The organism is Solibacillus isronensis (assembly GCF_023715405.1).
In the GTDB taxonomy this organism is placed as follows: Bacteria; Bacillota; Bacilli; order Bacillales_A; family Planococcaceae; genus Solibacillus; species Solibacillus isronensis_B.
Genome location: NZ_JAMBOC010000002.1, coordinates 346,030 through 388,695, shown reverse-complemented (window position 1 = coordinate 388,695; position 42,666 = coordinate 346,030). Strand labels below are relative to the sequence as shown.

Annotated in this window: 45 protein-coding genes, 11 tRNA genes and 1 other annotated feature (1 of these 57 only partly in view); of the genes, 35 read left to right on the top strand and 21 right to left on the bottom strand. The window is 39.0% G+C overall.

The features are described from left to right. Positions 1-48: 48 nt before the first annotated feature. The 12 genes from M3166_RS13760 (at position 49) to nagB (ending at position 2,231) form a co-directional block, all read left to right on the top strand. Positions 49-124, top strand: a tRNA-Asp gene (locus M3166_RS13760). 20 nt (positions 125-144) lie between these two features. Beyond that, a tRNA-Phe gene (locus M3166_RS13755) sits at positions 145-220 on the top strand. A 7-nt stretch (positions 221-227) separates the two neighbouring features. Next, a tRNA-Thr gene (locus tag M3166_RS13750) sits at positions 228-303 on the top strand. A 6-nt stretch (positions 304-309) separates the two neighbouring features. Then, a tRNA-Tyr gene (locus M3166_RS13745) sits at positions 310-393 on the top strand. Positions 394-403: 10 nt separating this feature from the next. After that, a tRNA-Trp gene (locus M3166_RS13740) sits at positions 404-477 on the top strand. 32 nt (positions 478-509) lie between these two features. Then, positions 510-585: transfer RNA gene (locus tag M3166_RS13735), tRNA-His, on the top strand. A gap of 39 nt (positions 586-624) precedes the next feature. Next, positions 625-700: transfer RNA gene (locus M3166_RS13730), tRNA-His, on the top strand. 22 nt (positions 701-722) lie between these two features. Next, a tRNA-Gln gene (locus M3166_RS13725) sits at positions 723-797 on the top strand. An 11-nt stretch (positions 798-808) separates the two neighbouring features. Beyond that, positions 809-883, top strand: a tRNA-Gly gene (locus M3166_RS13720). Positions 884-888: 5 nt separating this feature from the next. Continuing rightward, a tRNA-Cys gene (locus tag M3166_RS13715) sits at positions 889-962 on the top strand. Positions 963-1,006: 44 nt separating this feature from the next. Beyond that, positions 1,007-1,087 (top strand) — tRNA-Leu (locus M3166_RS13710). 412 nt (positions 1,088-1,499) lie between these two features. Beyond that, complete coding sequence (gene nagB, locus M3166_RS13705; RefSeq protein ID WP_251690446.1) at positions 1,500-2,231, top strand: glucosamine-6-phosphate deaminase; 732 nt, start codon at positions 1,500-1,502, stop codon at positions 2,229-2,231. 37 nt (positions 2,232-2,268) lie between these two features. On the opposite strand, the gene M3166_RS13700 is transcribed toward nagB, so the two are convergent. Next, positions 2,269-3,147, bottom strand: coding sequence for a DMT family transporter (locus M3166_RS13700; protein ID WP_251690445.1), 879 nt, complete (start codon positions 3,145-3,147; stop codon positions 2,269-2,271). A gap of 128 nt (positions 3,148-3,275) precedes the next feature. Here M3166_RS13700 and M3166_RS13695 point away from each other — a divergent pair, with 128 nt between their 5' ends. After that, the gene (locus tag M3166_RS13695; protein ID WP_251690444.1) at positions 3,276-4,187 is read left to right on the top strand and encodes a S66 peptidase family protein; all 912 of its coding nucleotides are present in this window, start codon (positions 3,276-3,278) and stop codon (positions 4,185-4,187) included. A gap of 229 nt (positions 4,188-4,416) precedes the next feature. On the opposite strand, the gene M3166_RS13690 is transcribed toward M3166_RS13695, so the two are convergent. Then, on the bottom strand, positions 4,417-4,926 hold the full coding sequence (locus M3166_RS13690; RefSeq protein WP_251690443.1) for a DIP1984 family protein: 510 nt from the start codon (positions 4,924-4,926) through the stop codon (positions 4,417-4,419). A gap of 13 nt (positions 4,927-4,939) precedes the next feature. After that, complete coding sequence (locus M3166_RS13685) at positions 4,940-5,629, bottom strand: B3/B4 domain-containing protein (RefSeq protein WP_251690442.1); 690 nt, start codon at positions 5,627-5,629, stop codon at positions 4,940-4,942. A 100-nt stretch (positions 5,630-5,729) separates the two neighbouring features. Here M3166_RS13685 and queG point away from each other — a divergent pair, with 100 nt between their 5' ends. Next, positions 5,730-6,863 carry a tRNA epoxyqueuosine(34) reductase QueG gene (gene queG, locus M3166_RS13680; protein ID WP_251690441.1) on the top strand — a complete coding sequence of 378 codons (1,134 nt, stop codon included), beginning with the start codon at positions 5,730-5,732 and terminating at the stop codon, positions 6,861-6,863. Positions 6,864-6,879: 16 nt separating this feature from the next. Further along, positions 6,880-7,353, top strand: coding sequence for a tRNA (uridine(34)/cytosine(34)/5-carboxymethylaminomethyluridine(34)-2'-O)-methyltransferase TrmL (gene trmL, locus M3166_RS13675; protein WP_251690440.1), 474 nt, complete (start codon positions 6,880-6,882; stop codon positions 7,351-7,353). Between the two features lie 38 nt (positions 7,354-7,391). Here trmL and M3166_RS13670 read toward each other — a convergent pair whose 3' ends face one another. Continuing rightward, complete coding sequence (locus tag M3166_RS13670; RefSeq protein WP_251690439.1) at positions 7,392-8,159, bottom strand: sporulation protein; 768 nt, start codon at positions 8,157-8,159, stop codon at positions 7,392-7,394. Positions 8,160-8,267: 108 nt separating this feature from the next. Continuing rightward, positions 8,268-9,155, bottom strand: coding sequence for a VOC family protein (locus M3166_RS13665; RefSeq protein ID WP_251690438.1), 888 nt, complete (start codon positions 9,153-9,155; stop codon positions 8,268-8,270). A gap of 368 nt (positions 9,156-9,523) precedes the next feature. Here M3166_RS13665 and M3166_RS13660 point away from each other — a divergent pair, with 368 nt between their 5' ends. Beyond that, complete coding sequence (locus M3166_RS13660; RefSeq protein ID WP_251690437.1) at positions 9,524-9,688, top strand: multidrug ABC transporter ATPase; 165 nt, start codon at positions 9,524-9,526, stop codon at positions 9,686-9,688. Between the two features lie 46 nt (positions 9,689-9,734). On the opposite strand, the gene M3166_RS13655 is transcribed toward M3166_RS13660, so the two are convergent. Further along, positions 9,735-11,348: a long-chain fatty acid--CoA ligase gene (locus M3166_RS13655; RefSeq protein WP_251690436.1), complete on the bottom strand. Its 1,614-nt coding sequence runs from the start codon at positions 11,346-11,348 to the stop codon at positions 9,735-9,737. A 189-nt stretch (positions 11,349-11,537) separates the two neighbouring features. Between M3166_RS13655 and M3166_RS13650 the strand changes: the two genes are divergently transcribed. Next, a complete protein-coding gene (locus M3166_RS13650) occupies positions 11,538-12,368 on the top strand; it encodes an aldo/keto reductase (protein WP_251690434.1) in 831 nt (276 codons plus the stop codon). Between the two features lie 29 nt (positions 12,369-12,397). Then, positions 12,398-12,946 carry an acyl dehydratase gene (locus M3166_RS13645; protein ID WP_251690432.1) on the top strand — a complete coding sequence of 183 codons (549 nt, stop codon included), beginning with the start codon at positions 12,398-12,400 and terminating at the stop codon, positions 12,944-12,946. 40 nt (positions 12,947-12,986) lie between these two features. Here the strand turns inward: M3166_RS13645 and M3166_RS13640 are convergent, their stop codons facing one another. The 3 genes from M3166_RS13640 to M3166_RS13630 are packed head-to-tail and all read right to left on the bottom strand — an operon-like array spanning position 12,987 to position 14,775. Beyond that, a complete protein-coding gene (locus M3166_RS13640; protein WP_251690430.1) occupies positions 12,987-13,820 on the bottom strand; it encodes an RluA family pseudouridine synthase in 834 nt (277 codons plus the stop codon). A gap of 57 nt (positions 13,821-13,877) precedes the next feature. Beyond that, on the bottom strand, positions 13,878-14,348 hold the full coding sequence (locus M3166_RS13635; RefSeq protein WP_251690428.1) for a thioredoxin family protein: 471 nt from the start codon (positions 14,346-14,348) through the stop codon (positions 13,878-13,880). Between the two features lies 1 nt (position 14,349). After that, positions 14,350-14,775, bottom strand: coding sequence for a disulfide oxidoreductase (locus tag M3166_RS13630; RefSeq protein ID WP_251690426.1), 426 nt, complete (start codon positions 14,773-14,775; stop codon positions 14,350-14,352). A 152-nt stretch (positions 14,776-14,927) separates the two neighbouring features. On the opposite strand from M3166_RS13630, the gene M3166_RS13625 reads away from it, so the two are divergent. The 3 genes from M3166_RS13625 (at position 14,928) to M3166_RS13615 (ending at position 18,374) form a co-directional block, all read left to right on the top strand. After that, positions 14,928-16,469 (top strand): bifunctional GNAT family N-acetyltransferase/carbon-nitrogen hydrolase family protein, encoded by a 1,542-nt coding sequence (locus M3166_RS13625; RefSeq protein WP_251690425.1) that lies wholly within the window; start codon positions 14,928-14,930, stop codon positions 16,467-16,469. A 134-nt stretch (positions 16,470-16,603) separates the two neighbouring features. Then, positions 16,604-17,716, top strand: a complete 1,113-nt coding sequence (locus M3166_RS13620; protein WP_251690423.1) for a GAF domain-containing sensor histidine kinase — start codon at positions 16,604-16,606, stop codon at positions 17,714-17,716. Positions 17,717-17,726: 10 nt separating this feature from the next. Further along, on the top strand, positions 17,727-18,374 hold the full coding sequence (locus M3166_RS13615; protein WP_251690421.1) for a response regulator transcription factor: 648 nt from the start codon (positions 17,727-17,729) through the stop codon (positions 18,372-18,374). A gap of 86 nt (positions 18,375-18,460) precedes the next feature. Here the strand turns inward: M3166_RS13615 and M3166_RS13610 are convergent, their stop codons facing one another. Together M3166_RS13610 and M3166_RS13605 are read right to left on the bottom strand one after the other, a co-directional pair. After that, complete coding sequence (locus M3166_RS13610; RefSeq protein ID WP_251690457.1) at positions 18,461-19,771, bottom strand: hemolysin family protein; 1,311 nt, start codon at positions 19,769-19,771, stop codon at positions 18,461-18,463. A gap of 414 nt (positions 19,772-20,185) precedes the next feature. Then, positions 20,186-20,395, bottom strand: coding sequence for a YheE family protein (locus M3166_RS13605; RefSeq protein ID WP_008406488.1), 210 nt, complete (start codon positions 20,393-20,395; stop codon positions 20,186-20,188). Between the two features lie 108 nt (positions 20,396-20,503). Here M3166_RS13605 and M3166_RS13600 point away from each other — a divergent pair, with 108 nt between their 5' ends. From M3166_RS13600 to M3166_RS13570, 7 genes are all read left to right on the top strand, one after another. Beyond that, the gene (locus tag M3166_RS13600; RefSeq protein WP_251690419.1) at positions 20,504-21,649 is read left to right on the top strand and encodes a DUF445 family protein; all 1,146 of its coding nucleotides are present in this window, start codon (positions 20,504-20,506) and stop codon (positions 21,647-21,649) included. 22 nt (positions 21,650-21,671) lie between these two features. Further along, positions 21,672-22,016 carry a YlbF family regulator gene (locus tag M3166_RS13595; protein ID WP_065216702.1) on the top strand — a complete coding sequence of 115 codons (345 nt, stop codon included), beginning with the start codon at positions 21,672-21,674 and terminating at the stop codon, positions 22,014-22,016. Positions 22,017-22,184: 168 nt separating this feature from the next. Continuing rightward, on the top strand, positions 22,185-23,687 hold the full coding sequence (locus tag M3166_RS13590) for a coproporphyrinogen III oxidase (protein WP_251690417.1): 1,503 nt from the start codon (positions 22,185-22,187) through the stop codon (positions 23,685-23,687). Positions 23,688-23,828: 141 nt separating this feature from the next. Then, a complete protein-coding gene (locus tag M3166_RS13585; RefSeq protein ID WP_251690415.1) occupies positions 23,829-25,025 on the top strand; it encodes an MBL fold metallo-hydrolase in 1,197 nt (398 codons plus the stop codon). Continuing rightward, positions 25,012-25,257, top strand: a complete 246-nt coding sequence (locus M3166_RS13580; protein ID WP_251690413.1) for a DUF3006 domain-containing protein — start codon at positions 25,012-25,014, stop codon at positions 25,255-25,257. The genes M3166_RS13585 and M3166_RS13580 overlap by 14 nt, the downstream gene beginning before the upstream one ends. Positions 25,258-25,379: 122 nt before the next feature. Beyond that, complete coding sequence (locus M3166_RS13575) at positions 25,380-26,168, top strand: HAD family hydrolase (RefSeq protein WP_251690411.1); 789 nt, start codon at positions 25,380-25,382, stop codon at positions 26,166-26,168. 110 nt (positions 26,169-26,278) lie between these two features. Next, entirely contained in the window at positions 26,279-26,650 is a 372-nt protein-coding gene (locus tag M3166_RS13570; protein WP_251690409.1) for a DNA polymerase III subunit delta, read from the top strand. Positions 26,651-26,688: 38 nt separating this feature from the next. On the opposite strand, the gene M3166_RS13565 is transcribed toward M3166_RS13570, so the two are convergent. Beyond that, positions 26,689-27,960, bottom strand: coding sequence for a polysaccharide deacetylase family protein (locus M3166_RS13565; protein ID WP_251690407.1), 1,272 nt, complete (start codon positions 27,958-27,960; stop codon positions 26,689-26,691). Positions 27,961-28,184: 224 nt separating this feature from the next. Then, positions 28,185-29,810 (bottom strand): phosphoglycerate dehydrogenase, encoded by a 1,626-nt coding sequence (serA, locus tag M3166_RS13560; RefSeq protein WP_251690405.1) that lies wholly within the window; start codon positions 29,808-29,810, stop codon positions 28,185-28,187. Positions 29,811-29,885: 75 nt separating this feature from the next. Beyond that, positions 29,886-30,131: a binding site (T-box leader), on the bottom strand. Positions 30,132-30,508: 377 nt separating this feature from the next. On the opposite strand from serA, the gene M3166_RS13555 reads away from it, so the two are divergent. The 3 genes from M3166_RS13555 to M3166_RS13545 all read left to right on the top strand — a co-directional run bounded on the left by M3166_RS13555 (position 30,509) and on the right by M3166_RS13545 (position 34,338). Beyond that, the gene (locus M3166_RS13555) at positions 30,509-32,194 is read left to right on the top strand and encodes an FAD-binding dehydrogenase (RefSeq protein WP_251690403.1); all 1,686 of its coding nucleotides are present in this window, start codon (positions 30,509-30,511) and stop codon (positions 32,192-32,194) included. 66 nt (positions 32,195-32,260) lie between these two features. Beyond that, positions 32,261-33,043, top strand: coding sequence for an enoyl-CoA hydratase (locus M3166_RS13550; RefSeq protein ID WP_251690402.1), 783 nt, complete (start codon positions 32,261-32,263; stop codon positions 33,041-33,043). A gap of 125 nt (positions 33,044-33,168) precedes the next feature. Next, positions 33,169-34,338: a hypothetical protein gene (locus M3166_RS13545; RefSeq protein ID WP_251690400.1), complete on the top strand. Its 1,170-nt coding sequence runs from the start codon at positions 33,169-33,171 to the stop codon at positions 34,336-34,338. Positions 34,339-34,444: 106 nt separating this feature from the next. On the opposite strand, the gene M3166_RS13540 is transcribed toward M3166_RS13545, so the two are convergent. Beyond that, a complete protein-coding gene (locus M3166_RS13540) occupies positions 34,445-34,630 on the bottom strand; it encodes a YhzD family protein (protein ID WP_008406474.1) in 186 nt (61 codons plus the stop codon). 281 nt (positions 34,631-34,911) lie between these two features. On the opposite strand from M3166_RS13540, the gene yhaM reads away from it, so the two are divergent. Beyond that, entirely contained in the window at positions 34,912-35,847 is a 936-nt protein-coding gene (gene yhaM, locus M3166_RS13535) for a 3'-5' exoribonuclease YhaM (protein ID WP_251690398.1), read from the top strand. Positions 35,848-36,098: 251 nt separating this feature from the next. Here the strand turns inward: yhaM and serC are convergent, their stop codons facing one another. Further along, positions 36,099-37,196 carry a 3-phosphoserine/phosphohydroxythreonine transaminase gene (serC, locus tag M3166_RS13530; protein ID WP_251690396.1) on the bottom strand — a complete coding sequence of 366 codons (1,098 nt, stop codon included), beginning with the start codon at positions 37,194-37,196 and terminating at the stop codon, positions 36,099-36,101. Between the two features lie 249 nt (positions 37,197-37,445). Here serC and M3166_RS13525 point away from each other — a divergent pair, with 249 nt between their 5' ends. After that, entirely contained in the window at positions 37,446-37,784 is a 339-nt protein-coding gene (locus M3166_RS13525; RefSeq protein ID WP_251690394.1) for a zinc ribbon domain-containing protein YjdM, read from the top strand. Between the two features lie 45 nt (positions 37,785-37,829). Here M3166_RS13525 and M3166_RS13520 read toward each other — a convergent pair whose 3' ends face one another. Next, positions 37,830-38,678: a peptidylprolyl isomerase gene (locus M3166_RS13520; protein WP_251690393.1), complete on the bottom strand. Its 849-nt coding sequence runs from the start codon at positions 38,676-38,678 to the stop codon at positions 37,830-37,832. A 147-nt stretch (positions 38,679-38,825) separates the two neighbouring features. On the opposite strand from M3166_RS13520, the gene M3166_RS13515 reads away from it, so the two are divergent. Beyond that, entirely contained in the window at positions 38,826-38,936 is a 111-nt protein-coding gene (locus tag M3166_RS13515) for a YjcZ family sporulation protein (protein ID WP_008406467.1), read from the top strand. 96 nt (positions 38,937-39,032) lie between these two features. On the opposite strand, the gene M3166_RS13510 is transcribed toward M3166_RS13515, so the two are convergent. From M3166_RS13510 to M3166_RS13490, 5 genes are all read right to left on the bottom strand, one after another. Continuing rightward, entirely contained in the window at positions 39,033-39,218 is a 186-nt protein-coding gene (locus M3166_RS13510; protein ID WP_079524475.1) for a hypothetical protein, read from the bottom strand. Between the two features lie 34 nt (positions 39,219-39,252). Beyond that, complete coding sequence (locus M3166_RS13505) at positions 39,253-39,792, bottom strand: DUF3267 domain-containing protein (protein WP_251690392.1); 540 nt, start codon at positions 39,790-39,792, stop codon at positions 39,253-39,255. Between the two features lie 140 nt (positions 39,793-39,932). Continuing rightward, complete coding sequence (locus tag M3166_RS13500) at positions 39,933-40,496, bottom strand: HTH-type transcriptional regulator Hpr (protein ID WP_251690456.1); 564 nt, start codon at positions 40,494-40,496, stop codon at positions 39,933-39,935. Between the two features lie 183 nt (positions 40,497-40,679). After that, entirely contained in the window at positions 40,680-41,048 is a 369-nt protein-coding gene (locus M3166_RS13495; protein ID WP_251690390.1) for a YtxH domain-containing protein, read from the bottom strand. A 180-nt stretch (positions 41,049-41,228) separates the two neighbouring features. After that, on the bottom strand, positions 41,229-41,648 hold the full coding sequence (locus M3166_RS13490) for an HIT family protein (protein ID WP_008406458.1): 420 nt from the start codon (positions 41,646-41,648) through the stop codon (positions 41,229-41,231). A gap of 310 nt (positions 41,649-41,958) precedes the next feature. On the opposite strand from M3166_RS13490, the gene M3166_RS13485 reads away from it, so the two are divergent. Next, a protein-coding gene (locus M3166_RS13485) for an ABC transporter ATP-binding protein (protein WP_251690388.1) crosses the window boundary here: on the top strand, positions 41,959-42,666 show its 5' portion. 42 nt of this gene lie beyond the right edge of the window; only the first 708 of its 750 coding nucleotides appear in the window; the start codon lies at positions 41,959-41,961; the stop codon falls past the right edge of the window.

Genomic DNA, 42,666 nt, shown 5'->3' with positions numbered 1-42,666 from the left:
CTCATAACCCGAAGGTCGCAGGTTCAAGTCCTGCCCCCGCAACCAAATGGTCCCGTGGTGTAGCGGTTAACATGCCTGCCTGTCACGCAGGAGATCGCCGGTTCGATCCCGGTCGGGACCGCCATTTTTTAAAAATTAAATTGTGGGTTTGTAGCTCAGTTGGTAGAGCATTAGATTGAAGCTCTAAGTGTCGGCGGTTCGATTCCGTCCAAACCCACCATATTTTTGCCGGTGTAGCTCAGTTGGTAGAGCAACTGACTTGTAATCAGTAGGTCGAGGGTTCGACTCCTTTCGCCGGCACCATTACCTGGAGGGGTAGCGAAGTGGCTAAACGCGGCGGACTGTAAATCCGCTCCTTAGGGTTCGGCGGTTCGAATCCGTCCCCCTCCACCATCCTTTTGATAGGGGCATAGTTTAAAGGTAGAACTACGGTCTCCAAAACCGTCAGTGTGGGTTCGATTCCTACTGCCCCTGCCAAATAACTTATAAATACTTAAAATAATATAGTGGCGGTTGTGGCGAAGTGGTTAACGCACCTGATTGTGGTTCAGGCATTCGTGGGTTCGATTCCCATCAGTCGCCCCATTTTTATTTAGGTTTAAGTATTAAAATTATATTATAGTGGCGGTTGTGGCGAAGTGGTTAACGCACCTGATTGTGGTTCAGGCATTCGTGGGTTCGATTCCCATCAGTCGCCCCATTCTATATAAAATTTAAATATTTGGGGTATAGCCAAGCGGTAAGGCAACGGATTTTGATTCCGTCATGCCCTGGTTCGAATCCAGGTACCCCAGCCATTTTTTTATTTGCGGAAGTAGTTCAGTGGTAGAACACCACCTTGCCAAGGTGGGGGTCGCGAGTTCGAACCTCGTCTTCCGCTCCAAATATGGCGGCATAGCCAAGTGGTAAGGCACAGGTCTGCAACACCTTTATCACCGGTTCAAATCCGGTTGCCGCCTCCATATTTTATTAAATCGGAAAACCCGATTTTTTTTTACCTTATTTTGCCGAGTTGGTGGAATGGCAGACACGACGGACTCAAAATCCGTTGCCGCGAGGCGTGTGGGTTCAAGTCCCACACTCGGTATCTAAAAAAAGACTTCACAGTTCATACTGTGAGGTCTTTTTTTATTTTTATAATCGATATATAAAGTCCCATAATCTTTTTAAAGAGCATAGAATAGATTATAGAATCCGACTTCAACAGTGTTATTTATAATTGAAATTAGGAAAGAATATATTTATAAATTCTTTTATATGATAATGAGAAAAATGAAGTCTGCGTACGGAATATTGGGAAATTAGTATTGGAGAATATTATATTATATACAAAGAAAATTAGTATTTTTTCCAGAAAATCCTGCACGTTTTTTCTGGCGTATTAAAATTATTTACTATAAAATTAACATAGTGATGTTAGGAATGAATTTAAAAAAACGTATTTTATTTAAGTGATCTATAAATTATGGAATATAGCGAGGAAGTAGGGAATTAAATAAATGAATGTAGCAACAAACTTTAAATGGATTGAAGCGGCGAACTATGATGAGATGAGTAAAATTGCCGCAACAATTTTTATAGACCAACTGAAAAAGAATAGTGAAACGGTATTAGGATTGGCTACTGGAGGTACTCCTGAAGGTTTTTATAAAGAGCTGGTAGCAGCATACAAAGCAGGCGAGGTCTCTTTTGCACAGGCCAAGTCCTTTAATTTGGATGAATATATCGGCATTAATCCGGCAAATGAATCGAGCTACCATTATTATATGGATCATCATCTGTTTAATCATATCGATATGAAACAGGTAAATATTAATTTACCTGCAGGCAATAAATCAAATTTAGAAAAGGCCGCTGCTGAATATGATGCGATGATTAAGGCAGCAGGAAATATTGATATCCAGCTTTTGGGAATTGGTGTGAATGGACATATTGGTTTTAATGAGCCGGGAACTCCCTTCGATTTAGGTACAAATATTGTAGAGCTTGCACAGTCTACACGTGAAGCGAACCAAGTTTATTTTGATTCAATTGATGATGTGCCGACACATGCTATTACAATGGGTATCAAAACAATTTTGAGTTCTAAAAAGATTGTATTATTAATTTCGGGTGCATCAAAACAAGAGGCCTTTGATCGTTTGCGCAGTGGGATAGTAACAGAAGACTTCCCTGCAAGCGCTCTGCACAACCATCAGGATGTGACCGTTATTTATACAGATGTAAAATAAAATAAAGGAGTGCATACAATATGCACTCCTTTTTATATTATTTCATCGTTGAAATAAATACCCCAGCAATAACAGCAATCCCACCGATTACTTGTGCAAGCAGGAGTTGCTCATTTAAAAACAGCACGGCAAAGATTGTAGCGAATAGTGGAATGAAGTTCAAATAGATTCCGGCTTTGTTTGCACCTAAGGAGACAACTCCAGTGTTCCAGCTTAAAAAGGCAACAATTGAAGCAATGATCCCTACATAAATAATCGCCCCCATTGTCGAAGCGTTCCATACGATTGCTTGTGACGTTGTCAGTTGTTCATATACTGCAAACGGGAGTAACATAATGGCACCGATTACGATCGTCACTAAAAATGTAGAGTATCCGGGCAGTTTACCAGCGTACTTTTTAATGAGTAATGAGTAGACACTCCAGCACACTACCGCAACTAATACGATTAAGTCTCCTTTGTTAAATGAAAATGAAAACAGGCTTTGTAATGAACCCCCAGATATAATAAAGAGCACTCCGGCTAAAGACAGCAGCGTGCCGAGCAGTTGAAATTTTGTTAAACGTTCTTTTAAAAAGATGAAGCTCAGTATGTATATAATAATTGGTGTTGATGAATTCATTAATGATGCATTAATGGATGTCGTATAATGCAAGCCGATATAAACGAGCGTATTGAATGCAGCAACTCCTGTAAGTGCTAAAACAATGACGACACCCCAATGCTGTCTCAGTGCAGACCATTCTTTTTTCGTACGTTGGTAAGCGATAGGGAAAAATACGAGAAAGGCGACTATCCATCGCAAAAAAGCAAGAGTAATCGGAGGAATATCTCCAGAAACAGCGCGTCCAATTACAAAGTTACCGCCCCATAATAAAGTAGCTAAAATGAGCAGTAGCGGTGGTGGAAATTTCATTATTGTACATCTCCTTATATTGGAAAAATGATTTTATCTATTATAGGGACAACCCCATGGAATTTGCAATGCGCTTTACATAAAACGCTATGATACAATAGCGACAGAAGTAAAAGGAGGTCATTAACATGAAAATTCGACCAGCAAGATTACAGCATGGCGATACTGTAGGATTAGTTAATTTAAGCAGTCCGCTTAAGACAGAATCATTAGGTGATAAATTAGCGCTTTTAGAAGAGCTTGGTTTAAAAAATAAGCTTGGTAATACGGTACAGGATTATGAAGGCTATTTGGCAGGTTCCGATGAGGAGCGAATTAAAGATTTCCACCAGATGATTGTCGATCCGGAAGTGAAGGCAGTCTTTTTAGTGACGGGCGGCTATGGGGTCTCAAGAATTATCGATAAAATAAGTTACCCATTAATCGAGGACAATCCAAAAATTATTTGGGGCTTTTCCGATGTGACGGCTTTACATACTCAAGTAAACGAGTTTGCAAATTTAGTGACATTCCATGGCCCGATGATGTCCAGTCCAAAAGGGGAGCTGGATACTCTTTCTAAAAAGATGTTCCAACAGCTTTTCCAACCGATTGAAATTCAGTATACGGAAAGCATTTCTCCTCTTACAACAGTTGTACCGGGAGTTGTACGCGGAGAATTGACAGGCGGAAATTTAAACCGTATTGTCAGTACGCTAGGAACTAAATTTGAGATTGATGTACGTAATAAAATTTTACTTCTTGAAGACATAGGGGAAACAATTGAGCAAATTGATTTAATGCTGAACCAGTTGCGTCTTTCAAGAAAGCTGGAGCTTGCAGCAGGTTTTGCTATAGCAGATTTTAATATGCCGGATGATACATATAGCTATGAAGATGTATTGAAGGTAATAGAAGGGTATTTGAAGCCGTTTAACAAACCTGTATTAGCTGGTTTCAAAATTGGCCACTGCGAACCTAATATTGCGATTCCATTAGGTGTGGAAGTAATTTTGGATGCAGATGAAAAAGCATTAAGAATTTTACCAGGTGTAGAGTAAGAATTATATATAATTAAAAGCAAAGACACCTTTTCACAAATGTGAGCAGGTGTCTTTTAATAACGAGCGAGCAAAATTACTCTATAGTTTGTGTTAGCCTTTACTATGGTTGGTTATGAGTTAAAGGTAACATTGTAAACGGTAAAGAGTTATTGGTTTCACCAGTTGTTGGGAATGCCGAAGCATAATCGCTCGTTATTACCTAGTTTGGAGTCTCACCGCCCTAGGTTTAGAAATAATTGCTGTCATCAAATTCAATTTCAATTTGATAGTTTTTGGCATTAATTAAGTTGGAAAGGCGATGTGCCTCTTTTTCAAGCTCGTTTGCACGGTTTCGATATGTCATTGGATCATACAATGCTACGCGGTAAAGCATAGCATCACCGGAATTGTGGTAAAATGCTTCTTTTTCTTCTGAACCAAGGTTTTTACAAAATTGTGCTTCTGCGCGTAATTGGCTCGCCAGTTCAATCGCTTCGACAATTGGCATTTCCTCATCTTTAAATACAACCGTATTGTCGATGTTAGCTCGGTAGATTAGGGCATCAAGCTTACGTGAATCATAACGAAGCTCTTTTAGCTCTGCTTCAAGCATTTCAAGAGAATAGTCAGGTGTTTTTGGCTGTTCACCTTTCTCGATAATGACATGTGTTAATGAATGCACTTGCATTGTTCGTTCCTGTATTCTTTTCGTAATGATACTTTTCAGTTTTACTGCCTCAGCTAAGTTAATACTCAAATGATTCCACTCCTTAAAAATGAACTTTTGAATTTTCCTTTGATAGAATATGTACTTCATATTCGCCACCGCTAATTTGTGTAAACATGTTTCCTGCACTGCTCAATAGTTTAGTTGCTTCTTCTTCACTTAAGGAAGGGCGTAAATAAAAGATTTGCAGCGCATTTGTCGTAGCTTCTGTTACGGCCGTCCTTTTTGAATCAACAAAGGGACTGCCGAATGGGCCGAGCGCATCTTTTGAATGGATGATATTTTCCAATGAATTAAACCGTCCATTGATCCCCTCGTAGCCTGTCGATGCATTACCAACTTCGATTTCCACGTCCCCTTTAATAACATCTAAATCATATATGCCAACAGGAATCTCGTATTGCAGTGAAAAGAAGTTGTTTAAATCAACAGCCGAATGGAACGGTGCTAAATATTGCTGTTTAGCGATACGTCGCATTAAACTTTCGGCAGAGTGACGGTAACGGTTCGGATCACCGCCGAAAGCCTTCCAAAGCTGGCGCCACTCTTTAATGCCAGGTCGTTCTGTCACAGGTGTTTCCTGTAATTCCAAAAATAGATTTTCCTGATAAAGTTGTGTACGTCCTTTAATCATTTGAGGAGATTCTTCAACGATAATTTTGCTATAATGGATAAGGCCAATTTTTAATTGTTCATTTACAGAAAAAAGAGCTTCATTTATTGAAATAGTCATGTAGAACACCTTCTTACATTGTTTTTAATGGAATAAATACTAAAATATGTAATGTGAAATAAATTTATATTTATTGTACCATTTGAAAGGAGCATGTGAAATGAAAGTACATCAACTTCAAGAAGATTTAGTGAAATATGCAGCATCCATTGGTGTTGATAAAATCGGATTTACAACCGCTGCTCCGTTTCATGAATTAAAGAATCGTCTACGTCGTCAGCAACAATTAGCATACCAATCAGGCTTTGAAGAAGCAAATGTAGAGCTGCGTACAGAGCCTTTAAAATTATTAGATGAAGCAGAAAGTATTATTGCGATTGCGATTGCGTATCCTTCACGCATGCAAGATGCCCCGCAAGGAAAGAAAGGGGAGCGTCGCGGCATTTTTTGCCGTGCTTCATGGGGAATTGATTATCATACAGCAGTTCGTGAACGTCTGCAGCTCATTGAAGCTTGGCTGCAGGAACGTGTGCCGAATGTAAAGGTAAAATCGATGGTAGATACCGGGGAACTGGTAGATCGTGCGGTTGCAGAACGAGCAGGAATCGGCTGGAGCGCCAAAAATTGCTCTATCATTACACCTGAATTTGGTTCGTACGTCTATTTAGGCGAAATCATCACGAATATCCCGTTTGCTCCAGATACACCGATGGAAGATGAATGCGGGGACTGTACATTATGTATTGATGTATGTCCAACAGGAGCAATCGTTGCACCAGGGCAGCTGAATTCACAGCGTTGCATAGCTTTTTTAACTCAGACGAAAGGATTTTTGCCCGATGAGTTTCGTGCCAAAATCGGAAACCGTTTGTATGGCTGTGATACATGCCAGACAGTGTGTCCGAAAAATAAAGGAAAGCTAAACAGGATTCATGATGAATTCACGCCGGATCCTGAAATCGCAAAACCGTTACTTCAGCCGCTTTTATCGATTTCCAATAAGGAATTTAAAGCAAAGTTTGGACATGTATCCGGCTCATGGCGCGGCAAAAAGCCGATTCAGCGCAATGCCATTTTAGCGCTTGCCCACTTTAAAGAAGAAGCGGCAATGCCTGACTTAGTTCAAGTATTGCAAGAAGATGAACGCCCTGTATTAAGAGGGACGGCTGCATGGGCAATCGGAAAAATTGGAACAGATGGGGCAGAGGACATTTTATTGGCTGCCAGAAAAACAGAGCAGGATGAAGAAGTGCTGGCCGAGATTGAAAAAGGGCTGGCAATGTTAAATCATTAAGAGAGAAGGATCAGAAGTGCCAAACCATATTGTATTATATCAACCAGAAATCCCAGCAAATACAGGCAACATTGCCCGCACTTGTGCTGGAACGAATACATCATTACATTTAATCCGTCCATTAGGTTTTTCAACAGATGACAAAATGTTAAAGCGTGCTGGATTGGATTATTGGGAACATGTGAATGTCGTATACCATGATTCTTTAGAAGATTTTATCGAGTACAGTAAAGATGGCGATGTTTATTTAATTGAAACATATAGTGATGAGCCATTTACGACACATGATTTCAGAAATTCAGAACGTGACCTGTACTTTATGTTCGGAAGAGAAACGACAGGCTTGCCGAAAGAATTTGCAAAAGAACGTGCCGATATGTGTCTGCGCATACCGCAAAGCGACCATATCCGCTCGCTGAATTTATCAAATACAGCGGCAATTGTGATTTACGAAGTACTAAGACAACAAAACTATCCAGGTTTAAAATAAAACAAGGCAAGAAGCGACTGATGCTTCTTGCCTTGTTATTATTTCATCTTCGTTTTTATCACTTGCTCAAGCTTTGCCTGGATATTGTCGTGTTCGGATAATGTGAGGCGGATGAAGCTTTCATCCATATCGAATGCTTCGGATAAAAAACCTCCAAGTCCGCGTGCACGTCGATCTACCTGCAATAAAATTTCGACTGAGTTTGGTGATTGATGTAAAAAGACAACTTCAAGTTCGTCTAGATACCGGCGATAAGTGTTGTTTGTTGGTGTAAACTCAAATTCCTGGACAATCGGTGTTTGGCGGCGTAAATAAGAAGGGGCTTGTTCGTTATCTACTTTACGCAACCGGAAACCCATGTTTTGAATCGCTGTTAACACACCATTCGCAAGACGGGTCGGCTGAATCTCGATAAAGTCTTTATCTTTAGGGTCTACCGCATTTTTAATATCTAAGCCGGTTTGAATCCATACACGCGAGTTGCCCGTCGTTACCGGAACAACAGGGGGCAGGGCGAATGAAAATGGGATTTGGCGTTTTTCTTCTGCCTGAATTGTAAATGGCTCATTTAATTTGTATTTGTGCAGCACCGCTACATCTTTAATCTTTTTATCATCAATTTCGCGGATAAAGTTTGTATGAAGTGTTAGATAGATTGCATCAACCTGCTGTTCCGTGCTACCCCCGATGATTTCGACAACACCTGAAATATTTTCATTTAACGTGTAAGTAGATTTGTGCAATTTTGTATCAACTTTTGCTGCTCCTATACCAACACTTGCTAAAACTTTATTAAATAGTGACAAATGAATTCCTCCGTTTATTGTAATTAGTTATGTATACGTAGGACAGAAAAGAAAGTTTCAAAAAGAGCCCGAAAAATTTTTCGGGCTCTTGCTTTAGGTTACCGGTAATTATTCACCGTCTAATGTAAATACGATGCGTAAACCGTTTGGATCGACTGTTGAGAATAACTGAGTACCACCGTGTGATGGTGCTTCTGCAAAGTTTTCAACGATGAATCCGTTATTTGTCAGGCTTTGTTTTACTTCTTCAGCATATTGCGCATCCTTTAACACGACAGTAAAGGATTTTAAGCCAACCATATCGTACGTTGGAGCATGGCCGTTGTTGCTGTTCCAAGTGTTTAATCCGAAATGGTGGTGGTATTTTCCTGTTGATACGAACAATGCCTGTGCACCGTAACGAGTCACAACATTATAATCTAATACATTTGTATAAAACTGCTCCGATTTGTCCAGATTTACTACGGATAAGTGTACGTGCCCCATAACAGTGTCAGCAGGCAAACCGTTCCAGTTGCCGTCTGCAGCTGCTAAGATCGGCTGGAAATTCAGCTGTTCTGTCACCATATGCACTTGTTCGTCCTGATTCCAAGTCCATTCCGATTCATGACGATCGATATAAATTTCGATTCCGTTTCCATCCGGATCGTTCAAGTAAAGCGCTTCTGAAACATCATGGTCTGCAGCACCGAGACGAATATTCATGTTAACAAAATGCTGTACGATGTTTCCTAAGTCCTTGCGAGAGGGTAATAGTAATGCTAAGTGGTATAAACCTGCAAAGCCTTGTTTAAGTGGCTGCGCATTTTGTACTTCGACTAGTGATACTAAGCTTGTTTGTCCGTCTGCTGTTAAGTATGCTTCCGTTTCTGTTTGCTGTAATACTTTAAAGCCGATAACCGTTGTGTAGTATTCGATCGAACGTACTAAGTTAGAAACCTTTAATTGAACATGAGCTGGGTATAGATTAGGTTTTTTATGAAAATGTGTAGCCATAATATATGAACTCCCTTAATGGTTATTTTTTATAATCAACTTACTTTATGTAACTAATATAAAATATGCGACAATAAAAGTCAAATGAAAAAGACAATCGCTACTCGACGATTGTCCTTTACTGGAAAGCTAGTGGAATTATCTTTCTTTTGGGAATGGTTTGCTATCATAGCCAGCTGTGAAAATAGCGATTAAAAATGATATGCTGACACCAAGAATTAAAAGTAATTTCATGGAAGAATCCTCCTCATGTTTTAATTATCTCTTTTTTCAGTATAGCATAAATTATTTGAATGAATACTTTATTTATGACAGAAATCAGTCAAAATTGGAAAAAAATAATACTAAATTAATTTGGAGGGATTTATATGAAAAGAGAAGAAATCGTTAATGGAAATATGGCGAATACGATGGATGAGCTGAAAATTCTCGGGAAGCAAATGGAGAATTTAAGAGATGGAGGACAACTGGAAGAAGCGGAACGCATTTCAGATCCGCAGCAATATGATGATGAAGAGGATGAAGGGAAATAAATAAATGTGCACTGAAATTTACGTTTCAGTGCACATTTTTTTTTCGTTAAATTTGAACCTTATAGTCTTTTAATTGTTCTCGTAATGTTGCTTTTAAAAATTTGCCGACAGAAGTTTTTGGAATTTCATTTAAAAATACGACATCATCCGGAAGCCACCATTTTGCAAAGTCCAGTTCGATTGACTCGATAAGCTCTTCTTTAGAGGCCGTTGCACCTTCTTTTAAAACGACACATGCCAGCGGACGCTCTTGCCACTTCGGATGGGGAACTGCAATTACGGCTGCCTCGAAAACAGCAGGATGTGACATAAGGGCATTTTCCAGATCAACGGACGAAATCCATTCTCCGCCGGATTTGATAAGATCCTTTGTACGATCGGTAAGTTTGATATAGCCTTCTTTTGTGTAGACCGCAATGTCACCTGTATAAAGCCAGCCATCTCGGAATGCTTCATTCGTCCGTTCATCGTTGTAGTATTCAGAGGCAATCCATGGACCGCGGACACGCAGTTCACCCATTGTTTTGCCATCCCATGGAACCGGGCCATTTTCATTCACAACTTCTGTTTCAATTAGCGAAACTGTCAAACCTTGAGAAACGCGGATATTTAACTGTTCATCTGCTGTATAGTCGTTCATATCGCTTGTTAGATGCGACATACTAACAAGTGGTGAAGTTTCCGTCATACCATAGGCGTTGATATACGGAACATCAAGTTTTTCATTGTAAGCTTGAATTAAGCCTTTTGGTGATGCGGAGCCACCTGAAATAATTAAACGGACAGATGAAAGGTCACGTGGATTTTTTTCCTGTTCAACCAGTGCGCCTAGCCAAATTGTAGGGACACCTGCTGTAATTGTGACCTTTTCTTGTTCAATCAAGTCCAGTATTAAACTTGGTGTCATCATTGGTCCTGGCAAAACGATATTGGAGCCGAAATTCAATGCAGCAAACGGGAAGCCCCATGCATTTGCATGGAACATCGGCACAACAGGAAGGGCAGTGTCACTTTCTTTTACTGCAAAGGATTCAGCTAGACCAAGTGCCAGGCTGTGAAGCACGATGCTTCGATGTGTATAGACGACACCTTTTGGCATACCTGTCGTTGCAGAAGTATAGCACATCCCAGCTGGCAGATTTTCGTCCAGATCAGTCGGGAACTCGTAATTTTCATCCGCTTCCTGTAGAAGCTGTTCGTAGCTGTATACATTCGGGAAACTGGATTGTGGAGCGCTTAATTCATCACCCATGACGATAATATGTTTAACCGTTTTCAAGTGGCCAAGAGCAGGTTCGACTAACGGGAATAAGTCGCTATCAATCAATAAAATTTCATCTTCGGCATGATTGATAATATAAACAATATGTTCAGGGGCAAGGCGGATGTTAATCGTGTGTAAAATCGCACCGCCGCATGGAATCGCAAAATACGCTTCTAGGTGACGATGATGATTCCAGGCAAATGTGCCGACTTTTGTACCACGCTTCATCCCGAGCTTTGTCAGGGCATCCGCTAATCGGTGCGTTCTTTTTACATAGTCATTGAATGTAATGCGATGTGTTTTAGTGGGGCTTGTACGAGAGATGATTTGTTTGTTCGGGAAGTACCGCTGTGCACGCTTTAAAAATCCAGTCAAAACTAGTTGTGTATCCATCATAGTTTTTCAGCTCCTCAATGAGAATATATTATTATATATACTCCTGAAGTTGGAGGATTATTCTGTAAATAGTAATATACTAGATAACAAGTTCACAAGACTGTATATATTAACAAATACTAGCAATTAATAAACGATGAATAATTAGAATGTTATAATAAAGACAATCAAATTTAAGAGGTGAACAATATGAACTTACAATCAACGAAAAAGTTAATGAATGGCGCAGAAATGCCTTATTTAGGTTTAGGGGTTTATAAAATGACAGATCGTGATGAAACACTTCAAGCGATTGAAACAGCGCTAGATTTAGGCTACCGTGCAATTGATACAGCCGCGCTTTATTACAATGAAGAAGAAGTAGGGGAAGCAATTCGCCATTCTTCTGTACCGCGCGAGGACATCTTTGTTACAACAAAAGTTTGGAATAGCGACCAAGGGTATGACAATACATTACGTGCATTTGAAACATCATTGAAAAAGCTTGATATGGATTATGTGGACCTTTATTTAACACATTGGCCGGTTGAGGATAAATATGTAGATACGTACCGTGCAATTGAGCGCTTGTATAATGAGAAGCTTATCCGTGTACCTGGGGTATCCAATCATCATGAACATCATTTGAAAAAAATCATGGCAACTTGCAATGAAGCGCCAATGGTCAACCAAATCGAAGCACATCCGTATTTGTCCCAAGAACCGCTGCGCACATTTTGTGAACAGCAGCAGATTGCTGTAACAGCGTGGTCACCGCTAGGCCGCGGAAATGTTTTAAACGATGAAACGATTATTCGTATTGCAAATGAATATAATGTATCACCGGCACAAATCATTTTACGTTGGCATTTACAAAATGATGTCATCATCATTCCGAAATCTGTTACTGCTTCACGTATTAAAGAAAATAGTGAACTATATCATTTCGAATTAACAAATGAAACAATGCAGCAGTTAAATGCATTGAATCGCAATGAACGATTCGGGAAAGATCCGGATAATTTCAGTTTTGATTTCTAACATCCTTTTTACTTAGGGGGAGTGAAACTGTGTTTAAAAAATTTTCACCGAGTTTGTTTTTCTCAATGTCAGCAGTAACGGTTATAGTTGTTGCACCATTTTTTATGATATTCCATCCGATTTTTCAAAATGAGTTTTTTCAGTTTAATAAGTCGTCCGCTACATTTATTCCAAACCCTATTAATTTTAGACTTGTACTTGTAACAGGTTTGGTTTTGATTGTGATGTTTTGGCTTTTAGCGTACAGGCGTAATATGAAAGTTTATTTGATCGGTCTGTTACTCTTTATATTGAGTATTGGCATTGGTTATTTATCGACTCAAAATTATTTATTGATTAGCCAGGAACAATTGGAACGTCACTATTTATTTGAGGAACAACAATATCGGTGGGAAGAATTCGATGAAGTTGTTTATGAATATGTGGTAGGCAGTAACAAGGGAGATATCACATTTACAACAAAAACAGGGGATCAGTTTGTTATTAAAGAAAAAGAATTGCACTCAACTGGTAGAAGCTTAATTTATCAACTTTCGCGAGAGAATGAAGTAACCTATATTGAGCGTGAAAAAAGATAAGAAACAGGCGTCCGTAGTTTAATTACGGACGCCTGTTTTTTTAGTTATCTTTAACGATGATTTGCTCGTCTAAAAACGGGTGCATAAATGCTAGTTGAATGGCATGCAGTGCATAATCGCCTGATGCAGTTTCACGTGCACCGTACATTGTATCGCCTACGATCGGGTGACCTAAATGTGCCATATGCACGCGGATTTGGTGAGTACGACCTGTCTCAAGAACAACATGGACAATACATGTGCCTTTATAGCGATTCATTACTTCATAATGTGTCACGGCATGCTGGCCAGTAGGTGACACGACGCGGCGAGTATTGTGATGACGGTCTTTACCGATGGCCGCGTTAATCGTACCGCTGTCAGTACGGAGATTGCCCTGAACTTCTGCAGCATACGTACGGACGATTGTTTTCTCCTCGATCATACGGTCAAAAATAGACTTTGCAATCGGATGCTTTGCGACAAGCAGTAAACCGTTTGTCCCTTGATCGAGACGGTGTACGTGCTCTGCATAGTGTCCGCCGTTGTCCAGAATGTGACGCATTACATGATTCATGCATGTATCATTGTCAGTTGGTTCGTTTGGATGTGTTGCCATCCCTTTAGGCTTTGAAACAATTAGGCAGTGCTCATCTTCATAGCGGATCTTTACATCACAGCTGTCCGTTGGAATATAGTTCGAAGCGGGTATATCAAAAGCAAATTCGATTTTCGTTCCTTTCTCGAATGGCTCCTTCCAAATAACAGGCTCTCCATCGATTGTAACTGCCTTAGCCATACGCAATTCATGAACAAGCTTTTTGCCTAAGCGCCACTTTTCGCGCAGCAGGTCTTCAACGGTTTGTCCGTTTTCGTGAATGATATATGTGAACATTAATTTTCCTCCAAATGAAAAATCGTGCTCGTAAAGAACACGATTTTGAATATAGTCTTATTTTAACACAACATCGTTAAAGAATTGACGCGTTGTTTCATCTGGAGCGTCACCTTCTAAACGAGCAACTTCTTCACCGTTTTCGAAATAGATAAGTGTTGGTGTTGCTTGAATATTATAAGTATTCCACTCATCCGTATACTCAAGAATGTTTAATTGATCAACTTGAACATCTAGTTCATCGGCAATTGGCATAAGTTTTGGAGTGTAGTTTTGGCAGTGTGAACATTCGGGACTGAAGAAATAGCCGACAACGCCGTCACCTGACTCAATTTTTTCTGCTAAAGCATCCGGTAAAATGATATTTTGATAGTTTTCATCGTCCAATAAGTCGATTGTTGATTGTTTTAAGTTGTCTGTACCGTACGGATTGTTTTCTAGTTTTTCATTGTTTTTCATGTTTGTCAGTACAATAATTGCTGCGAATAATAACACAATAACCGCACCGACAATCGCTAACTTTTTCAAATTATTTCTCCCCCTTTAAAACCTTTAACATATAAAAACTAACTGCTGCTATAATAACAAAAGCAGTAAGCGCCAAAAATGGGATCGTAATGAAGCCTAGCCAGTTAATATACTGACCGGTACACGCTACTCGACCACAAGCAGGTGCTGCATCCTGCATAAAAACTAACTTTTGCAGGCTATAATGATAAAGAGATGTTGCCGCTCCAATTGTAGAGAACACGGCTGTTGTTAATGCAATTTTCGCATTTTTCTGGATGTAGGCAATCGTTGAAATCAGCACAATAGGGTACATTATAATGCGCTGGTACCAGCATAATGTACATGGTTCATAGCTTCGTATTTCAGAAAAGTACAATGATCCAAGCGTTGCTGTCAAAGATACAACCCAAATAATAAGCAAGGCATTTTCAAGTTTTTTGGACATAGTGCTACCTCGATATTCAAATTTTAACTTCTATCGGCAGAAGTTTTTCATATTTATTCTCATTGATTATAGTTTGAATTCGAGAAAAAGTAAATTACTACGTTTATCAAAGGCTATTAAAAGGAAAGTTAAATATGGAGGGGGAGTTTTGCATGACAGATTCATTAGATATGTCCCAATTTGAAAAACCAATGATTATCCGAAATATGACAACAGAGGATATTGACTCGATATTAGAAATTCAGCGTATATGCTTTCCAGGTATGGAACCATGGGAACGAGCGCATTTATACAGCCATTTAACGATTTTTCCTGAGGGTCAAATGGTGGCCGAGCTTGATGGGAAAGTAATCGGTTCCTGCTCAAGTTTGCGCATTAATTTCGATGAATACGATGACCGCCATACATGGAATGATATTACCGACAATGGCTTTATTACAAACCACAATCCGGATGGCTATAATCTGTACGGAATTGAAGTAATGGTACACCCGGCATATCGACGTATGAAAGTCGGTCAAAGGCTTTATGAGGCGCGGAAAGACCTGGCACGAACACTTAATTTAAAATCCATCATTATTGGCGGCCGTATTCCAAACTACCATGTCCATTCGGATGAAATGAGTCCGCGTGATTATGTGGATGCGGTAAGCCGCCATAAAATATATGACCCGGTGCTGACATTCCAGATGATGAACGGCTTTATTTTAATGCGTATCAATCCAAACTATCTGCCGGACGATAGAGCTTCGGGCAAGTATGCGACATTAATGGAATGGAACAACGTGGATTATCGTCCACTGACAAAACGTCATTTCAAGACAAGTTATCCAGTGCGTATTTGTGTTGTGCAATATATGATGCGCGCGATCGATTCTTTCGAAGACTTTGCGAAACAGTGCGAATACTTTGTGGATGTCGGGTCTGATGCAGGCTCGGATTTTGTTGTCTTTCCGGAGATTTTTACGACGCAGCTGATGAGTTTCTTAAATGAGAAATCACCTTCACAGGCTGTCCGTAAATTGACGAAATATACACCTGAATACATCGAACTGTTTACAAGTCTGGCGGTCCGCTACAATGTCAACATTATCGGCGGTTCGCATTTCGTTGAGGAAGAAGATGAGGAAATTTACAATATCGCCTACTTATTCAGACGTGACGGGACAATTGAAAAGCAGTATAAAATTCACATTACACCAAATGAACGCAAATGGTGGGGAATCAGTAACGGTGATAAAGTACGCGTATTTGATACGGACTGCGGCAAGATCGCCATTCAGATCTGCTATGATATCGAGTTTCCGGAACTTGCACGCATTGCGACAGATATGGGCGCGAATATTATTTTCACGCCGTTTTGTACAGAAGATCGTCAAGGCTATTTACGCGTGCGCTATTGTGCACAGTCACGAGCGATTGAAAACCAGATTTACACGGTTATTTCCGGAACGGTCGGCAACTTGCCTGAAACGGAAAATATGGATATCCAATATGCGCAATCTGCCATTTTCGCACCAAGCGATTTTGAATTTGCGCGAGATGGAATTGTCGGAGAGACGAGTCCAAACCTGGAAATGGTATTGATCGGGGATGTCGATCTGGAAATATTGCGCCGACAACGCCAAGACGGTACCGTAAAGCACCTTAAAGACAGACGCCATGACGTATATCGCGTGGAATATTTGAAATAAATTACAGGGGAATTCTGCTATTGTAAAAGATAGCAGGATTTTTTTCATTCAAAAGTATGAGAGGGATAGCGGTGCGTTCTATTTAATTGAAATGGTATGATAGAGAAAAGTGAAGTTGCAAAGGAAGAGCCAGTATGACAAAAGACCAATCGAATATTGCCATATTAAAAGAAATTGCTGAGCTGTTAAACGAGGAAACAGAGATGATTCCGATGCTGAATGGTGCGCTGTCGAAATTTTTAAGCGGTACGAAATTCGAGACAGGCTGGATTTTCTTTATCGATGAAAAAGGAAAATCGGAGCTTGTAGTGAAGCAGGATTTACCGGATGCGCTTAGCCATAACGATTGCCATTATTTAAAGAAGGGCGGATGCTGGTGTGTATCCCGTTTCCGCAATGAAGAATTAAAAAAAGCTTCGAATATTATTGAATGCCAGCGCATTGAAAGTGCCATCGCAGCAAATGTAGGCGATCATAACGAAATTACCCATCATGCGACTGTACCATTGCAGTCAGGGCAGGAACGCTTCGGGTTGCTTAATGTCGCTTCAAGAAATACAGTCCGCTTTTCTGACGAGGAGCTAGATTTACTTGAATCGGTTGCCTTTCAGATGGGTTCTGCGATTAAACGTATTTACCTGACAAATGAACAGCAGGAAATTGCACTTGTTCAGGAACGTAACCGGTTAGCACGCGATTTGCATGACTCTGTCAACCAGCTGCTCTTTTCGGTAACACTGACAGCCCGTGCAGGAGTTGAGATGAGTGATGAGCAGGATATTAAAGAAACGTTTAAAGATATTCAAGAGCTTACACAGGAGGCTTTGACGGAAATGCGTGCACTCATTTGGCAGCTCCGTCCGAAAGGTTTGGAAAGCGGGCTCATTGAAGCAATCAAAGTGTATGCAGAAATGCTGAGCCTGAAATTAACGGTTAATGTTTCGGGGGTCATTCAATTCCCCTCAAGAGTAGAGGAAACGCTTTTCCGAATTACTCAGGAAGCATTGAATAATGTACGTAAACATTCAGGTGTAAAGACTGTGGAAATATATATCAACGTGACCGCTACCGATGTATTACTCGTTATAAACGATACAGGCCAAGGCTTTAATGTGGAGGCGCATCGCCGCATACCATCAATCGGCATGCAATCAATTATTGACCGGGCACATGCAGTTGGAGGCACCGCAGATTGGGTAAGTGAAATTGGAAAAGGAACAGAATTGCTTGTTCGTTTACCATACTAGGGGGGATTTGATGATACGGGTACTAATAGCAGATGACCATCATGTAGTAAGACGGGGGTTATTATTCTTTTTAAAAACTCAAAAGGACATCGAAGTTGTAGGCGAAGCAAAAAACGGATTAGAAGCAGTAGATCTTGTTGAACAACTTTCTCCCGATATCGTTTTAATGGACCTTGTCATGCCTGAGATGGACGGCATCCAGGCAACTAAAAAAATAAAAAAGAATTGGCCGCATATTAAAATACTGATGCTGACAAGCTTTTCAGATAAAGACCATGTGCTGCCGGCAATGGATGCAGGGGCATCAGGCTACCAGCTAAAAGATATTGAACCGGATGATTTGGTGGAATCAATCCGTCAGATTATGCGCGGAGAAAATACGATCCATCCGGAAGCGACTACGCAATTAGAAGAAGGGCTGCGCGAAGATGAGAACAAGCCCCATATTTTAAATCCGCTGACACCGCGGGAACAGGACGTATTGGCGGAACTGACAAAGGGTAAAAGCAATAGGGAAATCGCTTCTTCGTTATATGTGACGGAAAAAACGGTTAAAACCCATATATCGAATATTTTTGCGAAGCTCCATGTACAGGACCGTACTCAGGCCGCTTTATATGCTGTAAAACATAATTTGACTGAGACGAATGAAAGCTAAACGAATTTAATTTAAATAGCAATCAGATAAAATTAAAAACCTCACTTTTTCTCCGGTAGGAAAAAGAGTGAGGTTTATTGTATTGATTATAGAATTTCCTCGTCTGTCGTTTCAGACGGCGGAAGTTTTGTTACTTCAATATACAAAATGTGGTGACCATCGAGTTCGGTTACTTTGAACCTATAGCCCTCTGATTCAATGATATCGCCTTCTTGAACATCGAAGCGTTGTGTCATGAACCAGCCGCCGATTGTGTCGATATCTTCATCTTCAATTGTTGTACCTAAAATATCATTCATTTCCTGCAACAACATTTTAGAGTCAAAGATGTAGTGATCCTCTGCAATTTCCTGTATTTCCGGAATTTCATCTTCATCGAACTCATCTTGAATATCACCGATAATTTCCTCGATGATATCTTCAATTGTTACTAAACCGGAAGTACCACCGTATTCATCCATTAAAATAGCCATGTGAATACGTTCGCTTTGAATTTTTAATAATAAATCACTAATAGGAATTGTTTCGATTACCCGAATCACCGGTTGCATATAGTCATCAACAAGCTTATCGCCATTTGCTGAATCTTTAATATAGGCTGTTAATAAATGCTTCATATTAACAAGGCCGATGACATGGTCTTTGTCGCCATCTGTAACAGGGTAACGTGTATATTGTTCAATGCCCATTACTTCAAATACTTCGCGAATCGTTTGACCTCTTTCAATACTGATAATTTCAGTTCGAGGTACCATTATCTCCTTCGCTATTCGATCAGAAAACTCAAAAATACTATTTACATATTCGTATTCCGAGTGGTTAATTTCCCCACCTTTAAAGCTGTCTGATAAAATCATGCGAAGCTCTTCTTCAGAGTGCGCTTCTTCAGATTCAGAAATCATTTTTAAGCCGAAAAGTCCAGTTAATCCACGTGCCGATCCGTTTAAAGCACGGATGAAAGGATACATGATATTGTGGAACAGAATTAAAAATCCTGACAGCTTTAATGTTACGGCTTCTGCTTTTTGAATAGCGAGAGTTTTTGGTGCTAATTCCCCTACGACAACGTGTATGAACGTTACGAGTGAGAAGGCAACAATAAATGAAAGAACAGTTGTGACATTACCGCTTAAGTTAAAGAACTCAAATACTGGATGAAGAATTATTTCGAAAGTCGGTTCTCCGAGCCATCCGAGTCCTAATGCCGTAATCGTAATTCCGAGCTGACAAGCAGATAAATACTCATCGAGGTTTGAAATTACCTTTTTTGCCCGTATTGCAGATTTATTTCCTTCTGCTACAAGCTGATCAATTTTTGTCGTTCTTACTTTAACTATTGCAAACTCAGTTGCAACGAAAAATGCCGTAGCGGCAATTAAGATAGCAAATGCTATCAACCTAATGGTTAGTTCGATTCCTATGTCTACGTCCAACTATATTCCCTATTCGCGGCGCAAATGAGCGTGGCAAATAAAGAGTACACCTCCTAAAAAAATTTTAATACTACAATCATAAAATATTTACGTAAAAAAAACAATTTATGAATTTGAAAATTGAGGAAATAATTTGAAGTGGGATTGATGTCTATAATAAAAAAATGAATGATTTACCAGATGTGGATAAATTGATAGAAAATTGAAATTTCAATAGATTTATGCTACTGTGAAATGGTAGATAATGATAATTTAGTAGGCAGAGTAATTAGCAAACGCCAGCAGCTATAATTACCTGCAGCCAGCTATTAAATTATGATTACTCGAAACGCGCATAAAAATGGGAGCATCGAAAATTCGACGGCTCCCATTTCTTTTTTATTCGTAAACATGAAAGAGCATTAACTCGTGAATCATTTTCTCAAGCTGTTCTTTCTGTTCTTCAGCAGGACTTTCCCCAAAGAATTTGATGCTTCCATCTTTATAATATTCCGCTACATAACGTTTTTGCTCATAGAAAAAGCGGATGGACCACCCCGGAATTTGACTGTTTTCAAATAATGGCTTATAGCTAAAATGTTGAATCATGAAACTTCCCTCCCTATTTTATCGTACAAGAAAGTAGTACATTGTTGCAATTTTTCTTTTTTGAAATTAATAATAGAACATACACATGATGAAGAAAGAGTGAGCAAAATGGGAGAATTTATTTCGCTATTATTCCTGCTTGGTGTTGTAGGGGCTGTCGTTGGTGCAGCGACAAATTATATGGCAATCAAAATGCTGTTTAGACCTTATAAGCCAATCTATTTTAAAAAATGGAAGCTGCCGTTAACACCGGGGCTTATTCCGAAACGCCGTGAGGATTTGGCGATTCAGTTAGGAAAAACCGTTTCGGAATATTTACTGACACCCGAAACAATTAAGAAAAAGTTTTTATCAAAGGAAATACGCGAAAATGTATTAACTTTTGCGCAAAATAAAGTGTCGCAAGAAATTTTTACTAACGAAAAAACGATTAATGACTGGATTCGTTTGGCGGGTTTCACACAATTACCGCAAACAGTGGAAGGGAAAGTGGATGAACTTATTCACCTACAATTCCATAAAGTAAAAAATACGTTATCATCAAAATCGATCCGTGAATTATTACCGAATGATTTGGAGCCTATGCTGGACCAGAAAATCGATGAGGCTGTCGTACAGATATTGCAAAAGGGCGAAGATTATTTTATGTCGCCAGAAGGTACGATGACAATCAAAAACATGCTGGATGACTTCTTATCGACAAAAGGTTCATTTGGCGGAATGATCCAGATGTTTTTAGGAGACTCCACATCACTCGTTGATAAAGTACAGCGTGAACTTATAAAGTTTTTAAAAGCTCCAGGAACAGCTGCACTTTTAAATCGAATTTTCACAACAGAATGGGAAAAAATTAAAAATCGCCCGGCAATGGACTTTATGAATGATGTAAACTTTGATACGATTGAAACGAGTATCCAAAGCTATGCAAAAAATGCATTGGCATTGGAGGCACGCCTGGATAAAACGATTAATGACTATTGGCCACAAGGAAAAGACTGGGCTACAAATGATTTGCTCCCTAAAATGATGGATAAAACATTTATTGCAGCAGAAGGAAAAATCGAAGACGTACTGAAGCGATTGAATTTAGCGGAAGTCGTTCGAGAGCAGGTAGATTCTTTCCCTATCGCCAAATTAGAAGAGCTTGTACTAGGTATTATTAGTAAAGAGCTGAAATTAATCACATGGCTGGGCGGCATTATTGGTGGTCTTGTCGGGATCATTCAAGCGTTAATCGTCTTTTTGACGAACTAAAAAGAGAAAGTAGGAATATTACATGATTAATATTTATGAAGATATTAATAAACTTGAAGCAACATTCCGCAAGACTGATGAGTTTCAAAATTTAAAGAACGCAGTGGAAACTGTACGTGCAGATGAGGAAGCTAAAGTATTATTCACAAACTTCCGCGATGTTCAATTAAAGATGCAGGACAAACAAAATGCTGGTGAAGAAATTACAGAAGAAGAGTATGTATTTTTACAAAAAACAGCACAGTTGGCTCAGCAAAACGCTAAAATTATAGCAATGCTTGAAGCGGAGATGGCTTTAAGTGCAGTAATTCAGGAAATTAACCGTATTATCACACAGCCAATCCAAGCAATGTACGACGGACTATAAGATTCAAAGGGGTCACACTTTTGTGTGGCTCCTTTTTATTTTGAGGATAATGAGGGCAATATCCCAACTAAATTTACTAACAATAAACATGTTTTTTTTCTTCTACCTTAATATTTGTTACAATGAGATAGATTTTTTATTTAATATCATAAGAAGGTAGAGAATAACATGAAAACGATTCATATTAATGAGCAATTCAAAGAAGACTGGACACGTGTTCTTAATCATATAGCCAATTTATTTTACGAGGATTCCGTTATTCAAATCGAGCAGGATGGTTCGGATATGTCGATTGAATTTAACAAGTCTATTGATGAAACTTTTACGATTTACACATTTGCCAAGTTAAAAGTGGATGGGCAGGAATATACGAGCGACTATTCGATTAAGTATGAGACAGAAGGAACGGAAAAAGAACAAAACATCCGAATGAAGCGTGCATTGTCACATGTCATGCTTGATGTACTTGAACAATATTCCGGTATGACTCAGCAGTGGGGTATTTTAACAGGAGTGCGTCCGACAAAGCTTTATCATAAATATCGGAAAGCCGGTATGAATGATGAGCAAATTGCCGCAGTACTAAAAGAGGATTACCGAATTTCGGATCAGAAAATCGCTTTGATGAAAGCGATTGTTGAGCGACAACTTACGGTGATTCCGGATTTGGATGAGCTTGGAAAGGAAATTTCAATTTATATTGGGGTTCCATTCTGTCCGACAATGTGTGCATATTGTACATTCCCGGCCTATGCAATCCAGTCAAATCGTAAGGCAGGACGCGTAGAGAAATTTATCGATGGCCTTCACATTGAGCTGCGTGAAATGGGCAAATGGCTGACAGAAAAAAATATGCGCATTACTTCGATTTACTGGGGCGGGGGCACACCGACATCAATCGAAGCACATGAAATGGATGCATTATATAAAACAATGTTCGATGCTTTCCCGAATCCAGAGTCTATTCGTGAAATTACTGTAGAAGCAGGGCGCCCGGATACGATTACACCTGAGAAGATCGAAGTGTTGAAAAAATGGGGCATTGACCGTATCTCCGTTAACCCGCAAAGCTATACGCAAGAAACATTAAAAGCAATTGGCCGCCATCATACTGTTGAAGAAACGGTTGAGAAGTTTTGGCTATCACGCAATTCCGGTATGAATAATATCAATATGGATTTGATCATCGGTTTGCCGAATGAAGGTATTGAAGAATTCGAGAATTCATTAGCAGAGTCTGCTAAAATGCAGCCTGAAAGTTTAACGGTTCATACACTCAGTTTTAAGCGTGCATCGGAAATGACGCGAAACAAAGATAAGTATAAAGTAGCTGACCGTGATACAGTAGGGAAAATGATGCAAATGGCAACAGAATGGACAGCTGAAAACGGCTATGTTCCATATTACTTATACCGCCAGAAAAATATTTTAGGAAACTTGGAAAACGTCGGCTATTGTAAACCGGAAGAAGAGTCGATCTACAATATTGTCATTATGGAAGAAGTGCAAACTATTTTAGGTATCGGCTGCGGAGCTTCCTCGAAGTTCGTGCATCCAACGACCGGCAAAATTACACAGTTCCACAACCCGAAAGATCCAGCAGCATATATCCTGACATTTGAAGAATCGATCGCCAAGAAAATCGCCATTTTAGATGAGCTTTATTCTTAATTTGATGAACTTTAAATATCGCCCAATAGCACAGCCAAACAATTGGCATGTGCTATTTGGTGTTTCTGCGAAGGGGAGATTTTTATAATATGATCAACTTGTGTAAACTAGTAAGAGAGTAAAAGAAAAGGATTTGTTGCAATGAAAAAAATAATGGGACTGATAATGTTCACGTTACTATTCGTAGCAGGATGTACAGAAACAGCCGAAGACACATATGAAGAACCACTAAAAGAAATGGCCGTCCACTTTATTGATGTAGGACAGGGGGATTCCATTTTCATCGAAGCACCGAACGGGAAAACAATGCTGATTGATGGTGGCGTAAAGGGTGCCGGTAAGGAAGTTGTCGCCTATTTAAAAGCACAGGGAGTCAATCGTTTGGATTATGTAGTCGCTACACACCCGGATGCCGATCATATCGGTGGATTGATTTCAGTGCTAAATTCCATCTCCATTAAGGAGTTTATCGATTCGGGAAAAGTACATACATCCCAAACATATGAAGAAATGTTAAACCTCATTCAAGCTAAAAATATTAAGTTCACGATACCTGAAGCAGGCGATGAAATTCAGCTTGAAGACAACCTTATTGTAGAAGTTCTTGCTGCAGATGAATCTGCTTCTGATAATAATGACGCTTCAATCGTTCTACACGCGGAATACCAAAATATTTCGTTCTTATTAATGGGGGATGCCGATCACGGGGTAGAGCAGGAGCTTTTACAAAAGGGAACCGATGTACAGGCAACCATTTTAAAAGCAGGCCATCACGGATCGAATACGAGCAGTTCGCCAAAGTTTGTTGAAGCGGTGAGTCCACTAGCAACAATATTAAGCTATGGACAGGACAATAAATACGGTCACCCGCATGCAGAAGTAATCGATATACTGCAAAACGTAAACAGTGAAATATATAGTACCGCAGAAGCCGGGACGATTGTGATTACAACAGATGGGGTAACATATGACATAGATGCACAGCAGTGGACAGGTATCGGGGCAACGAGTTCGATACCGTTACCAGCTTCAACGAAGAGCGGTAAAGTCGAATTGGTCAGCAAAGATGTGCATGAAGAAATTGTTGTCATTCAGAATAATAGTAATCAAGCTGTTAATTTGGAAGGCTGGGAGCTAATATCTGTTGAAGGCAATCAAGTATTTAATTTCCCGGATATTAATTTAGCACCAGGGGAAAAGCTTTCGATAACAAGTGGTCCGAATGCAAAAACAGGTGCGGCCACACTGGAATGGTCGAAAAGACAAATATGGCTAAACAGTGGTGATGCAGCCCAATTAGTCAATACGAAAGGGGAAGTTGTAAGTGAACTACAATAAATACACGCTAGACCGATTTGATGGAGATTATGCGATTTTTTTAAAACACCCGAAAGAAACGGAACAACTTCTGATCCATCATGCTGAAATTCCATCAGAGCTTAAAGAAGGCGATATTGTAAATATTATGGATGATGGTTTTGATTATAAGTTTGAGTTACTGAAAGAAGAAACTGAAAATCAAAAAGCACGAGTCAATAATCTGTTACAGCAATTAAGAAACAAGGAATAACAGTCTTTATTTCTTAATTCTATTTATCCTCAAAAATTTAGAAAAATCAAAAAGTATCGGAAATTGGACGCTTTAGTATGGTAAAATATATGGGTACATATATTAATTTTAGGAGCGTAACAATGGCTATTAAAACAATAATTTTCGATTTAGATGATACTTTATTATTCGATCAACATTCAGTAAAAATGGCATTTGAAAAGACATGTGACTATGCAGCGACTAAAAAAAACGTCGACGCACAGGAATTGGAAGAAGCGGTAAGATCGGCAGCGCGCAGTCTTTATGAAAGTTATCCTACATATGACTACACGGTCTTGATCGGTATTAATCCATTTGAAGGTCTTTGGGGAACGTTTGATGATCCGACACCGCAATTTCAGCAAATGAAAGAAATTGTACCTGCGTATCGAGCTGAAGCTTGGACAAAAGGTTTGGCGGCAGTTGGAATTGAAGATGCAGCATTAGGTACAGTACTTGGGGAGCGTTTCGTAGAAGAACGTAAAAAAGCACCATTTTTCTATGAGGATACATTTGCCGTATTGGATGAATTAAAAGGGAAATACGAACTTGTGTTATTAACGAACGGTGCACCAAGTTTACAAAATTTAAAGTTGGAGATTACTCCGGAGATTGTACCGTATTTTGACCATATTATTATTTCAGGTGATTTTGGTAAAGGGAAACCGGATGCTTCCATTTTCGAGTTTGTAATGGAAAAAGCGCAGGTTACGAAAGATGAAGCCATTATGGTCGGCGATAATTTAATGACCGATATTTTAGGTTCTTCTCGTGTCGGTATGCGCAACGTTTGGATTAACCGCGAAAGTAAACCGCACAATCCGGAAATTGTTCCGACATATGAAGTAACATCTCTTACAGAATTTTTACAGTTAGTGAAAACATTATAAACTAGCAGACGCACTTTACTTTAAGTAAGTGCGTTTTTGTATTAAAAGAATGAATTTTCTAAAAATTAATGCTATAATGGGTGTATGAAAGGGATGAAAGAGGTTTTTCTATGGTAAATAATAATATATGTCGCTGTGAAAACTGCGGCCGCACAAACAATTCAGTACAGATCAATCCGATAACGATTGATCATCATACAGCATACCTTTGTTTGGCATGTGAACATGTGCTTCATTTACCTGAAAACAAAAACCGCTTCTTCAGCCTTGTACGCAGTAAAAATAGAAAACAGGCCAATCCGGAAATGCTAGGAGTTCACAGTATATTGTCTGCATTTATTGCAGTTGGTGTCTTATTTTTCGTTGCGATTGCAGCATTAGGAGTAGCGCAAAGTGCTGACATTGTGACATTGCCACTATTTGAAACGGAATCTATTTTAATAAATGAGTATTTATCTTTTTTACAGCTAAAATCATTGTAAATTATAGACCTGGTGAAACCATTCACCAGGTCCTTTTATTATTTTCCTAACAGTTCGGAGACAGTCACAAATTCGAAGCCCTGTTTTTGTAGTGTTGCAAGCACATCATCCAATGCATCGGCGGTTGCCTGATGAATATCATGCATTAATATGATACTCCCATTTTTTGCATGTTCTTTTACTGCCAGCACCGTTTTTTCTGGATCACGATGCTTCCAGTCAAGTGTATCAATTGTCCACAGCACATTCGGAACATTTAATTGATCAGTAATGGTTTCATCATAGCTCCCATACGGCGGGCGGAAGACGGTTGCCCGTTGACCGATAGTCGATTTAATAATTGCATCGGTTGACTGGATTTGCTTCTTTATTTCCTCAGGTGTTAATGTTGTCAGTCTTTCATGATTAAATGTGTGGTTGCCGATTTCATGGCCCGCGTTATATACGGCTTTTAAAATTTCTGGATGTTCCTTCACCTCTTGCCCTACAACAAAAAACGTCGCCTTTGCCTCATACTTCTCCAATGTTTTTAAAATTTGTCTCGTCACCTTTGGGTGGGGGCCATCATCGAATGTTAAGGCGATCTTCTTATCCGTTGCTGGTTTAGGATTAACTGGTTTCTCTGGCTTCTCTGGTTTCTCCTTTTCAACTGGTGGTGTAACCAGTCCGTTCGTCAGCACATAGCCAGATAGCTTATCCGTTGTGACAAACGCCCAACCTTTTAAATTAGTAAGCATTTTAACAGGGCTGTTTTTACGTAATACACCAATTTCAGTACTCGAAGAACTGGCAATCTCTCTTACAACTAAATCGGCTGAGCTTTTGACGATCATCGCTTTTGAAGCAGGTTTCACAAGTGCCTGCTGATTGACAAAACCGGTAAGACGTCCGTATTTTACAAAAACAAAGTCGGCAGTTGCAGATCCGTAAAGCTCTACAATTGTATTTAAGTGAAGTTTTCCTTTAATCTCGCTCTCTTGTTTATTCGTCACACGCACAAGTGGCTCTTCTTTCGCTTGTACGAGCATATATTGAGGGGTTGCAGACATTAAATATTCGCTTGGAATATAGCCGATCACCGTTTTATATTGAACTTCAGCCCATCCATCCGCTTCTGAAAGTACGATAACGGGTGTTGCTTTAGACAGTGTAATCACTTTTTGCTTTAAAGTTTCATCAAATACTCCGGTCTCTATTGCCGTGATTTTAATTGTGGCAGAAGGGGCTGCTGCATGGACACGCCCGTTATTTACTAGGGAAACACCAACGATACAGAAAACAATTAATAAGAAATAAAGTATTTTTCTCAACTAAACTCTCCTTTTAGTAAAAAGTGAGCGAATAGAGTGAACGGTTGGTGGGAATCGGGTAGGGGTCTTCACTTTCGCCAAGTTTTATGTAAGATTTTATCCAATCGAAGTTTCAAATAATAAAAGATAAAATCGTCCTTTAAACTTATGTATGCGAATGGGGAATATGTTAAAACAAAAAACTACTGATGAAGGAAATTTTCGTTCATCAGTAGTAGGAATGATTAAAGTGAAATGGCTTTTACTTCATCAATATTTTCAAGTTGTGCTACAAAAATTAAATCTTCTGTTGTTACTTCATTATCTACGACAAGCATCATGACTGCAGAGCCGCCGATTTGATCGCGACCTACTTGCATTGTTGCGATATTGATATCTTTTTCTGCCAGCTTAGTAGCTACACGGCCGATTGAACCTGGCTTATCTTGGTTTTTAATGTAAAGCAGGTTGCCGTTAGGAATAACATCCACTACGAAACCTTCCACTTTAACGATGCGGGCACCAAGACCATTTAATAACGTACCAGCTACAGTATGTTTTTCTGTTTCTGTCACGATTTCGACCGTAATTAAATTTGTGAAGCCTTTAGCAGTTGTTGTTTTATGCTCATTAATTTGAATGCCGATACGCTCAGCCAAGTAACGTGCATTTACATCATTTACGTGAGAGCCGTGGTTCGTTGAAAGCAGACCTTTAATAGCATTTGCTGTTAATGGGCGTACATCAAAGTTAGCGACTTCACCAGCGTAAGAAATGTTCAATTGTTTGATGCTTTCTTCTGTAACCTGAATTAAAAACTTACCAAGCTTTTCAGCTAATGCGAAGAATGGCTCTACTTCCGCAAGCTTTTCTTTCGGAATAGATGGCATGTTTACCGGATTTGTTACAGTACCTGTTTTAAAGAACTTAATAATATCGTTTGATACGTCGACTGCTACTGATTCCTGTGCTTCCACTGTAGATGCACCTAAGTGAGGTGTTGCAATCACTTGCGGCAATGTTAACAGTTTATGGTCTGTTGCGGGCTCTTGTACGAATACATCTAGTGCAGCACCAGCTACTTTACCTTCAACAATCGCATCGTATAAATCATCTTCGTTAATGATACCGCCGCGAGCACAGTTGATAATACGGACACCGTCTTTCATAATGGCAAAGCGTTCTTTGTTAATGATGTTACGAGTTTCAGGTAAAAGTGGTGTATGAACTGTTACAAAGTCGGCTGCAGCACATACTTCGTCAACAGTACCTTTTGTAATACCTAATTCTTTTGCACGCTCTTCAGTTAAAAATGGGTCATAGGCGATCACGTCCATACGTTGACCTTTTGCACGGTAAGCCACTTCAGCACCGATACGGCCCATCCCAATTACACCTAATGTTTTGTTTTTAAGTTCAACCCCAACATAAGATTTACGATCCCATTTACCATTCTTTAATGTGTTGAATGCTTGTGGAATAAAGCGGGCAAGTGATGTCATCATTGCGATTGTATGCTCAGCCGCAGAGTTCGTGTTCCCGTCTGGAGCGTTTACAACAATAATTCCGTACTCTGTCGCGGCATTTAAATCGATGTTATCAACACCTACACCGGCACGCCCGATTAACTTCAAGTTTTTCGCTGCTTCAATAACTTCGCGTGTAACAGTTGTTTGAGAGCGGACAAGTAATACATCCACATCTGCAATTCGAGCGATTAATTGTTCTGGAGATAATCCTGTATCGACGATGATGTTTAAATTTAATTCTGTTTCTTGACGAAGCGGGAAAATCCCGTCATCACTTAGTGGATCTGCAATGAATACGTTGATTGTTTTTGTTGCCTTTTCGATTAATTGTGTTGCTGTCATAATAATCTCTCCTTAAATTTCACTATTATTTTTAAATTACTATACAAAAAAAGCCTTCCGTCCCTTACGAATAACGTAAGGGGCGAAAGGCATTCAATAAACAAATCGCGGTACCACCCTTATTCGTTGCCGACTATTTGAAAAAATAGTCATACAACCTTATCAATATGCGTAACGTGCATGGGACGGAATAACTTACTTGGGATTTTCGGCTATTCTATTCAAGAGTGGAACTTATTTAGCGTATACACTGGTTTACACCGACCACCAGCTCTCTTTGCTATACAAAACTAAATAGTATGTCTCTATCACAATAGTTTTTCGTTTTTAAATTTGATAACATCATAAACCTGATTGTTCATCTTTGTCAACGGAATTTTCAAAATTAATAAATAATTAGTGAATTAATTAGCGGATATATGGTTGTTTCACGAACTATATTTAGGGTTTCTAAATTTAATGTTCGTAATTTAGGAAAAGTATGAAAGCGCTAACGATATTGATTTAAAGGGATTTGTTTGAATTTACAGAAAAATAATGATTTGTAGAATTCATCGGAAAAATAACGGTTTTACTATTTCACTAAAATTTTCCCTTGTTTTAAATTTTCAATGCTTTAAAGAAAAATAATAAAGAAGGTGAAATAAAAAATACCACGAAATTGTATAACATATGCACTGACAAAGGGGGAGTAGAAAATGTATTATGATGCAATCGTAATTGGAGCGGGGTTAGCAGGATTAACTGCGGTTTGTCAGCTCATAGATGCGCAAAAAAAGGTATTGCTTGTTGATCAAGAGCCCGAAAATTCAATCGGAGGTCAGGCATTTTGGTCATTTGGGGGACTGTTTTTAGTAGATACCCCTGAACAAAGAAGGTTGGGTATAAAAGACAGTAAGGAGCTCGCATGGCAAGATTGGCGCGGTTCTGCAGGATTCGACCGGTTAGAGGATGAAGATTACTGGGCATATGAATGGGCAAAGGCCTATGTAGATTTTGCAGCGGGAGAAAAATATGATTGGCTAAAATCACAGGGCATTCAATTTTTCCCGGTTGTTGGCTGGGCAGAGCGTGGAGGTGCTTTAGCTGGCGGACATGGGAATTCGGTTCCCCGCTTTCATATCGTTTGGGGAACTGGACCCGCGATTGTAGAGGCATTTTCGAATAAAGTATTGGAAGCTTCGGAAAGTGGTTTAATCGATTATTTGCCACGTCACCAAGTAACGGATTTAATGACTGAAGATGGTGCAGTTACCGGCATTCAAGGCAATATTTTAGAAAATAGTATCATTCGCCGCGGGGAAGAAAGTTCAAGAGAAATCATCGGAACATTTGAATATACAGCTGATGCAGTCGTAGTAGCTAGCGGTGGCATCGGAGCAAATTTAGAACTTATCAAAGAAAATTGGCCGTCACGACTAGGTCTTCCACCGGAAAATATGGTGTCCGGCGTACCTGCATTTGTTGATGGGAAAATGCTCGAAATTACCGAGCGGGCAGGCGGACGGATCGTCAATCGAGACCGGATGTGGCATTATACGGAAGGGTTGAAAAACTGGGATCCGATATGGAAAAACCATGGGATTCGTATATTACCCGGACCGTCATCGATGTGGTTTGATGCAACAGGAAACCGATTTAAAGCACCGAACTTTCCCGGTTTTGATACCCTCAGCACACTAGAAGCAATTCAAAAAACAGGGTATGACTATTCCTGGTTTATTTTGACGGAAAAAATAATTGAAAAGGAATTTGCATTATCCGGTTCTGAGCAAAATATGGATCTGACAAATAAAAGCATAAAGGACGTGCTGAAGCGTGTTTTACCAGGGCCGCCTAAAGCCGTTCAGGCATTCAAAGAAAACGGGGAAGACTTTGTCATAGCGGATAGTTTAAAAGATTTAGTGGATGGTATGAATAAACTGGCAGGTAATGACTTGCTTGATTTTATGCAAATTAAAGAACAGATTTTAGCGCGGGACCGTGAAATCGAAAATCTCTTCTCAAAAGATGCACAAATTAATGCTATGCATGGAGCGAGAAACTATATCGGTGATAAATTGATCCGTGCAGCCAAGCCCCACAAAATTTTGGATCCGAAAGCTGGCCCGTTAATTGCCGTACGCTTAAATATACTCACAAGAAAAACATTAGGGGGATTACAAACCGATTTAAACGGGCAAGTAATAAATGACGAGGGCAACCCTGTTCAAGGACTCTTTGCGGCAGGAGAAGTCAGCGGCTTTGGTGGCGGTGGGGTACATGGTTACCGCTCATTGGAAGGGACGTTTTTAGGAGGATGCTTATTTACTGGATTGCAGGTCGGTAAATATTTAGCCAATTATAAGCCGGTACCGAACAAAGCTAAAGTGTTAGAAGTATGAAAATAAAGGAGATATGAAGTCATTTGTCGAAATGAATGATTATTCATAAATAAGGGGTGTATACAATTGAATTTTGAAACAATTAACTTGGAAATTGCGGAGCGAAAAGCAACATTAACATTAAATCGCCCAAATGCTATGAATGCAATGGATTTTACGATGATGCGCGAGTTGGCGGATTGCTTTGAAGCGCTACATAATGAAAAGGATATTCAAATTCTTATCATTAGAGGGGAAGGGAGAGTCTTCTCTGCTGGTGGCGATGTAAAAATGATGGTTTCATCAGACGACTTTTCTGATTTTGGAACAATTATGCAAGACATTTCACGTTTAGTGAAGGCTTACTATACACTTCCGATGATTACGATTGCACAAATTCATGGAGCTGCAGCCGGTTTAGGATTTAGTCTGGCATTAGGAAGCGATATCATCGTTGCGGAGCAATCTAGTAAATTAGCGATGAACTTTATCGGAATCGGTTTAGTTCCTGACGGTGCAGGACACTTCTTTATGAAGGAACGTCTCGGGACACCAAAAGCAAAGCAAATGATATGGGAAGGAAAAGTGTTAAGCGGCGATGAAGCGTTAACATTAGGACTCATTGATTATAATGTGGAAGATGGTCAGGCATTAGTAACAGTTGACCAACTTGTTGGCAAGCTGTTAGCATCACCAATTTTGGCGAAGATTGAAACTAAGCTGATATTGCATAATGCGAACTTGCCTGTGTTAGAGCAGATATTGGAAGGCGAATCGGCAGGACAGGTGAAAATGCGCCAAACACAAGACCATTTAGAAGGTATTCAGGCTTTCGTTGGAAAGAGAATGCCGCAATTTGAAGGAAAGTAAATAATATCGGAGGATGCTGGTGAAACAACGCTGGCTCCTTCTTTTTTATTGGGAAATAAAATATTACTGTACAACATTACCGAATGCTTATATGATAGTGAAAGACGAAAAATGGAGGTAACTTCATGGACCAAATTTGGCTATCAAACAACCGGCGACAAATCGTACACAATGTGTATTGTCCCAATGTAAATGATGCGATTGCAATTTGCGAAATTGAACTAAAACAGCTAGATCAGGAACAAAGTAATTACTTGGAAGTTCCTTTTGAGCAATATAATGAAATACATGCACATTTTAATAATAGCGATATTATTAAACAAGGTGCATTCACATATGAGCAAGTTCGTCACATATTAGATGCTGGAAATATCCATAATCTAGTCATTGATGAAAGAGGCTGCATCGATTTTAAGAAAGAAACGATCGGAATGAGTACCGCAATTTCTTTCGCCCAAAGTAAGTGGAATGGTGCAGAACGAGGTACCGCAGTTGAAAATGCTGTACTGACAGGTTTAACAGTTATAGGAGAGCCATTTGCTGAAGAAATTATTGAAAAGCAAATCGACAACCTGAATATTGTTGACCATATTGAGCTGGATGAAGGTATTGCAAGTGCCGTAAAGAAAAACGGTGCAAAAGCAGTAGTGAAGAGGATGGCTAGTACGGCCACGAAAAAGGCGATGTACAGCTCTGTTATAGCTAAAAAAGCTATCACATTACTGAATGCAAATGTTGTAACAGGAGCAATCGTAACAGGTGTCATGTCGAGCGTCGATATAATTCGCGCAATTAAAAAGCAGATGTCTCCGGCACAGCTATTTAAAAATATTTCCAAAACGGCTGCAAGTGTTGCAGGGAGTATTATTGGTTTAATCGTAGGTGGAGGAGTCGGCTTATCGATTCCGAATGTTAGTACAACTGTCATTAGCTTAATCGGCGGGATCATCGGTCTTATTATAGGGAGTATATTGACGACGACGCTTGTCAAAAAAGTGCTTGATCTATTTATAAAAGATGATGCCGTTAAAATGCTGGAGATCTTTAATGAGGAGCTTGTCAATTTAGTAGAGCAATATCTATTAAATGAAAAAGAACTTCAACTAGTGTTAAGCGATTTTAATGAAATGTATAATATGCAGGAAGAGTTCCGGAAGATGTATGCTACTGAAGATCGTGTGACGTATGCACGATGTATGATTGAAAAGGAATTGAATCGTATTGTAAGGCTGCGCATGTATTTGCAAGTACCAACAAATGAAGAGCTCTATGGGGCGATCAAACGTTTAGTATAATAAAGAGGTGCCCTGAATTTCAGGGCACCTCTTATTTATCCCGCATAGGCGGAAGATCAACTACCGGTAAAAGCCGGATTGATAGTTTCATTATGTACGTTTAATTTTAAACGTGGAATAAAATTAATTTACCTGATGAGTTTACTAATCGGTGTGTTTTCTCAGCAATACCTTTTTCTTCGATTTGCTTTTGACCTTCGATTTTTGCAGCATCATCGTTTGCGAAATTCCACACTTCATCAAATAATGTTTCCCCAGTTTTTTCAAATGCAGTAAAACGATAATTCTCCATTTAAACCACCCTTTATAAGCAAGATAATATAATTATACTAGAAATTTTCCGAAAATTCACGAAGCAGCTATCATTATTCGAGAAATATTTGCAGTTTATGAACTGTTCATGAACATTTTAATTCATCGAAATTTACCCGGATTTTTGGGTTGCTAAACGCTATTTTGTGAAAAAAATTCAGCTTTCGGTAACGGAGGAGCAATTGATAGTCTTTTAATCGATAAATAACGCATATACATGTTACAATAAATTGTAATAGAGTTATAAAGGGGCGATTGCTTGTGAATGGAATTACAAAACTCCAACCTGGTGAACAAGTGGACCAATATTTATTGATAAAAGAAGCAAAAAAAGGCGTAACGACTGTCGGTAAGCCTTTTATGTCACTAATTTTACAGGATCGTAGCGGCGATATTGAAGCGAAGCTATGGGATACAAACGAGGAACATGAAAATCTATACCGTGCACAGGTTATTGTGAAAGTTGGGGGAGAGATTCACGACTATCGTGGAAAAAACCAACTGCGTGTGAAACAAATCCGACCTGCACGTGATGAGGAAGGCGTTCAAATCAGCGATCTTTTGCCAACGTCTGCGGTGCCAAAGGAACAATTATTTGAAGAGCTGACACAGTACTTCTTTCAAATTCAAAATCCGAATATCTCGCGTATTACACGCAATCTTACAAAAAAATATCAAGATCAAATACTGATTTACCCTGCAGCAACTAAAAATCACCATGACTATGCGTCAGGCTTACTTGACCATGTTGTATCGATGCTTAAATTAAGTGAGGCGATTTGTAATCTATATCCAACGCTGAACCGTGATTTATTATATGCAGGGGTTATTTTACATGATATCGGTAAGGTCATTGAGCTGAGCGGTCCGGTAGGTACTATGTATACGGTGGAAGGCAACTTGCTTGGTCATATTTCGATTATGGTCAATGAAATTGGTCAAGCTGCCAATGAGCTGAAAATCGAAGGTGAAGAAGTGATGCTGCTTCAACATTTAGTGTTGTCACATCACGGAAAAGAAGAGTGGGGCAGCCCGAAAAAGCCTATGATTCAGGAAGCGGAAATTCTGCACTATATTGATAATATCGATGCGAAGATGAATATGCTGACACGTGCCCTTGATAAAACGAAGCCGGGTGAATTTACAGAGCGTCTATTCCCATTAGATAACCGTTCATTCTACAAACCGATGATTTAAGCTGAAAATTTAGTTGTTCGGAGTCAAGGCGGCGACTCCCAGGGGAAAAGCACGTGGGAGAGACTTGGAACAAAAGCTAGGAGCGCCACGTCCTGTGGCAACGCTTTTGTGACCAACATCGTGTTGGCCTCGTGCCCCCAGGAAAGCGTCCGCCGTAACGGAGAACAATGTATAAAGAGCAGGAACTAAACAAGGCCGTTCAAATTCTAAAAATTTGAACGGCCTTTAATTATGAGTTATGGTTTTACTTGTTATTGATTAGCCTGCTGGAATTTCAACATGAAATCAGCAAGGGCTTTGCATGTTTCGACTGGGACAGCGTTGTAAGTAGAAGCGCGGCAGCCTCCTACAGAACGGTGACCGTTTAAACCGACAAATCCGGCTGTTTTTGCTTCAGCAAGGAACTTTTTCTCCAGCTCTTCATCTGCTACACGGAACGTAATGTTCATCAATGAACGTGAATCTTCAGTTGCATGCCCGTAGTAGAAGCCGTTCGAATTGTCGATTACATCATAAATAAACTTCGCCTTTTCTTCATTACGCTGCTCGATCGCTTCTAAGCCACCTTCAGCTTTCACCCATTTTAATACTTCGCCTAACATATAAATACCGAAAGTAGGAGGCGTATTGTACAACGAGTTATTTTTAGAATGTGTTGCGTATTTCAGCATTGTCGGGATATTTGAATTTGCTTTTTCAAGAAAATCTTTACGGATGATGACAACAGTTACACCTGAAGGACCTAAGTTTTTCTGTGCACCTGCATAAATCATGGCAAAATTCGATACATCAATTTTCTTCGATAAAATATCAGAAGACATGTCCGCAATTAGTGGAAGGTCACCAGTAGTCGGGAATGTTTTCCATTGTGTCCCGAAAATTGTATTGTTTGATGTTAAGTGAAGGTATGCTGTATCTTCATCGATTTGGATATCTGAAAGAGCCGGGATATTTTTGTAGTTATTGCTTTTTGAGCTTGCTGCCTCTACAGGTGTCCCGAATAGCTTCGCTTCTGCAAAGGCTTTTTCTGACCATGCACCTGTTTGGATATAGCTCGCCTTTTGACCTTCACTTAAGAAGTTCATTGGAATCATTGAAAATTGAAGGCTTGCTCCGCCTTGTAAAAATAGTACTTCATAGTTTTCAGGGATTTCATATAATTGGCGTAAATTTGCAATCGCTTCATTATGTACTTCTTCAAATGCAGCGCTACGGTGGCTTAATTCCATTACAGACATACCAGTACCTTTAAAATCTACTAGCTCTGCCTGTGCTTTTTGTAAAACTTCTAATGGTAATGCCGATGGACCAGCATTAAAGTTAAATGCGCGTTTAGTTGTTACTGTCAATGCAATCACTCCTGAATTTTAGAATTAGAATATAAATTGATAATATACCCTTTCCGAACAAATATGTGAAAATTCTTGAAATTATTTTTTTAATAGTCATAAAAGAGAAGAACTTATAGAAAATTTATAGATTTTTGTCACAAAGGAAAAGGGAATGTTCGTGTTTTGAGCATATTTACTTTTATAACCTTGTTTATAAACAGGAACTATGCGAGTATAGAGGGGATGAAATACAGGAGGTAAATAAAAATGGAACAATTACCGAAATGCCCGGAATGCGGATCAGAGTATACGTATGAAGATGGACAAAATTATGTGTGCCCGGAATGTGCGCATGAATGGTCTCAAGCAGTTGAAACAGTGCAAGAAGAAGGATTAGTCGTTCGTGATGTAAACGGTAACCTGTTGGCTGATGGTGATACCGTAACAGTTGTAAAGGATTTAAAAGTAAAGGGAAGCTCCTCTACGTTAAAAATCGGTACACGTGTTAAAAACATTCGACTTGTAGAAGGCGACCACAATATTGATTGTAAAATCGACGGTTTTGGTGCAATGAAGCTGAAATCGGAATTCGTAAAGAAAAACTAAAAAATGCGAGACCCGTTTGTGGGTCTCGCATTCATATGTCAACGATTATTCAGCTTTGAAGCCTGAAAATGCGTCTTTTAAATCTTTGTCTTTAACTTTTACATCTGCATCGTTGATTAACTCTGCCATTTTCGTGTTCCAATCAGCTTTTGTAGCTGCAATTGACTCACGGATTTCTTCTTTTTTGTCTTCAAGTTTACCGTAATCTTTAACATCACGTTTTTCAGTCACTTGAATGATGTGGAAACCATGTTCAGATTGTACAGGCTCGCTGATTTCATCGATTTCCAATGCATATGCAGCATCGTTGAATTCAGGCACCATTGTACCTACTGTAAACCAACCTAAATCTCCGCCTTGTGCTCCAGAACCAGGATCAGTTGAGAATTCTTTCGCTAGTTTAGCAAAATCTTCTCCAGCATCTAATTTAGCTTTGATTTCTTTTGCAGTCTCTTCATCTTCCACTAAAATGTGGCGAGCATTTAATTCTTGAGATGCTTGGTTGTAGTACTTTTCGATTTCCTCGTCAGTTACTTCAACATCTTTTAAAGCTTTCTCTTGTAACAATGTGAAACGAATATTTGTTTTTAACGTTTCTTCCGTTAAATTGCTTTGTGCTAAAACAGACTCATAGCTCTCGCCATACTGCTCTTTTACACCCTTCAATTCTTCTTCGATTTCTTCATCTGTTACTTTATATTTATCGTTTAAAATCTGTTCAACTACTACTTGTTGCAGTAATTGGTCACCTGCGATGTCCTTCATTGAATTATAAAATTCTTCTTGAGTGATATCGCCTACACTTGTTGATACGACAACTTCATCTCCAGGATTACTGCATGCAGCTAAACCGATTGAAGCAGCAACTGTTAATGCAAAAATGGTCTTTTTCATTTGAATACGCTCCTAACTTAACTTTAATGCACTTGTAACTATAACATAAACGATTTAAAAACAAAATGGTTGCATGTGAAGAGTGCCTAAGTTTTGTATCAACAGGTGCATACGATATTGAGAGAAAGAGAGAAGGGAGGTGGCAATATGGGTGGCGGAGGTTACAATGGCGGCGGCTCAGGCTACGGCTCTGGCTTTGCTTTATTAGTTGTGTTGTTTATCTTATTAATTATTGTAGGTGCAGCTTTCATCTACTAAGAAAGAAAGGTGTGTTAAAAGTCTTTACGGCTTTTAACACACCTTTTCCAATTATTAAAGTATGGACAAAAAAATTATTACATAAATAAAATTTTTTTAAACGGCAAGCAGTACTTCAACGTACATGCTTACAAGTAAAATTGTAATCAGTACATTAATCGTACGGAAAATTTTTGGCTGTTTTTCTTCTGGAATTTCACGTCGACTGCATAGCGCCGCAGTCATTCGATTTATTTGGAATAAGTATATTACTGAAAATAAGATCACAACAAGTAGTAACAAATTTATTCCTCCCCTCTAAAGCATCAATAAAAACCTAAATATCAAGCGGAACTAAAATTTCATAACCTCTTGGCGTTTCTTCAATTATAGCATTGTTTGGTGCATACATTAAATTTTTCACATATAAAAAATCCATAAGACATATACAGCAGTGAAATGCGAGCAAACCACTGAAATAATGCGCATATTCAGGATAGTAAATGCCCCCAGCGATCAATGCAGCATTAATAACGATAAAAGGTGTTACGAGTGCAAAAAGGTAAGACTTTTTTGGAATGCCGTTTTGCAGGCGCATCCGGACAACCGGCATGAGATGTTGAATTTTAAAGCGAATGACGAGTGATTTTCTATGTTGAAAGAGAGCGAAATAATGTATTAATTTATGCATAGGATAAATAAAAGGTATTACTAATAAAACTAACCATAAATGTCGATCGATATGCTTACCGTTAAAATTAAAACTAAATGCAATGTATGAAAAGCAAAATACAAGGACGAAAAGAGTGATTGCCAATAATACAAGTCTTCCCGTACCATACTCTCGCTCAATGTTGATCGTTTTCCAACAATGCATGTGAGCCCCCCTAAAACATTATGGAAAAGGACGTATAATGCTTTTCCATTAACGAAACATTATTAAACATAAAACTAACTATAATAAATAAAAAAAGAAATGTCATCAATTTAAATTGGCGACATTTCTTACTGGGAGTTTTATAAAGTTGTAGTGATTGATGGCTTACCTTTGTCATCAATTGTTTCTTTAAAGTTAAAGAAGGAACGTTCAAATATTTCGATGAAGTCATCCCCATAAATATTGCGAATAACAGCCATTACATCTAAAAACTCAGGGAAACGTCCGTATAGTTCTTTTAATGGCAATGCGCCTGTTAAAATCGTATGTTCTGTATCGTGATAATGATCGTACATACGTAGAATGAGTTCTGCGCCTTTATCAGTTAACTCAACATATGTATTACGTTTGTCTTCATCACGTTTTGAGAAAGTTAGTAATCCACGTTCTTCTAATTTTTTTGAAAAGTTGAAAGCGGTAGATACATGCATGACACCAAATTTAGCTACATCTGAAATGGAGGCACCTTTCAAATGATATGAAATCCATAAAATATGGTGTTCATTAATATTTAAATCAAAAGGTTTAATCCATGTTTGCCAATCTTTTTCGATAGCTTTCCATAGTGCTTTCGAAAGTTGTGCGACTCTTTGGCTAAATAACATAGCCTCTCGTTGTGAGTATAAATCTTCTGTCAAAGCAATCACCTTCTTCTTTCATTTACATTTTAAAATTATTATAGCAATAAAAGAAAAGAGTTTAAAGTTAGAAAAATGGAATAATTCAACATTGGTTGATTTATGCTATAAAAAGATAATTTTGGGATTAAATTGACCGTTTTCAAACTTTAATGTAGTTCTAAAGTTATATTGGTGAATCGCTGTTCATTACTCGTTATTTCTATTTGAAGGTATATTTTTCTCGATTTCACTTATAGAATTCTGTAATTTCTCGATTTCTTGTTTTAAATTTATTGCTTCCGGTTCTATCTGGGTTTTGAAATTTGCGAAATTATCCTTTAATTCATTTACTATACTAGGCATACTATTTTGTACTTCTGCCTTTAAAGTTGTAATCGATTGCTTGACGTTATTTAGTTCATGTTGTACGTCTTGGAGCTTTGATGTGGCCTTTTTAGTATTCTCCAATAAGTTTTGTCGTAAAGCTGTCCCTGATTGCGGTGCTGTAAATAAAATAACAGCCGCACCGCCAACGATGCCAGTTGTAATACCTAGTAAAAATGATTTTGCTTTCATATTGATAACCTCACTTTATTTATATTTGTTATCCAAATCTTTTTCCAAATCCATGTTCCGATAAACATTGGAAAGATTGGGCGGGGAAGTAATAAAAGAAAAACCAGCATTTTCATAGATGAAAAAGATGCTGGCCATAGTCTCCTCATACAGTCGTGTAAATATAACTGATAGGAGCAATTATAAATGTGATTTAATTTCCTCAGAAAGTGTCGACAGCACATCTGGCGGGAATTCCTGTGAACGACCATTCCAGTTGACAACTAGTCCATCTTTTTCGTCATAGCGGGGAACGAGATGCAGATGGTAATGGAAAACGGTTTGGCCTGCTTCAGCACCGTTATTATTAATCGTATTCATACCAGCCGGGTTAAAAGCAGCTTTAATGGCATTAGCCACTTTCGGGGCAGCAGCATATAAATTACGTGCTACATCTTCTGACATTTCAAATAGATCTTTACAATGTGTTTTCGGGATTAACAGTGTATGGCCTTTTGTTAATGGGGCAATGTCCATGAAGGCAAAAGTATGCTCGTCCTCATAAACTTTAATACTTGGAATTTCACCGGCAATGATTTTGCAAAATAAGCAATCACTCATCTTATTTATCGCTCCTTTTTTATTTTTGATTTTCACCATTAGAAGTTAGAAAATAATGTTATTGTAAGTTATGTGGAGTACAGGGCGGCAATTTCCGTTCGAAAGCATCCGCCAACAATAAAAATCAACTGTACAACCCCAATTTATGGTGAAGATACTATTATTTTTCTTTATTCTATCATAGATTATTCGGAAAACTACTTTCTTATATGAAGGATTTACTTTTTGTTCTTTGAATTGAGTGTTGCATTCAGTGTTCAATTTTATTCGCTTTTGATAAACTAAATTTTAGAAAAGAGGAGTGACGACTGTGACAATTTTACAACTGCAAAATGTAACAGGTGGTTATACGAGAAAGCCTGTGATTCAAGATTTATCATTTGAAATTAACAAAGGAGAGCTCGTTGGATTAATCGGCCTTAACGGTGCTGGGAAAAGTACGACGATCAAGCATATTATTGGCACGCTCTTACCGCGCTCTGGAGAAATTCGTTTAAACGGTGTGACGTTAAAGGGAAATTTGGACAAGTACCGATCAAGCTTCTCCTATATTCCGGAAACACCCGTACTATATGAAGAATTAACATTAAAAGAACATTTACAATTAACGGCAATGGCCTATGGTTTAGATGAGAGAACATTGGAAGAACGCTCTGAAGTTTTATTGAAGGAATTCCGTATGGAAAAGCGATTAAATTGGTTCCCTTCGCACTTTTCTAAAGGGATGCGCCAGAAGGTAATGATTATGTGCGCATTTTTAGTCGATCCAAGTTTATATATTATCGATGAGCCGTTTGTCGGTTTAGACCCGCTCGGCATTCAGTCATTGCTTGATCAAATGGATGATAAAAAACGTGCAGGGGCATCGATTTTAATGTCGACACATATTTTATCGACTGCAGAAAAACATTGTGACCGCATCATCTTACTTCATGAAGGACGTGTTCGTGCGCAAGGAACAATGAATGATTTGCGCAAAGCGTTCAATATGCCGACTGCGACACTGGATGATTTGTAT

Coding starts and splice junctions, on each gene's coding strand:
- nagB (WP_251690446.1), top strand. CDS start 1,500: ATGAATGTAGCAACAAACTTTAAATGGATTGAAGCGGCGAACTATGAT.
- M3166_RS13700 (WP_251690445.1), bottom strand. CDS start 3,147: ATGAAATTTCCACCACCGCTACTGCTCATTTTAGCTACTTTATTATGG.
- M3166_RS13695 (WP_251690444.1), top strand. CDS start 3,276: ATGAAAATTCGACCAGCAAGATTACAGCATGGCGATACTGTAGGATTA.
- M3166_RS13685 (WP_251690442.1), bottom strand. CDS start 5,629: ATGACTATTTCAATAAATGAAGCTCTTTTTTCTGTAAATGAACAATTA.
- queG (WP_251690441.1), top strand. CDS start 5,730: ATGAAAGTACATCAACTTCAAGAAGATTTAGTGAAATATGCAGCATCC.
- M3166_RS13665 (WP_251690438.1), bottom strand. CDS start 9,155: ATGGCTACACATTTTCATAAAAAACCTAATCTATACCCAGCTCATGTT.
- M3166_RS13660 (WP_251690437.1), top strand. CDS start 9,524: ATGAAAAGAGAAGAAATCGTTAATGGAAATATGGCGAATACGATGGAT.
- M3166_RS13655 (WP_251690436.1), bottom strand. CDS start 11,348: ATGATGGATACACAACTAGTTTTGACTGGATTTTTAAAGCGTGCACAG.
- M3166_RS13650 (WP_251690434.1), top strand. CDS start 11,538: ATGAACTTACAATCAACGAAAAAGTTAATGAATGGCGCAGAAATGCCT.
- M3166_RS13640 (WP_251690430.1), bottom strand. CDS start 13,820: ATGTTCACATATATCATTCACGAAAACGGACAAACCGTTGAAGACCTG.
- M3166_RS13630 (WP_251690426.1), bottom strand. CDS start 14,775: ATGTCCAAAAAACTTGAAAATGCCTTGCTTATTATTTGGGTTGTATCT.
- M3166_RS13625 (WP_251690425.1), top strand. CDS start 14,928: ATGACAGATTCATTAGATATGTCCCAATTTGAAAAACCAATGATTATC.
- M3166_RS13620 (WP_251690423.1), top strand. CDS start 16,604: ATGACAAAAGACCAATCGAATATTGCCATATTAAAAGAAATTGCTGAG.
- M3166_RS13615 (WP_251690421.1), top strand. CDS start 17,727: ATGATACGGGTACTAATAGCAGATGACCATCATGTAGTAAGACGGGGG.
- M3166_RS13605 (WP_008406488.1), bottom strand. CDS start 20,395: ATGATTCAACATTTTAGCTATAAGCCATTATTTGAAAACAGTCAAATT.
- M3166_RS13600 (WP_251690419.1), top strand. CDS start 20,504: ATGGGAGAATTTATTTCGCTATTATTCCTGCTTGGTGTTGTAGGGGCT.
- M3166_RS13595 (WP_065216702.1), top strand. CDS start 21,672: ATGATTAATATTTATGAAGATATTAATAAACTTGAAGCAACATTCCGC.
- M3166_RS13590 (WP_251690417.1), top strand. CDS start 22,185: ATGAAAACGATTCATATTAATGAGCAATTCAAAGAAGACTGGACACGT.
- M3166_RS13585 (WP_251690415.1), top strand. CDS start 23,829: ATGAAAAAAATAATGGGACTGATAATGTTCACGTTACTATTCGTAGCA.
- M3166_RS13575 (WP_251690411.1), top strand. CDS start 25,380: ATGGCTATTAAAACAATAATTTTCGATTTAGATGATACTTTATTATTC.
- M3166_RS13570 (WP_251690409.1), top strand. CDS start 26,279: ATGGTAAATAATAATATATGTCGCTGTGAAAACTGCGGCCGCACAAAC.
- serA (WP_251690405.1), bottom strand. CDS start 29,810: ATGACAGCAACACAATTAATCGAAAAGGCAACAAAAACAATCAACGTA.
- M3166_RS13555 (WP_251690403.1), top strand. CDS start 30,509: ATGTATTATGATGCAATCGTAATTGGAGCGGGGTTAGCAGGATTAACT.
- M3166_RS13545 (WP_251690400.1), top strand. CDS start 33,169: ATGGACCAAATTTGGCTATCAAACAACCGGCGACAAATCGTACACAAT.
- M3166_RS13540 (WP_008406474.1), bottom strand. CDS start 34,630: ATGGAGAATTATCGTTTTACTGCATTTGAAAAAACTGGGGAAACATTA.
- M3166_RS13525 (WP_251690394.1), top strand. CDS start 37,446: ATGGAACAATTACCGAAATGCCCGGAATGCGGATCAGAGTATACGTAT.
- M3166_RS13520 (WP_251690393.1), bottom strand. CDS start 38,678: ATGAAAAAGACCATTTTTGCATTAACAGTTGCTGCTTCAATCGGTTTA.
- M3166_RS13515 (WP_008406467.1), top strand. CDS start 38,826: ATGGGTGGCGGAGGTTACAATGGCGGCGGCTCAGGCTACGGCTCTGGC.
- M3166_RS13505 (WP_251690392.1), bottom strand. CDS start 39,792: ATGCATTGTTGGAAAACGATCAACATTGAGCGAGAGTATGGTACGGGA.
- M3166_RS13495 (WP_251690390.1), bottom strand. CDS start 41,048: ATGAAAGCAAAATCATTTTTACTAGGTATTACAACTGGCATCGTTGGC.
- M3166_RS13490 (WP_008406458.1), bottom strand. CDS start 41,648: ATGAGTGATTGCTTATTTTGCAAAATCATTGCCGGTGAAATTCCAAGT.